The sequence below is a fragment of the Martinezella sp. CNPSo 3795 genome (assembly GCF_057784475.1).
On sequence record NZ_JBXSOQ010000005.1, the window covers coordinates 1 to 56,658 of the forward strand.

At 59.9% G+C, this 56,658-nt stretch carries 60 protein-coding genes (1 of these 60 only partly in view); 9 read left to right on the top strand and 51 right to left on the bottom strand.

The window, feature by feature from the left end; translation table 11 throughout:
- Positions 1-189 precede the first annotated feature (189 nt).
- From AC13QY_RS15620 to AC13QY_RS15730, 23 genes are all read right to left on the bottom strand, one after another.
- On the bottom strand, positions 190-1,989 hold the full coding sequence (locus AC13QY_RS15620; protein WP_488487198.1) for a GumC domain-containing protein: 1,800 nt from the start codon (positions 1,987-1,989) through the stop codon (positions 190-192).
- Positions 1,990-2,208: 219 nt separating this feature from the next.
- Positions 2,209-3,048 carry a WecB/TagA/CpsF family glycosyltransferase gene (locus tag AC13QY_RS15625; protein ID WP_488493761.1) on the bottom strand — a complete coding sequence of 280 codons (840 nt, stop codon included), beginning with the start codon at positions 3,046-3,048 and terminating at the stop codon, positions 2,209-2,211.
- A gap of 253 nt (positions 3,049-3,301) precedes the next feature.
- Positions 3,302-3,829, bottom strand: coding sequence for a hypothetical protein (locus tag AC13QY_RS15630; protein ID WP_113355672.1), 528 nt, complete (start codon positions 3,827-3,829; stop codon positions 3,302-3,304).
- Entirely contained in the window at positions 3,826-4,194 is a 369-nt protein-coding gene (locus AC13QY_RS15635) for a hypothetical protein (RefSeq protein WP_095433968.1), read from the bottom strand. Before AC13QY_RS15635 ends, AC13QY_RS15630 begins: the two co-directional genes overlap by 4 nt.
- Positions 4,195-4,208: 14 nt before the next feature.
- On the bottom strand, positions 4,209-4,805 hold the full coding sequence (locus AC13QY_RS15640) for a rod-binding protein (protein ID WP_113355675.1): 597 nt from the start codon (positions 4,803-4,805) through the stop codon (positions 4,209-4,211).
- Between the two features lie 134 nt (positions 4,806-4,939).
- Positions 4,940-5,356 carry a hypothetical protein gene (locus AC13QY_RS15645; RefSeq protein WP_113355677.1) on the bottom strand — a complete coding sequence of 139 codons (417 nt, stop codon included), beginning with the start codon at positions 5,354-5,356 and terminating at the stop codon, positions 4,940-4,942.
- 71 nt (positions 5,357-5,427) lie between these two features.
- Complete coding sequence (gene fliR, locus AC13QY_RS15650; protein WP_069611338.1) at positions 5,428-6,180, bottom strand: flagellar biosynthetic protein FliR; 753 nt, start codon at positions 6,178-6,180, stop codon at positions 5,428-5,430.
- Positions 6,177-8,264, bottom strand: coding sequence for a flagellar biosynthesis protein FlhA (gene flhA, locus AC13QY_RS15655; protein ID WP_113355679.1), 2,088 nt, complete (start codon positions 8,262-8,264; stop codon positions 6,177-6,179). The genes fliR and flhA overlap by 4 nt, the downstream gene beginning before the upstream one ends.
- A 148-nt stretch (positions 8,265-8,412) precedes the next feature.
- A complete protein-coding gene (fliQ, locus tag AC13QY_RS15660; protein ID WP_075855152.1) occupies positions 8,413-8,679 on the bottom strand; it encodes a flagellar biosynthesis protein FliQ in 267 nt (88 codons plus the stop codon).
- 29 nt (positions 8,680-8,708) lie between these two features.
- On the bottom strand, positions 8,709-9,206 hold the full coding sequence (flgD, locus tag AC13QY_RS15665) for a flagellar hook assembly protein FlgD (RefSeq protein ID WP_113355681.1): 498 nt from the start codon (positions 9,204-9,206) through the stop codon (positions 8,709-8,711).
- Complete coding sequence (gene flbT, locus AC13QY_RS15670) at positions 9,194-9,646, bottom strand: flagellar biosynthesis repressor FlbT (protein ID WP_095433964.1); 453 nt, start codon at positions 9,644-9,646, stop codon at positions 9,194-9,196. Before flbT ends, flgD begins: the two co-directional genes overlap by 13 nt.
- Positions 9,643-9,990, bottom strand: a complete 348-nt coding sequence (gene flaF / locus AC13QY_RS15675; protein ID WP_113330066.1) for a flagellar biosynthesis regulator FlaF — start codon at positions 9,988-9,990, stop codon at positions 9,643-9,645. The genes flbT and flaF overlap by 4 nt, the downstream gene beginning before the upstream one ends.
- Positions 9,991-10,027: 37 nt before the next feature.
- Positions 10,028-11,077 carry a flagellar hook-associated family protein gene (locus AC13QY_RS15680; protein WP_095433963.1) on the bottom strand — a complete coding sequence of 350 codons (1,050 nt, stop codon included), beginning with the start codon at positions 11,075-11,077 and terminating at the stop codon, positions 10,028-10,030.
- Positions 11,078-11,080: 3 nt separating this feature from the next.
- Entirely contained in the window at positions 11,081-12,571 is a 1,491-nt protein-coding gene (flgK, locus tag AC13QY_RS15685) for a flagellar hook-associated protein FlgK (RefSeq protein WP_113355682.1), read from the bottom strand.
- A 24-nt stretch (positions 12,572-12,595) separates the two neighbouring features.
- Entirely contained in the window at positions 12,596-12,859 is a 264-nt protein-coding gene (locus AC13QY_RS15690; protein ID WP_162748896.1) for a hypothetical protein, read from the bottom strand.
- A 288-nt stretch (positions 12,860-13,147) separates the two neighbouring features.
- Positions 13,148-13,819: a transcriptional activator Rem gene (gene rem / locus AC13QY_RS15695; protein ID WP_069611329.1), complete on the bottom strand. Its 672-nt coding sequence runs from the start codon at positions 13,817-13,819 to the stop codon at positions 13,148-13,150.
- 279 nt (positions 13,820-14,098) lie between these two features.
- Positions 14,099-14,722 carry a lytic transglycosylase domain-containing protein gene (locus AC13QY_RS15700; RefSeq protein ID WP_488487199.1) on the bottom strand — a complete coding sequence of 208 codons (624 nt, stop codon included), beginning with the start codon at positions 14,720-14,722 and terminating at the stop codon, positions 14,099-14,101.
- On the bottom strand, positions 14,634-16,277 hold the full coding sequence (fliK, locus tag AC13QY_RS15705) for a flagellar hook-length control protein FliK (RefSeq protein WP_113355685.1): 1,644 nt from the start codon (positions 16,275-16,277) through the stop codon (positions 14,634-14,636). The genes AC13QY_RS15700 and fliK overlap by 89 nt, the downstream gene beginning before the upstream one ends.
- Position 16,278: 1 nt before the next feature.
- Positions 16,279-17,583, bottom strand: coding sequence for a chemotaxis protein MotC (gene motC, locus AC13QY_RS15710; RefSeq protein WP_113355686.1), 1,305 nt, complete (start codon positions 17,581-17,583; stop codon positions 16,279-16,281).
- 3 nt (positions 17,584-17,586) lie between these two features.
- A complete protein-coding gene (locus tag AC13QY_RS15715) occupies positions 17,587-19,017 on the bottom strand; it encodes a MotB family protein (protein WP_113355687.1) in 1,431 nt (476 codons plus the stop codon).
- Entirely contained in the window at positions 19,014-19,646 is a 633-nt protein-coding gene (locus AC13QY_RS15720; RefSeq protein ID WP_113355688.1) for a hypothetical protein, read from the bottom strand. Before AC13QY_RS15720 ends, AC13QY_RS15715 begins: the two co-directional genes overlap by 4 nt.
- A 243-nt stretch (positions 19,647-19,889) precedes the next feature.
- Positions 19,890-20,870, bottom strand: coding sequence for a flagellin N-terminal helical domain-containing protein (locus AC13QY_RS15725; protein ID WP_113355689.1), 981 nt, complete (start codon positions 20,868-20,870; stop codon positions 19,890-19,892).
- Between the two features lie 255 nt (positions 20,871-21,125).
- Positions 21,126-22,046, bottom strand: a complete 921-nt coding sequence (locus AC13QY_RS15730; RefSeq protein ID WP_113330056.1) for a flagellin N-terminal helical domain-containing protein — start codon at positions 22,044-22,046, stop codon at positions 21,126-21,128.
- Positions 22,047-22,497: 451 nt separating this feature from the next.
- On the opposite strand from AC13QY_RS15730, the gene AC13QY_RS15735 reads away from it, so the two are divergent.
- On the top strand, positions 22,498-23,985 hold the full coding sequence (locus AC13QY_RS15735) for a pyridoxal phosphate-dependent decarboxylase family protein (protein WP_113355690.1): 1,488 nt from the start codon (positions 22,498-22,500) through the stop codon (positions 23,983-23,985).
- Positions 23,979-25,229 carry a tetratricopeptide repeat protein gene (locus tag AC13QY_RS15740; protein ID WP_113355691.1) on the top strand — a complete coding sequence of 417 codons (1,251 nt, stop codon included), beginning with the start codon at positions 23,979-23,981 and terminating at the stop codon, positions 25,227-25,229. The genes AC13QY_RS15735 and AC13QY_RS15740 overlap by 7 nt, the downstream gene beginning before the upstream one ends.
- Before the next feature lie 207 nt (positions 25,230-25,436).
- On the opposite strand, the gene AC13QY_RS15745 is transcribed toward AC13QY_RS15740, so the two are convergent.
- Both AC13QY_RS15745 and AC13QY_RS15750 read right to left on the bottom strand, forming a co-directional pair.
- Entirely contained in the window at positions 25,437-26,351 is a 915-nt protein-coding gene (locus AC13QY_RS15745) for a flagellin N-terminal helical domain-containing protein (RefSeq protein WP_113406422.1), read from the bottom strand.
- A 255-nt stretch (positions 26,352-26,606) separates the two neighbouring features.
- Positions 26,607-27,521 (bottom strand): flagellin N-terminal helical domain-containing protein, encoded by a 915-nt coding sequence (locus AC13QY_RS15750; protein ID WP_113406423.1) that lies wholly within the window; start codon positions 27,519-27,521, stop codon positions 26,607-26,609.
- Positions 27,522-27,853: 332 nt separating this feature from the next.
- Here AC13QY_RS15750 and AC13QY_RS15755 point away from each other — a divergent pair, with 332 nt between their 5' ends.
- The gene (locus AC13QY_RS15755) at positions 27,854-29,797 is read left to right on the top strand and encodes an O-linked N-acetylglucosamine transferase family protein (protein WP_113390064.1); all 1,944 of its coding nucleotides are present in this window, start codon (positions 27,854-27,856) and stop codon (positions 29,795-29,797) included.
- A 53-nt stretch (positions 29,798-29,850) separates the two neighbouring features.
- Here AC13QY_RS15755 and fliP read toward each other — a convergent pair whose 3' ends face one another.
- The 13 genes from fliP to flgF all read right to left on the bottom strand — a co-directional run bounded on the left by fliP (position 29,851) and on the right by flgF (position 38,938).
- Positions 29,851-30,609 carry a flagellar type III secretion system pore protein FliP gene (fliP, locus tag AC13QY_RS15760; RefSeq protein ID WP_162748776.1) on the bottom strand — a complete coding sequence of 253 codons (759 nt, stop codon included), beginning with the start codon at positions 30,607-30,609 and terminating at the stop codon, positions 29,851-29,853.
- Complete coding sequence (locus AC13QY_RS15765) at positions 30,606-31,100, bottom strand: flagellar basal body-associated FliL family protein (protein ID WP_113351209.1); 495 nt, start codon at positions 31,098-31,100, stop codon at positions 30,606-30,608. The genes fliP and AC13QY_RS15765 overlap by 4 nt, the downstream gene beginning before the upstream one ends.
- Positions 31,101-31,124: 24 nt before the next feature.
- Entirely contained in the window at positions 31,125-31,838 is a 714-nt protein-coding gene (gene flgH, locus AC13QY_RS15770) for a flagellar basal body L-ring protein FlgH (RefSeq protein ID WP_092709116.1), read from the bottom strand.
- Positions 31,835-32,365, bottom strand: coding sequence for a MotE family protein (locus AC13QY_RS15775; protein WP_069611315.1), 531 nt, complete (start codon positions 32,363-32,365; stop codon positions 31,835-31,837). Before AC13QY_RS15775 ends, flgH begins: the two co-directional genes overlap by 4 nt.
- On the bottom strand, positions 32,362-33,480 hold the full coding sequence (locus AC13QY_RS15780) for a flagellar basal body P-ring protein FlgI (RefSeq protein ID WP_069611314.1): 1,119 nt from the start codon (positions 33,478-33,480) through the stop codon (positions 32,362-32,364). Before AC13QY_RS15780 ends, AC13QY_RS15775 begins: the two co-directional genes overlap by 4 nt.
- On the bottom strand, positions 33,477-33,962 hold the full coding sequence (gene flgA, locus AC13QY_RS15785) for a flagellar basal body P-ring formation chaperone FlgA (protein WP_371865506.1): 486 nt from the start codon (positions 33,960-33,962) through the stop codon (positions 33,477-33,479). The genes AC13QY_RS15780 and flgA overlap by 4 nt, the downstream gene beginning before the upstream one ends.
- A 34-nt stretch (positions 33,963-33,996) precedes the next feature.
- Positions 33,997-34,785: a flagellar basal-body rod protein FlgG gene (flgG, locus tag AC13QY_RS15790; protein ID WP_092709105.1), complete on the bottom strand. Its 789-nt coding sequence runs from the start codon at positions 34,783-34,785 to the stop codon at positions 33,997-33,999.
- A gap of 97 nt (positions 34,786-34,882) precedes the next feature.
- Positions 34,883-35,233, bottom strand: a complete 351-nt coding sequence (gene fliE / locus AC13QY_RS15795) for a flagellar hook-basal body complex protein FliE (protein WP_113332081.1) — start codon at positions 35,231-35,233, stop codon at positions 34,883-34,885.
- Positions 35,230-35,646, bottom strand: a complete 417-nt coding sequence (flgC, locus tag AC13QY_RS15800; protein ID WP_069611310.1) for a flagellar basal body rod protein FlgC — start codon at positions 35,644-35,646, stop codon at positions 35,230-35,232. The genes fliE and flgC overlap by 4 nt, the downstream gene beginning before the upstream one ends.
- 16 nt (positions 35,647-35,662) lie before the next feature.
- Positions 35,663-36,055 carry a flagellar basal body rod protein FlgB gene (gene flgB / locus AC13QY_RS15805; RefSeq protein WP_069611309.1) on the bottom strand — a complete coding sequence of 131 codons (393 nt, stop codon included), beginning with the start codon at positions 36,053-36,055 and terminating at the stop codon, positions 35,663-35,665.
- A 119-nt stretch (positions 36,056-36,174) separates the two neighbouring features.
- On the bottom strand, positions 36,175-36,720 hold the full coding sequence (locus AC13QY_RS15810; protein WP_113351210.1) for a flagellar protein: 546 nt from the start codon (positions 36,718-36,720) through the stop codon (positions 36,175-36,177).
- Positions 36,721-36,805: 85 nt separating this feature from the next.
- Positions 36,806-38,191, bottom strand: a complete 1,386-nt coding sequence (gene fliI, locus AC13QY_RS15815) for a flagellar protein export ATPase FliI (RefSeq protein ID WP_488493651.1) — start codon at positions 38,189-38,191, stop codon at positions 36,806-36,808.
- A gap of 12 nt (positions 38,192-38,203) precedes the next feature.
- Positions 38,204-38,938, bottom strand: a complete 735-nt coding sequence (gene flgF, locus AC13QY_RS15820) for a flagellar basal-body rod protein FlgF (protein WP_113332078.1) — start codon at positions 38,936-38,938, stop codon at positions 38,204-38,206.
- Between the two features lie 223 nt (positions 38,939-39,161).
- On the opposite strand from flgF, the gene motA reads away from it, so the two are divergent.
- The 6 genes from motA to AC13QY_RS15850 all read left to right on the top strand — a co-directional run bounded on the left by motA (position 39,162) and on the right by AC13QY_RS15850 (position 44,291).
- Positions 39,162-40,034 (top strand): flagellar motor stator protein MotA, encoded by an 873-nt coding sequence (gene motA, locus AC13QY_RS15825; RefSeq protein ID WP_069611305.1) that lies wholly within the window; start codon positions 39,162-39,164, stop codon positions 40,032-40,034.
- 2 nt (positions 40,035-40,036) lie between these two features.
- Positions 40,037-40,984, top strand: coding sequence for a FliM/FliN family flagellar motor switch protein (locus AC13QY_RS15830; RefSeq protein WP_488493762.1), 948 nt, complete (start codon positions 40,037-40,039; stop codon positions 40,982-40,984).
- Between the two features lie 63 nt (positions 40,985-41,047).
- Positions 41,048-41,578 carry a flagellar motor switch protein FliN gene (gene fliN, locus AC13QY_RS15835; RefSeq protein WP_113332076.1) on the top strand — a complete coding sequence of 177 codons (531 nt, stop codon included), beginning with the start codon at positions 41,048-41,050 and terminating at the stop codon, positions 41,576-41,578.
- Between the two features lie 50 nt (positions 41,579-41,628).
- A complete protein-coding gene (fliG, locus tag AC13QY_RS15840; protein WP_069611302.1) occupies positions 41,629-42,672 on the top strand; it encodes a flagellar motor switch protein FliG in 1,044 nt (347 codons plus the stop codon).
- A gap of 93 nt (positions 42,673-42,765) precedes the next feature.
- Positions 42,766-43,845, top strand: coding sequence for a flagellar biosynthesis protein FlhB (gene flhB / locus AC13QY_RS15845; protein WP_113332074.1), 1,080 nt, complete (start codon positions 42,766-42,768; stop codon positions 43,843-43,845).
- 5 nt (positions 43,846-43,850) lie between these two features.
- Positions 43,851-44,291, top strand: a complete 441-nt coding sequence (locus AC13QY_RS15850) for a hypothetical protein (protein ID WP_092709076.1) — start codon at positions 43,851-43,853, stop codon at positions 44,289-44,291.
- A gap of 143 nt (positions 44,292-44,434) precedes the next feature.
- Here AC13QY_RS15850 and visR read toward each other — a convergent pair whose 3' ends face one another.
- The 13 genes from visR to AC13QY_RS15915 all read right to left on the bottom strand — a co-directional run.
- Positions 44,435-45,181, bottom strand: coding sequence for a transcriptional regulator VisR (gene visR, locus AC13QY_RS15855; protein ID WP_371864866.1), 747 nt, complete (start codon positions 45,179-45,181; stop codon positions 44,435-44,437).
- Between the two features lie 11 nt (positions 45,182-45,192).
- Positions 45,193-45,930 carry a transcriptional regulator VisN gene (gene visN / locus AC13QY_RS15860; RefSeq protein WP_113332073.1) on the bottom strand — a complete coding sequence of 246 codons (738 nt, stop codon included), beginning with the start codon at positions 45,928-45,930 and terminating at the stop codon, positions 45,193-45,195.
- Between the two features lie 520 nt (positions 45,931-46,450).
- Complete coding sequence (fliF, locus tag AC13QY_RS15865) at positions 46,451-48,127, bottom strand: flagellar basal-body MS-ring/collar protein FliF (protein WP_113332072.1); 1,677 nt, start codon at positions 48,125-48,127, stop codon at positions 46,451-46,453.
- A 168-nt stretch (positions 48,128-48,295) separates the two neighbouring features.
- Positions 48,296-48,697 (bottom strand): chemotaxis protein CheT, encoded by a 402-nt coding sequence (gene cheT, locus AC13QY_RS15870; RefSeq protein ID WP_113332071.1) that lies wholly within the window; start codon positions 48,695-48,697, stop codon positions 48,296-48,298.
- Between the two features lie 16 nt (positions 48,698-48,713).
- Positions 48,714-49,268, bottom strand: a complete 555-nt coding sequence (gene cheD / locus AC13QY_RS15875; protein WP_113351212.1) for a chemoreceptor glutamine deamidase CheD — start codon at positions 49,266-49,268, stop codon at positions 48,714-48,716.
- A complete protein-coding gene (locus AC13QY_RS15880) occupies positions 49,265-49,654 on the bottom strand; it encodes a response regulator (protein ID WP_095433933.1) in 390 nt (129 codons plus the stop codon). The genes cheD and AC13QY_RS15880 overlap by 4 nt, the downstream gene beginning before the upstream one ends.
- Positions 49,654-50,697: a protein-glutamate O-methylesterase CheB gene (cheB, locus tag AC13QY_RS15885; protein WP_113351213.1), complete on the bottom strand. Its 1,044-nt coding sequence runs from the start codon at positions 50,695-50,697 to the stop codon at positions 49,654-49,656. Before cheB ends, AC13QY_RS15880 begins: the two co-directional genes overlap by 1 nt.
- A complete protein-coding gene (cheR, locus tag AC13QY_RS15890) occupies positions 50,694-51,602 on the bottom strand; it encodes a protein-glutamate O-methyltransferase CheR (protein ID WP_113332069.1) in 909 nt (302 codons plus the stop codon). The genes cheB and cheR overlap by 4 nt, the downstream gene beginning before the upstream one ends.
- A complete protein-coding gene (locus AC13QY_RS15895) occupies positions 51,599-52,066 on the bottom strand; it encodes a chemotaxis protein CheW (protein WP_113332068.1) in 468 nt (155 codons plus the stop codon). Before AC13QY_RS15895 ends, cheR begins: the two co-directional genes overlap by 4 nt.
- A 4-nt stretch (positions 52,067-52,070) precedes the next feature.
- Positions 52,071-54,356 carry a chemotaxis protein CheA gene (locus AC13QY_RS15900; protein WP_113332067.1) on the bottom strand — a complete coding sequence of 762 codons (2,286 nt, stop codon included), beginning with the start codon at positions 54,354-54,356 and terminating at the stop codon, positions 52,071-52,073.
- A gap of 16 nt (positions 54,357-54,372) precedes the next feature.
- Positions 54,373-54,738 carry a chemotaxis response regulator CheY1 gene (gene cheY1 / locus AC13QY_RS15905; protein WP_004128526.1) on the bottom strand — a complete coding sequence of 122 codons (366 nt, stop codon included), beginning with the start codon at positions 54,736-54,738 and terminating at the stop codon, positions 54,373-54,375.
- Positions 54,735-55,031 carry an STAS domain-containing protein gene (locus AC13QY_RS15910; protein ID WP_113351215.1) on the bottom strand — a complete coding sequence of 99 codons (297 nt, stop codon included), beginning with the start codon at positions 55,029-55,031 and terminating at the stop codon, positions 54,735-54,737. Before AC13QY_RS15910 ends, cheY1 begins: the two co-directional genes overlap by 4 nt.
- 62 nt (positions 55,032-55,093) lie before the next feature.
- Positions 55,094-56,658, bottom strand: partial view of a globin-coupled sensor protein gene (locus tag AC13QY_RS15915; protein ID WP_113351216.1) — the 3' portion only. Its footprint extends 82 nt past the window's final position; only the last 1,565 of its 1,647 coding nucleotides appear in the window; its start codon lies beyond the right edge, outside the window; its stop codon occupies positions 55,094-55,096.

Consider the following 56,658-nt stretch of genomic DNA (forward strand, 5'->3'; position numbering starts at 1 on the left):
TTCCGCCGCCGCAGCCTTCACGGCCTCGATCACCGAAGCCGCGGCTTGTTTCCCGTCGATCACTGTCGTCACGCTCGTCTCCCGATCATGAATTCGCTGGCAATCTACAGGCCATCCGCCCGAGGGAGTTGCCTGCCAACGCCCTATGGTGTCTGAAAGCGGTAATTGCAAGGGAAAACGATGGGGCGTTCAGCCGCGATCCTGATGCCGGCGCACCGCGTAGGTTTCGACTTTGGCACGCAGGGATGCAAGCTCCTGCTGGATGCGGACCCACTCGTCCGCCATATCGAGCTGATCTGCACCATCGGAAACAAGAGCAGCCGATGGTTCCGGCGTGATCGCCGGCAATGATGGGAGCTCCATATCATCGTCATGATGCAAAGCTTGAGCCATCGGCATGATGCTCTCATCGTCCGCTTGTTCTTCTGCCAGCTCCGCGCCGGCCAGCCACTTGCGCAGGAATATGGCGCAAAGTGCCAGGCCAAGCCCTGCGAGGAAGCCAGCAGCCTGATTGCTCGCAAGATGATCATCCAGCGGCGCGGCGGAAGCGACCGCCTGGGACAATACCGTCAGCGGTGGCTTGGCTTCCGACACCGTCATGGCGGCATTCTGCTGGTCCGCCTCATAGCGGCTCTGCGCCATCGCGACGGCATCCTGGAGCTGTGCGAGACGGCCGAGATCGACATCACTCCCCGCCTGGCTGGCGGCAGTCATTTGCGAAGAGAGAGAGGCCTGTTTCTCAAGGGCCGCTTTCACGTCCGCGTCACTGCTGACGGCCAGACGCTGCAGCTGGCTGCGCATATTGGCGGCAAGATCATCGACGGTGGCCTGCTGTGCAAGCAGGCGAGGATGGCGCGGGCCGAGCTGCACCGAGAGCTGGGTCAGCTGTGATTTGGCGGCGTTGTAGCGGCTGCGCAGATCATCAAGTCCCGGCGCCGAAAGATCGCCTGACAATGCACCGGTCAGCACCGATGCCAGCGTGGCCGATTTGACGGCCGCGAGACGGGCCTTGGCGGTGCGTACCGCCAGATCGGCTGCCTTTATCTGCACATCCAGCTGCTGACGCTGCTGCCGGAGCGCTTCCGCCGCAGCAATCCTGTCTTCGCCATAGCGCGCCTTGAATTCGGCAAGGGCGGCGGAGGCGCGATCGAGCTCCTTTCGGCTGCGATCAGCCGCCGTTTCGGCCCCAAGTGACGTACCGGCCGCCTTTGCAACGGCGGGATCATAAAGGGAAGCGATAACAAGCCGGTTGGCAATATCGGCCGATCTGGCGGGATCGCCCGACGTAACGCTCAGGCGCAGCAGACCGGTCTGATTATCGATATCGACGGCAATGTCTTTGCGCAGCGTTGCCTGCGCGCGTGACGGCGCGTCGGACGCGTTGCCGCTGCCGGAAAGCAGCTCGACGGCAACCCCGAGAGCGCCTACGCGACTGCCGGTAAATTCCGGATCGCGGTCAAGCTTCATCCTGGCGACAATGTCGGACAATACGGATGGAGCGACGAGACGCGTCGCCGCGACATCCAGCAGGGCCTGACGCCCGCGACCTTCGCCCTCCGCATGCAGAACAGCCTGCGACACATAGAGCGGCGGCGGGGCAAGCAGGGTGGGAATAGCCGCTCCCATCAGCGCGGCCGCGGCAATGAAACAGAGAGCGCCAAAGCCGAGGGACCAGCGTCCGGCACGAGATACTTGTTCAACGACAACCGGAGCGGGGGCGACCTGCCGCGGAAGCTCCCCTATGCCTTCAAGCAGATCGGGCACGAATTCCAGCAAATCGGGCGTAGGCTCCGATGCCTGCTCGGATATTTCGCGGCGTTCCGGGCGGTAGGCGTGCGAGACATCTTCCGTCTGCTCAGCCGCCGTTCCGATCTCCGGCGATCGTCCTCGACCGGACACCGGATAGGGATCGCCATTCAACCGTCTGCGCAGGATGGCGCGCAGTTCCGCATCGCGCGGGTCGTCGGAGTTGGCAGCGCGTAAGTTCACCGCGCTACCCAAGCCATCATCTTCATCGTAAGGGGAGATATGCCGGACGGACCGCCGCGAAACCTTTTGGGTTTCCGCATCGTCGGGGTGGAATCCGGTCCTGGCTTTGCTTTCAAACATGGCGGGTTATCTCGCGCACATGGTCCGAGACCAATGCAAATGGTTAACCCACTCTAAAATTTCATGCCAAAAAAAGAGTTAACGCCAAGCCCGCAAATACTAGCTTGCTAATTTATTCGCCGGGGCAATACGCCGCTGCGGCAAAGGATGCGGCTCTGCGCGAAGGACGCGCTCCTTGCGACCGAACTGATGCCTGACAACCTGATAGAAGAATAGCGGTATGCCCAGCATGTAACGCCGCCAGAGCCTATTCGGCTCCAACACCAGACGAAACAGCCACTCGCTGCGCATCGCACGCACGAGCCTTGGCGCCCGCGGCACCGTCTCGGAAATGAAATCGAACAAAGCGCCGACGGTCAGGACGAGGCGTGCATGCTGCGGCCCGACATGTTCGGCAACCCATTTTTCCTGCAGCGGCGTGCCCATTCCGACGATCAGCACGTCGATCTTCTGGCGGCTGATTTCCGCGGTCACTGCATTGCTCCGCGCCGGATCGAAGAAACCGTCCGATACGACGATGAACTGGTGCCACGGGGCGTGCTGGCGAAATTTCTCCGCTGCCTTCTCGACGACGGAGCGCTTGCCGCCCAAGAGGCCGATCCGCCTCGGCCGCTCCATGAATGTCAGCAGCGCGGGCACGAAATCCGTGCCGTTCAGATTGGCCGGGAAAGGTTCGCCATGAGCGACGCGCGATGCGATGTCGAGGCCAACGCCATCGGGAAGAACCAGATTATGCTCAAGGACATTGCGGTAGCTGTCATCGCGCAGCATGACCAGCATGTTATGAGCATTGACGAAGGAGATCGAGGTCTGCCCGACCGGCAGGGATGCAAGCTCGTTGACGAACGTCAGCGCGTCATCCCAGCCCAGATCGCATACCGGCAGATCGAAGATCATGCGGCGCGACGCGACGACGGCAAAATCGGCTACCTGGTTCAATCCAACACCCTCCTGCCCGGCATCGTTAATGCGCATGATGCCGGTACGCATAAAGCCCATGCCCCTCACCGTTCATCGGTGCGGCGACTGGGAGGCATGGCTTGGAGGAGTTTATAGCAAGACAAATCCAACTTTCCGTTAGGAAGGAAGGTTGGATTTGCCGGATATCAGCAGGGATCTGTTAAGCATATCTGCAGAATGTAAGATATAGCTTACATTCTTACGTGAATCGGCATCTCCCGACCGGGAAATATCACTCGACCGGCACCTTGTCCTTGGCCGCATCCTGCACGATCTTGACAGGCTTGACCGTTCTCTTGCCCACGCTTTCCCCACCGTGGGTTTCTTCCTTGGAGAGATAGTCAAGCTGTTCGATCAGCACGTCGGCGACGTAATCACCGCCGAGCCGCTCGTTCATCCGCTTCTTCAAATCGGCGCGGAAGGCGGCAACGTCGAAATTCTGTGCATGCGAAATATCGATCGTCTTGTTGCCGATCAGCAGCGAAAAGAGCTCATCAGTCGTCAGCTCCGGCAGAGGTATCTGAAACGCATTCGCCTTGCCCTTTTCCATCATGAAGGAAATACGCGTCAGGAAATAGCCGGTCACCTGGCCGTTGGAGATAACGGGGACGTTGATCGACTCGCCCTTGACGAGCTCCTGCTGCGCCTTCTTGGCGTCATCAGGACTGATCGCGGGCGCCGTCGCCACCTGCACCGAAAAATAGACCGAGGCCAATGTTACGACGCAGACCCACAGGCCGGTGATAACGAGCTTGATCATCCGGCCTCACGGACGCGGAATTGCTCCTGCGAATAGGTGCCGTCCGCATCGGCATTCTGCACGGCATTCTTCAAAATCTCGGCGACGGCGCGCACGGCCTCGAGATGAGCCTCGACGCGGCGGGCGTTCAGAACCAGCTTCTTCTTCAGATCATGCAGCTGCTCGATATGGGCGGCGGCAAGATCGGCCGGATCGGTATCGCGAAACAGCATCGACAATTCGTAAAGGCAGCGGCTCTTGTGAGCGTTCGATACCTTGAGATCGAATTCCGGGTCTGTGCCGATCCGGTTGTTCTCATTGTCGATGATCATCTCCAGGCGGCCAAGGACAGACTTGATCCGATAGTCCTGCGACATCATTTCCATGTTTGTTACCTCGCTCATGCTTTCTGGGACGTCAACGAATTCTGGTTGGTGATGCTGTTGTTGCCGTCATTATCGGCATCGGCGGCGGCCAGCGTCTTGCGCTGAAAATCGGTAATCGCACTAAGCGCCATCTTCTTGTCATTCTCATCGGTCGCGGAGTGGATGGCGCCGGTATTGCGCATCTTGTCGACCTGCTCCTTGTACATTTTCTCAGCGATGCCCACGCCGCCATTCTTGGAGATCGTGTCGCCCAACTGCTCGGCCATCATGCCCTTCCAGATTTCACCGGCGGAACCCTTGCCGTAGAGCGTCTCGCTGCTCGGCAGCATGTTCTTCACGAAGTTCTGCAGCACCATGGACTCGAACTTGCGATAGGCCTGCGGGACCTTGGTCCCAGCCACATGCGTACTGGCGTTGGCGAGGCCCGCCTGGGTGGCTGCGCTGTTCATCGCATCCACCGTCGCGCCGAAGCCATTGCCGTTTTCGGCCAGGCTGGTGGCGGCGAAAGCGGCCCGATTGGCAGCAAGCTTGGCCTGCGCGGCCTCGACATCGGCGGGATTTGCCGCCTTGACGACATCGAGGACCAAATCACTCGGAGGCGAAATAGCCACGTCACGTCTCCTTCTGCTCTCGTATATCCGGAAAATGCGCAGCTCAGCGCCTATCTCAGGACATGTCGAATCAAACTGTCAGAGCAAGTCGGCAACCCAACGCTGCGAATCCTGCTCCATGATCGCGACGATTATTATTTTTGAACCTTGCTGGAGGCTGGCGTTGCGCCGGCGAAACGCTGATCGATGATATCGTAGACGGCATTGTCGTCCGATGCTCGCAATTCGAGCTCGCGCGCATCCTTCATGTGCTCTTCCAGCCTGTCGGCCTTGGTGCGCTCCTGCTGGACCTTCATCTGAATGAGCGTCTGGATGCTTTCCAGCTGCTGATCCCGGATCATCAGGCGGCCGTAACGCTCGGCGTAATGGATCGAGAACGCCATGTGCACCGGATCGACCGAACCGATGGCAACCATGACCCGCTCCATCGCTTCCGTCACTTCGGCGCGCTGCCGGGTCGTATCGGCAAGCTCGTTTTCCGCCATCCGCTCCAGATGGCGCTGCACTGCGACCAGGCGCTTCAGTTTTTCGGAGCGGTTTTTCTCCGCCATCGTCTACCTACCCGCCGGCTGCTTTTGCCGGCCCTGCCCGAATCGGGCTTCTTCATCTGTCCGCCTACGGGCTAATGCCCGTTAAAGACGGTGAGGAACGCACTGGAAAACTGACTGACCAGGGCCGCGATGCTGAGATAGAGCATGAACAGCCCTCCCATCAGCAGATACGGCGTGGAAATGAAATAGATCGGTATCTGCGGTGCCAGCTTGTTGATGAAGCCGATCGAAATCTGGAACATCAGGCCGTAGAGCACGAAGGGGCTTGCCAGCCGCAGCATGATGAAGAAGGTCGTCTCCAGCGTATCCGTAATCGAGATCAGCGCGGCGCGCGGCTCAATGTGGCCACCGAAGGGGATGACCGAATAGGAATCGACCAGCGCCTGCAAAACATAATGGTGAAAATCCATAATGAAGAGAATCATCAGCCCGCAAAAGCTGACGAGGCTGGTGAGCGATGTTTCGTTCGATTCCTCGATGATGTCGGCGCCGCCGGGCGCGTTGAATCCGATCATCATCGATATGACCGTGCCGGTGAATTGCAGGCCCAGCGTATAGATCCTGGCCATCATCCCATACATCAATCCGATGACGGTTTCGGTAAAGATGAGGCCGATATAGTTCGCATCGCCCTTCGACACCTGCGGATAGATCGTGTTCCAGAGCAACGGCAGGATCGCCATCGTCAGTGCTGCGGAAAGAAGCAGCCTGATCTGCGGGGGAACGCGACCGGAGGAAAATCCCGGGAGGACCATCATGCAGCCGCCGATGCGGCAGAAGGCGACGAACAGCGCCAGAATGGTCCCCTGCGGGTCTGAAATCATGAAATCGAACCTAGAATCTTGATCTCGATCCCCTTGGCCAATTCCACATGCGACAGAACCGGAAGCGTCGCGAACAGGCGTTCGATGATCATGCGTACATAGGAGCGCGTTTCCGGCGACGTGACAAGAACGAAGGGCATGCCCCGGTCCATGTATTCACGGATAACTTTTCCGGCCTGCTCGCTGAACTCTTCCAGGCTGCGCGGGTCGATGTCGAATTCGACGATTTCGCCCTTCTGGTCGCGCTTCAGCGCCTGGTGGAAAATCAGATCCCATTTGCTGCCGAGTCTGAGGACGCGCAGCACGCCGTTATCGGCCAGATCGCCGCAGAGTTGCTGCGCCATGCGTACGCGCACGTGCTCGACGATCTGCTCGGTCTTGCGCACATGCGGCGCGAGTTCGGCGACCGCTTCGAGAATGAGGTGCAGGTTGCGGATCGAGACGCGTTCGGCAAGCAACAGCTTCAGCACGGCCTGCAGGCCGGAATAGGACATGTGCGACGAGCAGATTTCGTCGGCGAGCTTCTTGTATTCCGGATCGAGACGTTCGATCAGGATCTTGACGTCCTTGTAGGACAGCAATGCCGGCAGGTTGTTGCGGATGACTTCGCTCATATGGGTGAGCACGACGGAGACGTTGTCGATCGGCTGGAAACCCTCGCGCTTCAGATCCTCGGTAAAGGCTTCGAGAACGGAGACGGCGGGCATGCCGAAAGCGGGTTCGCGAATCTCGTCGCCCGGAACGGTGGGCTTGCGGCCGGAACCGGTGACGACAAGCACTTCGCCGACGCGCAGCATGTTGGAGGCGATCGTCGTGCCGTGGATGCGAATCTGATACGACTTGTCGGCAATCGCCATGTCGTCGATCACCTTGATCTCCGGCACGACGAAGCCGTATTGCGTCGCGAACTTCTTACGCATCTTGCCGACGCGGAAGGCGAGCTCCTGGTGAGCGCCGAGCAGGCGGGTGGAGACGATCTTGCCGAGCGCCAGTTCGATTTCGGCAGTCTTCAGAACCGACTTGACCGAATCCTTTTCCATTTCCTTCGTCTGCATCACCTTCTGCTCTTCAGCATCGCGGCGAAGCTTGTTCTCGGCTTCGATCTGGCGCGGAATGAACCAGGCGCCGGCAGCCATCAGGCCGCCAAGGAAAACGAAGGGAAGGAAGGGCATGCCAGGCATGATGGCCAGGATGCCCATGAGAACCGCCGAGACGGCGAGCGCGCGCGGATAGCCGCTCAGCTGATTGACGACGGCCTGGTCGGTAGAGCCGGCCGTGCCACCGCGCGAAACGAGAAGGCCGGCAGCGAGAGAGACGATGAGCGCCGGCATCTGCGAAACCAGACCGTCGCCGACGGAGAGCTTCACGAAAACGTCGGCAGCCTGGCCGATCGGCATGCCATGACGGAAATAGCCGATAATGATGCCGCCAAAGACGTTGATGCAGGTAATCAGAAGGCCGGCAACCGCGTCACCGCGTACGAACTTGGAGGCACCGTCCATCGCGCCGAAGAAGGAGCTTTCCTCTTCCAGTTCGCGGCGGCGGCGCTGCGCTTCCTTCTCGTCGATGAGGCCGGCGGAAAGATCGGCGTCGATCGCCATCTGCTTGCCGGGGATGGCATCGAGAGTGAAGCGGGCGCCCACTTCGGCGATACGCGTCGCACCCTTGGTGATGACGATGAAGTTGATGGTGATGAGGATCAGGAAGACGATCAGACCGATGACGAAATCGCCGGACATGACCAGGCTGGAAAAGCCGGCGATGACGCCGCCGGCGGCATCGTGCCCTTCATAACCATGCGAAAGGATGACGCGGGTCGTGGCGATGTTCAGCGCCAGACGCGTCATCGTCGCGATCAGCAGGATCGTCGGGAAAGACGAGAATTCCAGCGGCTTCTTGATCCAGAGCGCCACCATGAGGATCAGCACGGAGAACGCGATCGAGAAAGCCAGTCCAAGGTCGATCAGAAACGGCGGGATCGGCAGGAACAGCACGCACAGGATGACCATGATACCGAGGGCAAACCCGATATCGCGTATGCTGGGATTGGCTTTGGGAAGTGCTATTGCGGGTGGTTGTGCCATCGACCGGTTCCGTCTCTTCATGAGAGGTGGCAAACGGCTGAGCCGTCTGCCCTATGGGAACCGACCTCTAAAGGTCGAAGCTTGCGCGAGCATGGCCGTTGCCATTGATGCGCGCGATCCGGAGGCCGAAATGGCCTTCAGACTTATCTTAGAAACCCGATTGGATGCGGGAGAAGACGAGATTGGTGAAGATCGAAATCTGCGCGCCGACGAACGGTGCCGAGATGCCGATCGTGACCATGACGGCGACGATCTTCGGCACGAACGTCAAGGTCGCTTCCTGCACCTGGGTCAGCGCCTGGATCAGGGCGATCACCAGACCGACGACCATGGCGGCGACGACAGCCGGACCGGAAGCCACAAGTACCGTCCAGATCGCAGCCTGGAAAATATCCAAGGCATCGGCTTCATTCATGGCATGTCCACTCCCGGTTCAGCGGCTCCTCATGAGCTGCTGGTCGAATCCGTGCTCGACGAATCGCTGCTGGTGCTACTATCGCTCGACGTGGCCGGCGGATCAATGGTCGTGCCTGCCGGAGCGATCGTAACGCCGGCCTGGATCAGGATCTTGTCGCCGGCATCGGTCTGGGCGATGATGCCGTCCGTGTAGACGGTCACTTCCTTGATCGTGCCCGTCGTCTTACCATCGGCGCTCATGATCTGCTTGCCGATATAGTCCGACGCCTGCGAGATCCATTGGTTCTGCAACACCGTTTCCAGATGCGAGTTCGTCTGGATCTGTTGTTCGACCTGAGAGAAGCTCGCCAGCTGAGAAATCTGCTGGCTGGCGTCCATCGGGTCGGTCGGATCCTGGTTCTGCATCTGCGCGATGAGAAGCTGCAGGAAGTCGTTATAATTCAGGTTGGCGCTCGCCGATGCGGCAGCAGCAGTCTTCGAGGAGCTGCTGCTTGTGCTGCTGTTGACGGCGTCTACCGTTGCCATGGAGCAATCTCCCGACGGATGTGCTCGATCGTCGCCGCCGGCATTTCCTGATTGTTCAGAATATTGTCTTCGACCGGGTAGAGACCGCGGATCGCCTTCAGCGCATCGAAGGCGCGGCCGGTGGCAACGAGGCCGTCGATGCGCTTCAGCTCTGCCAGCACTTCCTCATTGTGGAAGCACGACAGCAGCATGACGATCGACTTGCGGAACATCGCCGTCGACTGTTCCTTGCCTTCCGGATTGATGAGAATCATCTGCGCGATGAAATAGAGCTGACGCAAGGGCGTCGTTGCGTCCTCCGGCTGGAGCACGTGGTTCTCGAGCAGGAATGTCACATCATTCAGGAATTCCAGAGCAACCTTGCGATCGACGCGCAGGACGGCCCCGTTGATAAAGATCTTTTCCCCGGCTTTAAGCGATATGCGAAGCGTACTTTTCATTTAAGTCCATCCCTGATGATGGTGGTGACATCGATGATGCCTTGATAGTTTTCCGACTGGCGCCGCCTGATCCGTTCGCATTCCTTCAATATCCAGATGGCGATCGAAATCAGATTGGCGCGCAGCTCGACATTGAGCTGGTTCTCCGGGCTTTTGAGGTCCTCGACAAAGCTTACCCATAGGCGTCGCGTATAGAAGAGAGCCTCGATCGCTTCACGGCCGTATTTCCCCGCATCACGGGCCGCAGAGAGAAGAGCTATCGACCGGTCCAGAACTTGTCGTTCTCGTTCCTTGGCGTCGGCCACTGCATCCTGCATGACTTCCGCATATGAGAACTGATACATTCATGCATCCTTCCTGGTCATTACTTCCCTTTGATCATCAAAGGTAATTTACAAGGCTTAACTGCTGGATCTTGGAAACAATCGTATAAGCCGTTTCGAGCTGGGTCTCGAGACTGTTGACCTTGGTCGATGCCTCATAAGGATCGACTCCGGTCAAGTCGCCTATACTGGTGTTGAGAATAGTCTTCTGGGCATTCAGCGTCGTATTCGCGTCCGACAGTCGCGACTGCGAGAGACCGAGCTGACTTGCCTGGCTGTTCAACCCGTCGATCGACTGGCGTGTATAGCTGATGGCCTGCTGTGTGACGGCATTCACCGCACTTTGATTGAGGCCCGGCGGCGTACCCATCAGCGCATTGGTCACGCTGGTCGCGAGTGCCAGATACCGCATGCCAGACGAATTCGAGTTCGTCGAAGTTTCGATGACTTCCGAATTATTGATGCGGCTCGTCATATTCTGATCGGACGCACTCGACCAGCTCGACCAGCTGCTGTCTGATGTGAACATCGGCGCGACAGTATTGGTGATGAAATCCGTTATCTGGTCGGCTGATATGGTATCTGCAGTTACCGGCGGTGACTGATTTGCCATGTAAGTCGCAAGCTGCGCCTGAATATCCGCGTTCGTTGCCGAGGAATTATCCGTCATCGGCTGGACGTCGGTATTGGTTCCGGCAAAGAGATACTCGCCATTCACCATCGTATTGGCCGATGCAATGACGCTCGACAGCGTCGAGCTCGCCGTCTGCTGCGCCAGGGCGACGCTGCTGCCATCGGTGTTGCCGCTCAGCGCCACAAGCTGGTCCATCAGGTTCTGTGCCTGCGTGCCCATGCCGGTCAAGGCGGTTTGCGACGTCGTCATACGCTGGTTCGCAATGGAATTGCTGCTGAGAATGGAATCGATGCGCGACACTTCCCGCGTCAGATTCACATTGAGCGACGTGCTGCTGCCAAGCGCCACGCCGATGTCGGCATAGACGCCCGTGGTCGCCTCGGTCGATGCACTCGTCATCTCATTCTGCGCCTGACGAATCGTCTGACGCATGGCGTTCTGAATGGCCGTGCTCGAAATGAAAGAAAGTTTCATGGCTTAGCTCGCAATATCCAGTACAGATTGAAGCATTTCATTGACTGCGTTCAATATCTTCGTTCCAGCCTTGTAGGACTGTTCGATATCCATCATCAGCGTCAGTTCTTCATCGAGATTGACGCCCGTCGCATTCGAATAGGCGCTCGAGGAGCGCGAGAGAGCAGCAGAGGTATTTTCCCCCGCCGTCGTTGCCGTGCTGCGCTGGCCCTCGAGCCAACCGATGGAGCTCGCCGAATAATCCATGAGCGTGGCATTGGTGTCGGAGCCAGCGGCAGGATCGAACGCCATCTTCGTATTCATGGCAGTGATAAATCCATCAAGCTGGGTGGAATATCCACTGTCGCCGCTTGTATTCTTGGTATAACCGGTTTCACCAGTAGTACTATCGTTATTAATACCACCATCACGTAGCAACGTCGGGTCACCACCTTGAGACGTGATTAATTTCGAATTAACGGTTATCGAGCCCGCCAAGCCCGTGACTGCCGTACCGCTGGCCGGAACGGTGCCGCCGCTCCAGGTAAACAGGCCAGGCAGAGTCGGTTTTGAAGAATCGCTGTTCGTTTCCGCAAAGACCGTAACCAGCCCTCGAGCCATTTCATCAAGCTGCTTCTGATAGGTCGGCGCAACATCATCGCGAATCTGAAGTGCCGCCTGAAGCGTGCCTTGTGCCGTCGTATTCGCGCCCTGGCCTGGAGTCAGCGCAACGCCATCGATGTAAACGCTGTTGCCTGCCGTGTCTGCCGTGTAGGTACTCGTCGGCTGGAACGTCACCGAGCGCGGAATGGTCTCGAACAGGGTCGTTCCGCTCGTGGTGTAAAGCGCCATGTCGTTGTTGCCGCGCGTCACGGTTGTCACGCCGACGATCTTCGAAATCTGGTTCAGGATCGAATCGCGCTGGTCCATCGCGTCGGCAAGGGCGCTCGATGTCGGGCCAGCCGTGGTCGTTGCCGATTTCACCGCGTCGTTGGCGGTCTGGAACTGCTGCAGCAGGCTGTTCAGCGTATCGACGTCGGAGCTGATCTGCTTGTCGGCGTCGGTACGGGCGCTCTGCACTGCCGCCGTGGCATTGTTGAGCGATGTCGCCAGGCTCTGGGCCGCATTGATCGCAGATTGCGCCGCCGTCGCGTTGGATGGCGATCCCGCATAGTTCTGCATCGCATCCTGAAATGCCGACAGATAAGTCGACGGCGCGATCTCGTTATCGTTGCCGCCAAGCGTGGCCGACTGAAGGTTGCTGTATGCATTCAGCAGCAGCTGCTGTGCCGAATCCGACGAGGCCGAGCTGAGATAGGCCTTCTGTAATGCCGGTTCGCTGCTGCGGGCAATCTGCACCACCTGAGCGCCAGCCATATTGGTCGTCACCACTGCCTGACGACGCGAATAATTCGTGTTGTTGGCATTGGCGATATTGTTCGATACGACGCTGCTCTGCGTGCCGGTATTGTTGAATATTGCCTGCGCGTTATTGAGAGCTGTTGTGAGCGACATGACTGACTCGATACCCTATTCGTTTTAGCGCGGCAGATTGGCCGAAGGCGCGCAGGAAGTGTCGGAATAGCCTGTCAGAGCAAGGCCGGCGAAATAGACCAGATTGTCATTGGCAGATGGACGATCACCGGAACGAACCGGCGCCCCCCTCCCGCAAACATGGCGCAAGACGAGAGCACCGTCGCCTGCAGAGATAGCACGGCGAACCGGCGTCACACCGACACAGCCGCAAAAAGCGGCGCCGAGGCGAAGCGCCTGCGCATCCGCTTCCGCAAGTGCAGTCTTCATGCTGCCGAAATTCCTCATCTGGAATCCTCGTTATCCTTCATACGACTGAGAGTAGGTGGCGGGCCTTGCGTGAAGCTGTCTGAGAGGACGAAAAACCGATCATCGCGAAAAGCTTCGTCAACAGCGCCATCGGGCGATCATGCTACGGACTGCTGTGCACCGAAATGGTAAGGAACAACGTACCTTCCGGCGCTATGCCGATCAAGCAACCGAAAAGGAACAGGCCCGAGAATCAGCTGATTCTCGGGCCTGTTCATGAGTTTAGTACGGGGATGTGCGACCCGAGAATCAGCTCCAGTCGATGCAGTAGCCGAGGAAGCGCTTCGAATCGACGGGGTCGAAGCCGAGCTTCTTGCGCAGCTTCTTGCGCAGCTTCGAAATATGGCTTTCGACGACGTTCTCTTCGACTTCCTCGTCGAAGATGCCGTAGATGGCGTTGAAGATCTGGGTCTTCGTCACACGGCGACCGCGATTGGCGATCAAATATTCGAGGATGCGGCGCTCGCGGCGCGGCAAGGCGAATACGGAACCGTTGATTTCCGGATCGCGGCCATCTGCGAAGACGCGAATGGGGCCAATATCGGTATAGTTGCTGATCGCCTTCAAGCGGCGGCGGATCGCCGCGGCCCTGGCAAGAATTTCGCGAGGATGCACCGGCTTGCGCACGACATCGTCGACGCCACAATCGAAAAGTGCAAGCGTGGCTTCCAGCGAGGGCTGGTCGCTCACCGCGATAACAGGTGCTGCCGTCCGGTCGCGAATCGCCCTTGGAAGCTCATGCACCTGCTGACCCTGTCCGATCAGAAAGGCTTCCACCGCAGCAATATCGCCCTCTGCTGCCGTCGTCACCCATTCGCCGAATTCACGCGGATCAAATCCCGTCGAAGGGATGCCCTCGCGTCCAAACAGTGATGTATATCCGTCCTTAACGAGCTCTCGCTCATCAACCACTACGATCATTCGTCCGCCTCCGAATCAGTGTGGTGTTTCGATGATCTATGGGTACGAATCGGGCGAATCACGAACAACTGTCGGAAATGAGTGGCAGAAATTAATAATTGATTAACTTTGTAGGGGCGATTTGCACTAGATATAGTAGGTGGTCGGCATTTTACACCGATAAAAAAGTTGTTGGCGGACGTATTATTAACATGCGCATTTTAGGCAAATCGACGGCAGTCAACCGCTTCGATTGGGTTAGCACCGGCTAACCGGAGAGCATATGCAACCTGTAATTGCTTATTCCCGGCAGAACGTCGCCGCATTGGGCGTCCATTTTCCGTAGCCTGTGGCGACCAGATTGGCGATCACGCGGCAGACATAGACCTTCTGGGCTGGATCATTGTTCGGGCCGGCATGGTATCTGGCTACCGCCATCGTCCAGGTCTCATGCCTGTCATGCAGATTGCGGAGAAACTTTGCGGCATACTCGACATTGCTACGCGGGTCGAACATGGCGTTGACGGATGTAAAGTTTTCGCCATGGAAATACTGATTGATCTGCATGCAGCCGACATCGATAAGCTTTGCCCCGTTCTGCCGTGCGGCGGCGAATATCTGCAGGGCGGCGTCCTCCGATGGCGGAAAGATCGGCCGCCCCTCAACATTGAGAGCGTAGGGATAGAGCGATCCTTTGCGACCCGTTTCCGTCAGACCCACTGAATAAAGAATCCCTTCCGGTATTCCGTATTTCGCGGCGGCAGACTGGATTTCGCGTTCGCAAAGACCGGCTGCACCATTGTCAGGCGGTGCCGGATAGCCCGAGGCATGCGCCTCAGAGGTAAACCGCCCCAGAGCGAGAACGCTGCACGCCACCAGCAGCGCCGTCCTCAACACCGCGCTCACCCGAACTGCGATTGCCATCGTTTCCATTTGCCTGCTGCCCTGAATAGTTCTGGCCTCTGGGGCGTGCGTCGCCCCCCTGTCCCTGGTTCAAAAGGGACTGCTGCTGTGGCTGGTTCGATCCGGAATTGCGCCCGCTATCCGACTGCTGGTCGGCATTGGACGCCATGGAGACGGTGATATTGTCGACCTGATAGCCTTGTGCGCGCAATGCATCGACCATGCGGCTTTGATCGGCGTGAAGCTGCCTGTAGGCTTCGCTCGTCTGAACCTTCAGATCGACGCTCAGCTGGTCTCCGGAGAGCCGCATGGTTGCCGTCACGTCGCCGAGATTGTCGGGGCGCAGCTGGATCTTCAGCGTATTGACGACCTTGCCGGTGCTGGTCAGGTTCGCGGCGTTGGAGAGCGCCGAGCCTGGCTGCATCGCCGCCGACCATTCGTGGTCGCCCGCCAGGGTTCCAGCAACGAGTGCCGAGTTGGAATTGGCGGCAAGCCCGAGATAGCGGCGCGAATCCAGCACGGTGACCGCCACCGCATCGCCGCCTGTAGCAGCACCGACTTTGAAATCGGCAACGTCATCGCCGCTCTTGCTGATCGACAGGTCGAGCGCGCTGCCACGGCCATCCGCCCGCGTCAGGCGGAATGTTTGCGCAACATCCGCTCCCTTGCCGTCGTCTGGCAGCGTCAAGGCCGTGTCCGAGGCATCATCCGCGAGGGCAGCTTTGCCTGATGGCAATGTCTGGACCTTGGCATCGTCTGTTGTCTTGCCCGCCAGCGTCGTGCTGACCTGGGTTGTGCTGGCCTGGGTCGTGCTAACCTGCGTCACCGCGATGGGCTGCGCAACGTTCAGCAGCGACAATGCATCGGAAATCGTATTGGCCGGCTGGCTGCCTTGCGTCGATGCAGGCTTACCGTCATCCGTGGACTGGACATCCTTTCCATCCTTCACCGCGGGCATCTTACCGTCGCCCTTGATCGGCGCCGTCTGACCGTCAGTCGTCGCGACATCGGCCAGTTGCTGCGCGATCTCGGCCAGCTGATCGAGCGCCGTCGGAGGCACCTGCACCTTGCCGGCGTCAATCGTCGGCGTGGTGGGATCGGCGGCTGCGGCCGGCTGATCGCCATCGATAGGGGCAGCCTCGCCTTCGGCAGCCGCGGAGGCTGCCTTCTGCAACTCGATCAGCGATTTCGAGAGCGAGGCGACACCGGCGGGCTGCGAAGCTTTCGTGCCCTTGGCAAGGCCGGCGGGATTGGCGAGATTGGCTCCGGAAGTATCGATCATTCCAACTCCGGCATTGGCGCTGTCATCGACGGTAAGGGTTATCGCGGCGAGATTGCTCGCTGCCGTCTTCACCGCGCCAGTGTCGTCATCCGCATTGTCACCAGTTATCGTGTTCGCGTCCGTCGCCACATCGGTTCCGGTATTCGAACCGGCAGATTTGCGTCCATTGCCGAGCGAACTGGTCAGAGCATCGATAAAACCCTTGCCGTCATCCTGCTTTGTCGAGCGAGTGCCTTTGGCAACAGCAAGAATATCCGCCCCCGATGAGGCGCCAGACACACCGATGTCGTTCATATCAATGACTTTCCTGCTTCAACAGGCCGTCGATGGCATCCAGCTTCGAGCGGCTCGTCGTGACGAATGCGTTGAACGAAGAGTCGGCCTCCTGCCGCCCTCCTTTCGGGGCGGGAGCCGCGTTTGGCGGGGCTCCCTGCTCAACACCCGCCGTGCCGGGAGATTGGCCTCCCGATTGATTCGTCACAGCAGCATCGTGTTCAGTCTTCTGTTGGTTGGGCAGGTTAGGAACATTGCCTTGCCCGAGGCTTGCAGCGTCGGGCGTGCGCAGTATCTCTGCCGCCACAGCCTTTGCGGCGTCGCGCAGAGCCCGGTCGCGCGCATTCAGTTCGCCCGCCGGCATCTGGTTCACATCGTTGATCGCCGACTTCCATTCGGGCGTGGATATGCCCGCCACGCCGCCATAGAAGTTCGCCAGCGCGCCAAAGGCATCGCCGCCGTCATTGGAGATCGCCTGGGCACGGTTGGCTGCGAGCGCGGCAAGATCGGCCTTTCCGGCGATCGCGGCACGGCGTGCCATGCGCAGATAGATCTCCCGCTGTCTCGGCGGGTCCATGAAGGACAGGATGTCGATGATGTCCTGTTGCTTGACATCGGAATCGTGATCCACCACCAGCTGCACAAAAAGATCCGCAAACTGGCTGGCGTAGGGCGAATGCAGGAAGCGCCGCGTATAACGCTGCGCATAATCAAGCCCTTGCGGCACCATGCCCGCATCGGCGCAGAGAGCCAGCGAGCGGCGTAGCGCCGATTCCTCGACGATCGTGCCGGGCGCCATCAGCCGCGCCCAGTCGTAAAGCGGCAAGGCGGCCTTGGCGTTCTTGCCCGACATGACGTTGCCGGCAACCAACGAGAGGTAGGGGCCGATCGGCTTGTCGCGATATTCCTTGGAAATATCGACAAGCGTGTTGACGACCAGCAGACCCTTGCCGTTCAGGTATTTCCGCAGAACATCCGCAACGCGATTGTCGAAATTGCCATTGACGTCACGCGACATCAGATATTCGAGCGTTTCGGGATTGCCGCCGCTCATGGCGTAGATCAGTGCCGCGTCGACGTTACGGTTGTCCTCGAATACGGATTTGTCCGCATTGCGCAAGCGCTCGTCTATGGTGGCGAGCAGAAAGCGCTGCATCTCTCCGGCGGAACTATCGCCGGCAACAACGGAATCCTGGACGAATTCGAGCGAGCGCAGCATCTTGTAGAGCGGCAGGTTGTCCTGCCCCTCAGCGCTTGCAGCCCCCGGCATCAACATGCCGAGGGTAAGCGTGAGCGCAAGGTGATGACGATGCTGTTTGCGCGCCATGGACTATCCCTGCTTGCCTTGGCTCGACTTGCTCTTGCCCGAAGCGGGCTTCGCGGGAGCCTGCGTTCCCGAAGCCGCGGGATCCGTCGCTGCCTGGTTCGAGGGGTTAGCGATCAGGATCTCGATACGGCGGTTGGCATCGTTAAAGGGATCGTTGGGCAGTTTCAGACGCCTGTCCGCAAAACCGGACACTTGAACGATCCGCTTCTCGTCCAGCCCGCCGCTCGTCAGCATGTAATAGGCGCTCTGGGCACGATCGAGCGACAGGCGCCAGTTGTCATTGCGACCGCCGACCATATAGGGGCGTCCGTCGGTATGGCCGCGGATCAAGATCGATCCCTTGTGTTCCGAGAGGATCTTTCCGATCTTTTCCATCGCCAGCACCATCTCGCGCCGGGGAACTGCCGAACCGATATTGAACATCGGATCGTTTGTCTGATCGGAGATCGTTACGAGCACGCCGCCTTCCGCGGCGCTGACCTGCAACCCTTCGGCCAGCTGACCGGCAACACCCTTGATCTCGGCTTGGATGGTCTGCTGCAGATCCTTGGCCTCCTGCTGCTGCGCTTTTGTCGGCTGAACATCCTTGTTCTCCGCCAAAGCGGCATTGTCCTCGGGCGCGGATGCATCGCCCTGCATAGTGGCCTTGGCAACCTGCTGAGCCTGCGTCGGCTTTTCCGGCGCCTTGCCGGCCGCTTGCTGCTCGCTCACCGTCGGCTGTTGTTCAGGCATTTGCGGTTGATCGGCCGGCTGACCCATATCCGCAGCTGTCGCCCTCGACAGAGCGATGACCTCACCCTTGGGCGATTGATCCGACTTGGCGGACTGTTCCTCGTTCGCCTTCTTCGAAGCGCTGGAAACCTGCACCTGCTTGGTCCAGAAATCCGGATCGAACGGATCGCGATAGGCCTGGCCGCCATCGGCACCGGTCGCTGGACCCGACTGAGCCGCGCCACCCTCGCCCTTGGCGCTGACATTGGCCTGCTGCCCGACTTCCTGTGCGATCTCGGCCAGGACCGAATAGGGATTCTCGAAGAAATCCGCTTCGGAATAGTTCGTCTGGTCGCCCGATGTCGAGGTCAGGTCCTCGCCGGTCTTAGCCGATTTGCCGTCATTCGGCTTTTCCTGCGGCTTGTCGGACTTCTGCTGATTCTTTTCGCCCTGAGCCTGATCGACGGGCTTCTTGAGGCCCTTTTCCGTCGGTTTCTCGTCGGCAAGCTTGATGGGATTGAAATAGGAGGCGACCGAGGCCTTCGTCTCTTCATTGGCAGCGTTCACCAGCCACATGACCAGGAAGAAGGCCATCATGGCCGTCATGAAGTCGGCATAGGCGATTTTCCACGCGCCGCCATGGCCGCCTTCGTGATCACCGCCGCCGTGGCGCTTGACGATGATGATCTCGTGCTTGCCGTGATTTTGATCGCCGTCGCTCATTTCAGGATCTCTTTCAGGCTAGCGGCCCAGGCGGACATACGGGTCACGAGAACGCTCTCGCCGATCGCAACGGTGAGATCCACATCGTCGGCCTCGACATGGCGCAATAACGCTCCGTCATCGCCGAGATGATCGTGAAGGACCTCGAAAAGATGACGCGGACCGCTGACAGAGATCGGCCCTGCGCTGCCGTCGAGGATCGCGGCCCTGACCAGTTCGGCAAGATCGGCGACGGCCTTGGCAGTCAGCGTCTCGGTCATGATCGGCGCAAGAATGGCGGCGGCTTCGGTGCTAATCGCCTGCCCGAGCATCGTGGCGATGCGCGTCATATCCGCAGCGATCTTGTCCGCCGCCTGCTCTTCGTAGCGTATCCGCAGCGCATCCATTTCGGCGCGAAACGACTGGGCCATGGCATCGATCTCGGCCTGATGCCTTTGCGTCAGTTCCCGCGTCGCCGCCTCATGCCCTTCCGCATAGGCGACACGGCGCTCGGCCTCGACATCAACGGGCGGCTCGAGCGGGCTTTCGGCAAACTCGACCGGTTCCGCAAACGCCATATCCTCGACATGGGCCGGCGGGGCCTGTTCGGCGCTGAAATCCTTGAGATATCGGGACAGTGTCAAGCTCACGCGCGCATCTCCCCATTCGCGCCGCAGAGACGCTGCAAGTCGATGCCGACAGCCGGCCGATCCATTCCCATTCTCAAAACGTCGATCATCACGCTTCCGGTTTCCGTCCTCAGGCAGCACCTTCCGGGACCAATGTCACCGGCACATTGTGCAGCCAAGCCACTGCGAAGGACCGTAGGCAGCCAAACTTGTGCGAGGATGAATGCGATGCGGTATTGCCGATCGGACGGCGGCACCCGGCAATCATTTCGACTGGAGAATAATCAGCACCTTGCTCGCCATGCTATTGGCGATCGACAATGCCTGCACACCCATCTGCTGCGCCGTCTGCAGGGCGCTCTGCCGCGCAGAGGCCTCTTCCATATTCGTATCGACGAGATCGCCGACGCTGCTCTTGATGGCATCGCTGAGCTTGGAAATATAATCCGACTGATCGTCGATGTTCGACTTCATCAGGCCCAATGTCGAATCCGCCGATGTTGCCGACTTCAGGAGCGAGTTGGTAACATTGATCATATCGGTCAGTTCGTCATCGGTCGTGCTGCTCGATAGGGCGATCTCGGTTCCGCCCGTCGGCGTCGTGCCGCCGGTGGCGGAGAGGAGGTAATAATTGCGAGGCGTGCTGCTGCCGCTGCTCGAAGCATCGAAGGTGCTTGCATCAACATTCTTCGTCAACAAACCCCGCTCGGGTTTGACAGTATCGACCATCAAGGTCTGGGAACTGTTATAGCTGATCGTCGTGAAGCTGATCTGGCCGCCCGTTCCACGCGTGAAGTTGCTGATCACCGACTGCTGGGTGGAGGGTTGCTGCTCCGTATTATAGAGCCAGTTCTCGCCGGAAAAGGATGCCGACTGGGTGACGGATTGCAGCTGGTTCTTGAGCTGCTGGATGTCGGAGTTGATAGCGTTCTTGTCGGTGCCTGGTTCCTTTGCCGAGACCAGCTTGGACTGAATCTGGGTCAGAAGGCTGACGACCGTATCCATGGCGGTGGATGCGGTATCGACTTTGGACGCACCGAGGCCCAGCGCGTCCGTAATCGTGGAAAGGCTGCTCTGGTCCGAGCGCATGGTGGTCGCCATAGACCAATAGGTGGGATCGTCGCTCGCCGTCTGGATGCGGTAACCGGACGAGACCTGCTGCTGCACGACATCGAGATCTTTGTTGATACCGCGCAACACTGTCAGCGCCGCCGACGTGGTGGGATTCGTCGTCACATTGCTCATCTGAAAATCCGTAGTTCCATTGGGACTGGCAAGCCGGACCGATCCGGCAGCAACGATTGGCCTCATGCCCACCAGCGGGAGATATCCCAGCGCGGCCCGTCGCTAAAGCGCGATCCGGCAATCGCTTGGAAGGAGAACGGAGCCGGATCTGCGCAGAGACTGCAAATCAATTAGCGGCAACGTTAACAAAAGCTTATACGCGGCGACAAGAGGGAAAAGCCGCCGCGCCATTTCAACGCAAGCTCCAGTCAAGGCTCACTTGAAGAGAGCAAGAACATTCTGCGCGCTCGTGTTGGCAATCTGCAGCGACTGGATGGCCAGCTGCTGCTGGGTCTGCAGCGCCGAGAGCCTGCTCGATTCTTCTTCCATATCCGCGTCGACGAGCTTGCCGACGCCGGAATCGATGGTATCGCGCAGGGTGGAGACGAAGCTCGTCTGCAGATCGATGCGGGTCGAGAGAGAGCCGAGCTGCGACGCCGTGCTGTTCATGGCGTTGAGCGCGCCCTGCACCAGGTTCATCGCCAAACCGATATCGCCGCTCGTCATGTTGGTGATATCGAGGCTGAAGACGGAATAGTCGTTGCCGTTGATGGTCTGCTTGCTGCCGAGGATGCCCGAGCTCGTATCGATCGTCCCGCTGCTGTTCGCGCCGAACAGGACGTTGCCCTGCGAGCTGGTATCGAAGGCGTAGCTGGTGCTGTTGACGGAAACCGTACCGTCATTGTTGCGCACGAAGGAGGAGACGACGGAGGCCGAGGCGCCATTGACCGCATACATCCAGTTCTGCCCGGAGAAGGATGCGGATTGCGCAATGCTCTCCAGCTGCTGTTGCAGCTGCGTGACCTCTTCCTGGACGTCGGCCTTCGACACGCTGTTTTCCGTTGCCGCGACGAGCTTGTCCTTGATCTGCTGAACGACCGTGATGGCGTTGTCCATCGCCGTATAGGCAGTGTCGACCTTTGCCGCGCCCAGGCCCAATGCGTCCGAGACGGCTGAAAGCGCGCTATTGTCGGACCGCATGGTCGTTGCGATCGACCAATAGGCGGCATTGTCGGCTGCCTTGGCTACCTTGTAGCCCGAGGAAACGCGGCTCTGCGTATCCTGCAGGTTCGTGTTGATGGAGCGCAGGGTCTGGAGGGCGGACATCGCCGCGTCGTTGGTGAGAATGCTGGTCATCGAAAAGTGCCCCTTATGGCTGAATTTGGAAGGGACATTCCGGTCTGCGGCCGGGAACGGCAATCAGCCTCATGCTTGTTAACCGCCTCTTAGGGGAGGTTAACCAACCGTTGCGCTAGCTGCAACTGACAGGAATAGGGTTAATAAAAGATTAATGCCGACCATAAAAGTTAATGGAATCATCCTTTCCGTTATATGGCCGTCAGGTATCGTGGCATCGCCTGCGCTACCTTTCATTGAACCCGAGGGAGGCCTATCCGCGCAGCGCGTGTCGACATGCTGCTTTCCAGCCGGATATCATCGTTTGACGCGCAGCAAGTACCGCAAGTCAGCCTCGCGCCACCTTCGGCATCGTAGATAGCCGCTATCAGTCCAATGTCGGACGAAGACGGCCGTCTTCTGCAGCGTCCCGGCGATGATGCCGGCACCAGCGGCCATATGTGAGGTTGAGATGTTCAGTTTGCAGGACGCCGGATGGGCGGCGGTTGATCGCCAAGAGCGAACAAGCCTCGACCCCGACGACTGGCAGGATCTGCGCAGGCAGGGTCACCAGATGCTCGACGACATGTTCGATCATCTCTACACGCTCGGAACAAAGCCGGTCTGGCAACACGCCCCCTCCTCCGCCCGCGCCCTGTTCGATGCGCCGCTGCCGGTCGAAGCCAGCGACCTGGCCGAAGTCCACGCCATTTTTCGGGAAAATATCCTCCCCTATGGCAGCGGCAATATTCACCCGGGTTTCATGGGCTGGGTCCAGGGCGGCGGCACGGTTACCGGCATGCTGGCCGAAATGCTCGCCGGCGGGTTGAATGCCAATCTCGGCGGACGCGACCATATGCCGATCGAAGTCGAGCGCCAGATCATCCGCTGGGCGCGCGAGATCTTCTCCTTTCCGGAGACGGCAGGCGGTATTTTCCTCACCGGCGCATCGCAGGCCAATTTCGTCGCGGTGCAGATCGCCAGATGCCGGAAGCTCGGCCGCGATGTGCGCGCAACCGGTCTGTCCGACGAATCCCGGCTCGTCGCCTATGCATCGAACGAGGTTCATGGCTGTGTTCCCCGCGCGTTCGAAATGTCCGGTATCGGCAGCGCTCAGCTCCGGCGCATTGCCGTCAATGACCTTGGCCAGATCGATATCGGCGCGCTGGAAGAGGCGATCCTTCGCGACAAACGGGAAGGTCTTGTGCCGTTCCTCGTCATCGGCAGTGCGGGAACGGTCAATACCGGTGCCGTCGATGACCTCGTCGGTTTGCGGCATATCGCCGACAGTTACGATCTTCACTTTCACGTCGACGGCGCGCTGGGCGCCCTCGGCGTGTTGAGCCCCGACCTTGCGCATCTGTTCGCAGGGATCGACAGTTGCGATTCGCTCGCTTTCGATTTCCACAAATGGGGCCAGGTGCCATACGATGCCGGCTTCCTGCTCGTGCGCGACAGTGAATGGCAGCGGCAGACCTTTGCCTCGGACGCCGCCTATCTCAGCCGCGCAGCCACCGGGCTTGCAGGCGGAGACTGGTGGCCCTGCGACTACGGTCCGGATCTGTCGCGCGGCTTCAGGGCGCTGAAGACCTGGTTCACGCTGAAAACCTACGGCGTCAAAGCTCTCGGAGACGCCATAAGCGCCAACTGCCGGCTGGCTCATAGGCTGGCCGAGCGCATCGAACAGGAACCTCGGCTGACATTGCTCGCACCGGTCGCGCTCAATATCGTCTGCTTCGCCTATGTCGGCGAGGATGGAACTGTACCTGCATCCGTCAACTCCCAGATCGTCGAGCGGCTGCACGCCGAAGGCCGCGTCGCTCCATCCCTGACCCATCTGAACGGACAACCGGCAATCCGCGCCGCGATCGTGAACCATCGCACGCGACAGGCGGATATCGACGAGCTCGTTCATAGCGTTTTGACAATCGGCTCCCGACAGGATCTCCCCCAATGCTGATGACCAAAGCCCCAGGCATCGAACCGGCTTCCACCAATATGCCGGACGCCTCCCGAATTCTCGGCATGCAGAGAATCGTCTCACTCGTCTATGCCGGCCGCGACGTGACGCCGCTATGGAACGAGCTCATGCAGCGTGTGACGGCCGATTCGACCGATGCGGCCGCACTCATGGACCTAGCGATCATCCTGCAGACGCTCGGCCGCACCGAAGAGGCACGCCAGATCCTGAAGAACGCTGTGCAGCTGCGGCGTGACTTCCGCGTCGTCCACGGCAACGGAACCGGGCCGCGCCTTTTGGCCTTCGTCACCGAAGGCGATTTCATGGCCAATACGCCGCTGGATTTTCTGCTGGCGGGCAGCGATTGCGTACTATGGCTGCGCTATGTCGACCTGCAAACCTCTGCACTCATCGGTCTGCCGGAGCATGACGTCGCCTTTATGGCAATCGGAGAGTCAACTGAAAACGCGCCCCTGCTCGCCCATATGCGAGGACTCCTTGCGAAGTTCGACGGTCTGGTGATGAACCGCAATCCGGAACTGATCGCGGGGCTTACGCGCGACGGGGTGAGCGGAATGCTGGCAAACGAACCGTCGATCCTCTCCCCCACCACCCATCGCGTATCGCGCGACGATCTCGCAGCCGTCGCCGTCGGCGCCAAGCAGCTGAAGGACTGCGCCCCAGGACTGGCCTTCCCGCTGGTCGTGCGCCCGCTCAGCACACATGCCGGTAATGGAATGGAGCGCGTCTCCGATCCGGCTGAACTGGCAGCCTTTCTCGCAGCACAGCCGGCATCCGAGCTTTACGTGGCACCCTTCATCGATTTCCGCGGGGCCGACGGCTATTACAACAAGCAGCGCGTCGTATTCATCGACGGCAAGGCCTTCGCCAGCCACATGGCGCTCTCGGACCACTGGATCGTGCACTATCTGAGTGCCGGGATGGGTCAGAGTGCCGCAAAACGAGCTGTCGAACAGGCATGGATGGAAGATTTCGACTGCGATTTCGCCGTCCGCCACGAAGAGAGTTTTGCAGCACTCTGCCGTCATATCAAACTCGACTATTTCGGCATCGACTGCGCGGAGCTTCCTGACGGTCGTCTGTTGGTATTCGAGCTCGATGTGGCAATGGTGGTCCACAATATGGATGACCCTGTCGTCTATCCCTACAAGCAGGTTGCCATGCGCAAGCTGTTCGATGGCTTCGTCGATGCCATCAGGCGAAGAGCGAATAGCGCGCTTTAGAGCAATTCCAGGAAAAGTGCGCAGCGGTTTTCCGTCCGGAATTGCGAGACAACAAAGAGATAGAGCGGCTCAGAGATTCTGTGAAAAACTGAACCGCTCCAGGCTCGCAGCCGGATTGCGGCGTCGCGCAAAACGAAAACCGCGCCTTCCGGAGAAGGCGCGGCAAGATCGTTTTCCTGTTTGGCCAACGTGTGCTGGCGCTTCCTATTAACGGAAGAGCGACAGGATCTGCTGGGTCGAGGAGTTGGCGATCGACAGGGACTGAACAGCCAGCTGCTGCTGCGTCTGCAGAGCGGACAGCTTGCTCGATTCTTCTTCCATGTCGGCGTCAACCAGCTTGCCAACGCCCGACTGGATCGAGTCGGAGAGCGAGGAAGCGAAGCTCGTCTGCAGGTCGATACGGCTGGAGATGGAGCCGAGCTTCGAACCCAGGCTGGTGAGCGAGTTCAGAGCAGTCTGAACCATGTTGAGCGCGCTGGAGATCTGGCCGCCCGTCATGTTGGTGATGTCGAGGCTGAAGACCGAAGCGCCGACGGTGCTGTCCTGCGTGCCGAGGATGCCCGAAGCCGTGTCGATCGTGCCGGCTGCATTGGCGCCGAACAGAACGTTGCCGGTTGCGCCGGTGTTGAAGGCGTAGGAGGTCGAGCTGACCGAAACGGTGCCGTTGGTGCCGCGGATGAACGAGGAAACAACCGAAGCCGAGTCGTTGTTTGCGGCCATGACCCAGTTTTCGCCGTTAAACGAAGCCGACTGGGCAACGCTCTGAAGCTGCTGCTGCAGCTGCGTGATTTCTTCCTGAACAGACTTCTTGTCGACCGACGGTTCCATGGCGGTTGCAAGCTTGTCCTTGATCTGGCCGACGACGTCGATCGCGCTGGTGACGGCCGTCGATGCGGTGTCAACCTTGGCAGCGCCGAGGCCGAGAGCGTCGGAAACGGCGCCGATGGCGCTGTTGTCGGACTTCATGCTCGTGGCGATCGACCAGTAGGCAGCGTTGTCGGAAGCCTTGGAGATGCGCAAGCCGGAAGAAACGGCGTTCTGCGTGTCCTGCAGGTTCGAGCCGATGGTACGCAGCGTCTGGAGAGCAGCCATTGCGGCGTTGTTGGTAAGAATGCTCGTCATGATATTTGCCCCTTTGGCAGTGGTTGAATAAGGGACATTCCGGACCTAAAACCGGTAACGGCATTCAGCATCATGCCTATTAACCAAATTCGTTAAGGTTAACTCGCCGCTTCGATGGTCCTAAGAAACAGCAATATAGTTAAGAAAAGCTGAACCGCGTTTGGCCAAAAAATATAAAAAAAACCGCGCCTTAGATAGGCGCGGTTAACTTGTTGTTTAGGATTTTCGACCAACGCGCCGCGTTGGCGCTTCCTATTAACGGAAGAGCGACAGGATCGACTGGGTCGAGGAGTTGGCGATCGACAGGGACTGGATAGCCAGCTGCTGCTGCGTCTGCAGAGCAGACAGCTTGCTCGATTCCTGTTCCATGTCGGCGTCAACCAGCTTGCCAACGCCCGACTGGATCGAGTCGGACAGCGACGAAGCGAAGCTCGTCTGCAGGTCGATACGGCTGGAGATGGAGCCGAGCTTCGAACCCAGGCTGGTCATGGAGTTCAGAGCAGTCTGAACCATGTTGAGCGCGCTGGAGATCTGGCCGGAAGTCATGCTGCTGATGTCGAGGCTGAAGACCGAAGCGCCGACGGTGGTGTCCTTCGTGCCGAGGATGCCCGAAGCCGTGTCGATCGTGCCGGCTGCATTGGCGCCGAACAGAACGTTGCCGGTTGCGCCGGTGTTGAAGGCGTAGGAGGTCGTGCTGACCGAAACGGTGCCGTTGGTGCCGCGGATGAACGAGGAAACAACCGAAGCCGAGCCGTTGTTTGCAGCCATGACCCAGTTTTCGCCGTTGAACGAAGCCGACTGGGCAACGCTCTGAAGCTGCTGCTGCAGCTGGCCGATTTCTTCCTGAACGGACTTCTTGTCGACCGAGCCTTCCATGGCGGTTGCAAGCTTGTCCTTGATCTGGCCGACGATGTCGATCGCGCTGGTGACGGCCGTCGATGCGGTGTCAACCTTGGCAGCGCCGAGGCCGAGAGCGTCGGAAACGGCGCCGATGGCGCTGTTGTCGGACTTCATGCTCGTGGCGATCGACCAGTAGGCAGCGTTGTCGGAAGCCTTGGAGATGCGCAGGCCAGAAGAAACGGCGTTCTGCGTGTCCTGCAGGTTGCTGCTGATGTTCTGCAGCGTCTGGAGGGCGGCCATTGCGGAATTGTTGGTGATAATGCTGGTCATAGGAGTGTCCCCTGGAAACTGGATACAAAAGGAGGACATACCGGACTGGAAATACCGGCGATGACGGAGCAGCTTCATGCCCCTCGATCCATTTTCCTAGAGGACCAAACCCGTCATGTCGCGAGAAAGTTCGCATCCATTGCTTGCCAATTTCTTAAATCCGGGACCAGTGGACACCGCCTCTCTGGAACGTGGCTAAGAATCCGTAAAGGCAATTTCGACCGGTGCTTCGGTTTCAGGCAAGCTCCGTGAGGGATCATGAAGCGAATCCATGATGCCGGCCCTCGCCCTTCGGCGGGAGCCAGTCAACATATCGCTCGGAGTTCTCGCTCGTGAATACAAAAAATGCCTTTGTGACAGCGTCCGGCTTCTACCAGAAGGGCCAATATACACGCGCACTCGAAACGCTGAACGAGCTGCTGAACATCGACAGATCGCCCAAGACCTATGCGCTGCTGGCAAAGACGCTGCTGAAACTCGGCTTCCGATCGGATGCGGCAAGCGCCTACGAGCTAGCCGGCCGGCAAAAGCCACAGCGCGACGACTATCTTCGGGAAGCTCTGCTGCTGCACGGCGACTGCGGCAACGACGATCAGGCTCTCGCGATCGGAAGTCTGATCCTGCCCCTGGCATTCAAGGATCCGGACCTTGCCTTCGTCCTCAGCCGCATCTTTCTCGCCCGTCAGCAAAAGGATTTGCTGACGGGCTTCAAGACGGTGCTCGTCGAAGGACCGGAACTCAAGCATCGCCAGATGGCCGCAAGGCTGCTGACCGACGATCTCTATGACGAAAGCAACCGGCACATCGTCACAACCCTGTTCAAGAAGCATCCCGACCATGTCATTTTCCGCGCGCTCTACCTGATCTTCGCGCGCGAGGTGTCCGATCTGGCCGCCGTCGAAAAACATATGGCCCCGGTCCTGGCATCGCTTGCACAGGGCAAGCTCGAGCATGTCATTCCGGACAATCCCTTCTTCCATCTCCATTGGTGCGGCGACGAGGCGCTTAACAAGCTCGCGGTCCACGACACCGATCCATTGCCGGCGGGCCATGCGGAAGCCCGCCGCAAGCTGCCGCATACATGGGGCGGCAAGATCCGCATCGGCTATCTCTCCTCCGATTTCTGGCCGGGACACGCGACGATGAAGCTAATGCAGCGCGTCCTCGAGTTGCACGACAAGGATCGGTTCGAAATCACCCTTTTCGACCACTCGGAGACGGCTCACCAGAAAGAGGAGGCTTTCGACTATTCGGCAATGGGGACCACGGTCGACATTCGCGGCCTTTCCAACCAGGCTGCAGCAGAAGCGATCCGCGCCCGCGGAATCGACATTCTCGTCGATCTCAAGGGGCATACAAAGGGAAGCCGCGCTTTCATCCTCAACTACATGCCCGCTCCGATCCATGTCGCCTGGCTGGGCTTTCCCGGCACAACCGTCAACATCGACCTCGACTACATCATCGGCGACCATTACGTCCTGCCGGATCAGTCGAAGGCGCATTTCTACGAAAAATATTGTCGCCTGCCCGAATGCTATCAGCCGAACGATCCGCTCAACCGCCCGAAGCCGCGGCCGACAACGCGTGCGGAGCACGGGCTGCCCGAGGACGCTTTCGTCTACGCTTCCTTCAACGGTAACCGCAAGATCACGCCGCAGATGGTCGACGTATGGTGCAATATTCTCAAGCGCAGCAAGAACAGCGTGCTCTGGCTGCTGTGCAACGGCCCTCGGGCGGAGGCCAATATCTGGTCGCGCCTGGAAGCCCGCGGCGTCAACCGCAAGCGGGTCATCTTTACCAGCCGCATTCGCTACGAGGACCATATCGACCGCCAGCAGCTTGCCGATCTCGGCCTCGATACCTTCCCCGTCAACGGCCATACGACGACCTCGGAACAGCTCTGGGGCGGCCTGCCGGTTCTCACCATTAAGGGTACCAATTTCGCTTCGCGCGTCAGCGAAAGCCTGCTGAATGCCATCGGCCTGCCGGAATTGGTGGCCGACGACGTCCAGGCCTATGAAGACATGGCCGTGCAGCTCGCCGGCCAGCCGGAGCGGATTGCCCAGTTCAAGGAAACGCTGGCGGCCAATCGCTACATCAAGCCGCTCTTCGATGCCGAACGCTTCACGCATCATCTGGAGACGGCCTTCGAGATGATGGCGGCGCGGGCCAAGCAGGGGCTTGCACCCGATCACATGGACGTACCGGCACTGCCGGCGCGCGCGGAACCCTTCATGGAAGACGACCGGAATTCAGCGGCAATCGCGGCCGAATAAGTTTCAGCGATCATCAGGGCAAGAGCTCCGGTGATCGCCTTCCGCTCATAACATCAGTGGAAAGAGCGGACCAGGCTGCCGACCAGAAGGTTCCAGCCGTCGATCAGCACGAAAAAGAGAATCTTGAACGGCAGAGAGATCGAGGTTGGCGGCAGCATCATCATGCCCATCGCCATCACGATGGTCGAAACGATCAGGTCGATGACCAGAAACGGCAGGACCACAAGGAAACCGATTTCGAAGCCTCGGCGAATTTCCGAGATCATGAAGGCCGGGATAAGCACGCGATAATCGATCTTGTTGTCGACCACCGTCGTCTGACCGCGTTCCTGTGCGAGGTCGACGAAAAGCTTCAGGTCCTTGTCGCGTGTATTGTTGGACATGAAGGTGCGGAAGGGCTCGGCGATGCGCTGCACTGCGTCCGCTTCCGAAATCTGATTGGCCAGCAGCGGCTGCACGCCATCCTTCCAGGCCTGATCGAAGGTCGGCGACATGACGTAGAAAGTCATGAAAAGGGCGAGGCTCAGCAGGATCATGTTCGACGGCGTCGTCGCAAGGCCCATGCCGGTGCGCAGGATCGAAAACGCGATGATGAAGCGCGGAAAGCTCGTCACCATGATCAGGATACCCGGCGCGATCGACAGGATCGTCAGAAGCCCGAAGGTACGGATGATCCAGGCGGCAACCGAGCCGTTGACCGGCGCGTTCAGAAGATCGGTCGGAAGCTGCTGCGACAATTGCTGCGCCGCCGCCAGCTCAGGCGACAAGACAGCAATCACGAATATAAATAGAGCAAGTGCTGGTCGACTCATTCGATCACGAAAGTTCTGAAGATAACTTTCGATACTCGTCCTTCCGAGCGCAGGTCAACACGCTCCTGAATGTCATCCCTAAGATATTGCAGGCCCCGTGCACCTTCGATCTGCTGCAAGGAAACCGTGCGGATATAAGCCAGGATATCCTGATGGATCGCCTGAGCGAGCTGTGCGTCCGATGGCCCCTTGAAAACCAGCGCAAGCTCCAGCCTGATCCAGCTCTGCGAGGGATAAGCGAGATTGGTGGTGATCGGATCGAGCGCAACGATTCCGTTTGCCTGGGCGGCGGCCGCAGCCTGCTTGCTGTCGCCGCCGGCCTTTGCAATCGCCTGCACGGCCGCAGTGGCTTCCTTGATCCGCGGCGCCACCATGGTTCCAAGGACCCAGCCGCCGCCGCCGCCGAGCACGGTCAGCACCAGTAGCCCGACGATCATCATGATCATCGGCGATCCCTTGCCCTTTGCCGGTTCGTCTGCGGCTGCTGCCATATTCCCTATCCGTCCACTGTCAAATCAGAGCGGCGAGAGCAGGTCGACGGCCTGCTGCCCCCTAGGCGGCTGCTGTATTTCCGTCAGGCGGCCACGGCCGCCGTAGGAGATGCGCGCCTCGGCGATCTTGTCGTAGGAAATGGTATTCTCGGAGGTGACGTCTTGCGGCCGGACGATGCCGGCGACGTTGAGAATGCGGATTTCCTGGTTCATGCGCACTTCCTGCGAACCGCTGATCATCAGGTTGCCGTTTTCGAGAATACCCGTCACGACAGCTGCGACCAGAAGGTTGATCTGCTCGGAACGCTGCATCTTGCCTTTGCTGTCGGTGCTGGTGTCAGAGCCCGAAGTCGCGTCAGCATTGGTGCTTGGCTGCCAGCCAAAGATCTTGGCGGTGATGTTCCAGTTCATATCGCTCTTGTTCGTGCGATTGCGATTGGTCTCGTTATCCCAATTCGCCTTGTCATTGATCTGGATCGTAACAGTCAGGATGTCGCCGACATTGAGTGCACGCGCATCCTTGAACAGGGCGGCCTGCGAATCATTCCAGAGCGAATAGCCCTGCGCGACTTGATGGGGCCGCTTCGGATACTGCGACATCTGCGGCGTCTGCGCATATTGCAGGCCGCTGCCGATCGGACTCATGGCAGGCGCCCTGCCGATTTCCTTGAGGGCCTGCGACTGGCAACCGGCGAGGAAGACGACGATTGCGCAGGCGGCCGTAAGACGCGTGTTCATGAGGGGTCCTTCGACTTCGATGTATTCGGGTCGGATGCGCTGGCGATGATATTGGTGATCATGGCCGCCTTCTTCGCATCCATTTCCGCCAGGATCAGGCTCGACTGGCGCGCGGAAAGCTTCATGATGATGGCTGCGGCAGTTACGGTCCTGACATCGTTGAGGCTTGCCGCTGCGGCATCCGGCTTCATGTTCTTGTAGATATCGACCAGGCCGAGATCGGCCGTCTTGAGGAAGTCGTCGCGCTTTTTCAGCCAATCCTCATATTCGGCCTTGCGCTTGTCCATGGTGGCAATGCGCTGATCGACATCCGCCTGCAGCTTTTCCAATTCCTGCTTTTGCAGCAGATAGCGCTGGTCTCGGGCCGGATCGGCGATATTGGTGCAGAACTGGCGGATCTCGTCCTGGCTCGAAGCTGGATCGGCGACCGGCTTCGGCGCCTCTTGCGCCGCGGCCGTCGTCAGCGACAACAGCGCGGCGAGGCTGCCGGTGATCAGCATTTTTCTGGCAATGGCGGTCGAGATCATTGCAATACGAGCTCCGCTTGCAGGGCGCCGGCCGACTTGATGCCTTGCAGGATGGCGATGATGCCGTCCGGCTTGACGCCGATATTGTTGAGGCCGGAGACCAGCGTCTTCAGATCAGGCCCTTCCAGCACGGCCACGCGGCCGCCGCTCTTGGTGGCAGTGATATCGGTCTGATCCTGGATCGCCGTCTGGCCGTCCGAGAAGGGTTCCGGCTGGATCACCTGCGGGTTCTCGCTCACCTGCACGGTCAGCGTTCCGTAGCTGACGGCGACCGGCGAGACGCGGACATCGGCACCAATGACGATCGTTCCGGTGCGCTCGTTGATGACGACCTTGGCCGGCGTATCGGTCTGAACGTTGAGATTTTCGATGTCGGCCATCAGCCGCGTCAGATCCGCCATCTTCGGCTTGGCGATCGTCACCTCCTGTGAATCCTTGGCTTCTGCGATCGGCGCACCGAAACGCGAGGTCGCCCAGGTATTGACTGTATCGGCGATGCGAATCGAGGTGGAGAAGTCCGGATTGCGCAGTTGCAGGACCAGGTTAACGGAATCCTTGAAGCGCGACGGCAGTTCGCGCTCGATGATGGCGCCGCCGGGCACGCGGCCAGCCGTCGTGACACCTTCGGTCACCGTGGCGGCGGCGCCCTGCGCCTGGAAACCGGATACGATGACCGAGCCCTGCGCCACGGCATAGATCTGCCCGTCGGCGCCGCTCAGAGAAGTCATGATCAGCGTGCCGCCGCGCAGCGACGTCGCATCGCCGAGCGAGCTGACCGTCACGTCGATGCGACTGCCCGGGCTTGCAAAGGGCGGCAGGTTCGCCGTCACCATGACGGCGGCGGTGTTCTTGGCGGCAGACTGGCCACCCTGCGTCGAGATGCCGAGGTTCTGCAGCATCGCGCGCATAGACTGTTCGGTGAATGGCGAGGAACGCAGACCGTCGCCGGTCCCCTGGAGACCGACGATCAGGCCGTAGCCGATCAGCTGGTTGTCGCGGCCGGATTGCAGCGAGGCAATATCCTTGATGCGCGATTGCATCGCGAGAGCCGGATCGGCCGCGATCAGGCTCGGCAATGCGAACAGGATTGCGAGTAGTTGACGAAGCCGTTTCATTTCGCGACCACGCGGATCGTACCGTTTTGCAGGACCGTGCCGTTGACGATGATGCCGGAGTCCATGTTGCGGGCGCGGACGTTATCGCCGACGGCGCCATCATCCAGCGGCGTGCCGGCCGCCGTGATCGTCATGGTACCCATGCTCATCACCAGACGGACATTGGAGCCGCGCGTTACCGCATAGGGCTGGCGCAGCGCGGAGATGGAAATCGTGCGGCCGGGAAGAAGCGTGCGCTTCGACACCAGACCGGTGACCTCGCGGAGCCGCTTGGCATAGTCGCCGCTCAGGTTTGGATTGGTGACCTCGACCTCCTCGAGCTGGCCGCTGCTGATGATATCGCCCGGATAGATCGTCTCGGTCGGCACCACGGCAGTTCCGAGGCTGGAGCCGTCGGCACTCATTGCGCCGGCCGGCGCAGCCGACGCGAATACGACGGAGAGGCTCGCTGCGGCGAACCATGCCATTGCCAAGCTTTTCATCCGGCGAAACCTCATGTTCGGCCCGTCCCTCTTGCTACTTCAGGTTCTTGCTGACGATCTGCGCCATTTCGTCGGCCGTCGTAATGACCTTCGAATTCATCTCGTAGGCGCGTTGCGCAGTGATCAGATCGGTGATTTCCTTGACCGGATCGACATTCGACGATTCCAGATAGTTTTGCTTCAGATAGGCAAAGCCGTTCTGGTTCGGATCGGAGACGACGGGATCGCCGGAGGCAGGCGTCTGCGTGAAGAGGTTGCTGCCCATCGGCTGCAGGCCGGCTTCATTGACGAAATTGGCGATCTGCAGCTGGCCGAGTACAGTCGGCGTGGTCGCCGTGCCGATGATCGCCGACACCTGGCCGGATTGGCTGATGGTGAGGCTGCTGGCATTGTTCGGGATCGTGATGCCAGGCTCCAATACGTTGCCATCGGGGGTGACGATCTGGCCGGTGTCGCTCTTGTTGAAGGAGCCGGCGCGGGTATATGCGGTCGTGCCGTCGGGCATCTGGATCTGGAACCAGCCGCGACCGACGAGGGCTACGTCGAGCTCGTTCTGGGTCTGCGACAGCTCGCCCTGCACCTGGATGTTGCGCACGGCTACGGTCTGAACGCCGAGGCCGATGTTAGCGCCTTCCGGCACGACTGCCTGGTTCGGCCTGTTGGCGATGCCCTTGGCGCGCTCGGTCTGGTAGAGAAGGTCGGAAAACTCGGCGCGCGAGCGCTTGTAACCCGTCGTATTGATGTTCGCGATGTTGTTCGCGATCACTTCGAGATTGGTCTGCTGGGCGTCCATGCCCGTCGCGGCAATTGCGAGCGCTCTCATGCTTTCGTCCTTCGAGCCAGGGCGGAACCTTCGAAACCGCGAAGCGGCCTGCGAACAACTCACGCCAAATCAATTAATTAGAGCGGGAAACCCCGCGCTAGATCTGCATCTTCGTAATATCGAGGAACGCCGAGACCACCTTGTCGCGCAGTGCGATCGCGGTCTGCAGGGTCTGATCGGCCTGCATGACCTTGTCGACGACTTCGCGGGTACTCATCGTGCCCTTGATGCCGGCGAAGGAGGCGTTTTCGGCGTCCTTCAGCGAGTTGATGGAATCCTTCGCGACATTCGACATGACCGACGCGAAGCTCATTCCGGCATCCGCGCCCGCAGCGACGGCCGGCGAGGCATTCAGGGCGCTGGAAGCGGCGGAGGTCAGATCCGTGGCGATGCTGCCGAGGCCGCGGGTCGCCGAAAGAGAGGCTACATTCTTAACCGAGTCGATCATTGGTTCTTCAGCAAATCAATAGTGGAGGAAATGAGATCACGGGCCTGTCTGACCGTCTGCAGATTGGCCTCGTAGGAACGGTTGGCCTCCCGCATATCGGCCATCTCGACGAGAATGTTGACGTTGGGCATCTTGACGTAGCCCTTTTGGTCGGCGGCCGGATTACTGGGATCGTATTCTTCGACGAATTTGCCCGTGTCCTCGCCGAGCTTCTTGACGCCGACCGTGGTGACGCCGTTGGCGCGATCCATCTCGGCGCCGAAGGTCACGGTCTTGCGCCGATAGGGATCGGCACCCGGCGTATCGCCCGTCGAACGGGCGTTGGCGATATTTTCGGAGACAATGCGCAGACGAGTCGATTGAGCCTCCAGGCCGGAGCCCGCAATCTTCAATGCGGCTGATAAAGGGTCCATGACATCTTCACTTCATCTATTGTTTTACGGTCATCAACATCATGCGATGAAAGGAGCCGACGAGAGCGGTGTTCAAGCTGTACTGGCGCTTGATTTCACCGGCCTTGGCGAGCTCGTCTTCCAGGCCGACGGTGTTACCCGACTCCTGGACACCAATTTCCTGATTGAGCGGCGCTTCCTCCACGTTGACGTTGCCGCTCGTGCTGAATTCACTGCCCGAAAGATGCGCGGGATTGGTCCGGACCATACCGACGTTCTGGTTGTCCAGAACGGCCTGGAATGGCGTGACATCCTTGGCGTGAAACTTCGGCGTATTGGCATTGGCGATATTGCCGGCAACAACCTGCTGACGTACCTGGAGCCACTCGGCTTGCCGCGAGGCCAGGTCAAAGAGCTGAATGGGTTGCATGGGCTTCTCTCCGTTCTTACACTGTGAATCTAGCGGGATAATCTTGCGTGGGACTTGCGAGAAATGCGTTCCTGTAAAGTCTTCGAAGTGCCTGAAATCCAGGCGATTCCGGGTTTTCCTCAATTGTTGCCGTAGACATCGCCCGTCGAGGTGACGATGACCCATTTTCCCTCTCGCTGTTCGATCGAGGCCAACCGGCTGTTGTCGGGCAAAAGCGATCCGACGCGCACGACATACATGCCGGTGTCGTCCTCGATCAGCGCGCGGCCATTGGCGACATGCAGCAGCTGGAAGGCGGACTTGCCAGGGAACGGCTGCTGATCGGCCGGCGGCCCCTTGTCGTCCTCACGGCCGGCATTGCTGACCGTCGCCGTCGTCAGCGGATCGGGAATCAAATCTTTCGGCTCGGAGGGATTCTTGTTCACCATGGCGAGCGGCGACACGCTGACGATGGTGCGGCCAGGCCAGTTCGGAAGATCGCGGGTGCGATCGCCTTCGGCCACCTGAATGCCGAATTTGTCCGGGTTCAGAAAGACGTACCAGGGGAAGAAGGCAGAGGCACCGGCAAGCGCCAGTCCAGTAAAGGCCAGAGCCTTGTCCGTAACGGTTCGCCTTCTCGCCGATTTCGGCGGGGCGACCGGTTCGTCAGCGTCGGATTCTTTCACTTCTGGTCCCTTTTTAGGCATGACATTCGGCGATATCCGGCAGACTGCGGACAAGGAGAAATCGAGGTAGTGCTGTGCCCAACCATCACTTGGCTCTGGCGGGGACACCGCTCGAAGCGTTTCTGAGAGCCGTCGCAAGATCGGTGAAGGCATCCGCCGACGGTTCTTCGCCCGGGGTCTGCTTCAGGATGTCGTAGATGATCGGCACCTGACGCACGGCGATGTCGAGATCGGCGTCGCTGCCCTGGCGATAGCCGCCGATCAGGCGCAGATCGCGCGTCTCCTCGTAGCGGTGCACCAGCGCCTTCAGGCGGGACACCAGTTTTTCCTGATCGGAAGTCCAGGCCTTGCGGGCAAGACGCGATACGGATGCCAATGGATCGATCGGCGGGTAACGCCCTTCTTCGGCAAGGCTGCGCTGCAGGACGATGTGACCGTCGAGAATGCCGCGGGTGGAATCGGCGATCGGATCGTTGTGGTTGTCGCCATCGACGAGGATGGAGATGATCGCGGTGATGGTGCCGGTGCCTTCCGGTCCGGGGCCTGCCCGCTCGAGAAGGCGCGGCAATTCGGTGAAGACGGACGCTGGATATCCGCGTGCGATCGGCGGCTCGCCGGAGGCAGTGGCCACTTCGCGGATGGCATGGGCGAAACGGGTGACGCTGTCGACGATCAGGAGAACGTTGTCGCCCTTGTCGCGGAAATGTTCGGCGATTGTGATGGCCGAAAGCGGCGCCATCTTGCGCAGCATCGGGCTCTCGTCGCTGGTCGCAACGACGGCGACCGACTTCTGCATGTGGGAACCGAGCGTATCCTCGATGAACTCACGCACTTCGCGGCCGCGTTCGCCGACGAGCGCAATCACCACCTTGTCGAAGGCTTCGGCCCTCGCCAGCATCGACAGCAGCGTCGACTTGCCGACGCCGGAGCCGGCAAAGATGCCGAGGCGTTGTCCCAGGCAGAGCGGCGAGAAGATATCGATGGCACGCACGCCGGTCTTGAAACCGGTTTCGACGCGCTTGCGCGTCATCGACGGCGGAGCCGTATTGGAGATTGGGCGTGCTTCCAGACCCGCTGTCAGCGGCCCCAGCCCATCGATCGGCTCGCCGAGCGAGTTGATCGTGCGGCCGCACCAGCTGTCATCGGGTGCGATACGGAAGGCGCCCTTGCGGATGATGGTATCCTGGATGCCGATCGGCTCGCCGGGTTCGATCGGACAGACATAGGTGAGATCCGGTTCGACGCGGACGACCTCGCCGAGGTGGATGCCCGTCTGCGACCGATGCGCAACGAAATCGCCGAGACGCACCTGCCTGGAAAGGCCGGCAACCGTATAGTGTCCGGCAGCGATGGTGCGCACATGACCACCATGGGCCACGGCATTCTCCGCCATCGCATATTGGCCCGCCAGAAGGGCCATATGCGAAAGCTTCGGCGATGTTGCGCCCTCCGGCAACCGATCCTCGACCATGACAAGCCCTCTTTACTGGCTGCCGCCGAGGGTCTTGATGGCATCGGTGAGCGTGCCTTCACTGCTGCTGGTGAGCGTGCTGATATTGTCGAAGGCGCGGCTGACCTCGATCAGATTGGTCATTTCCCGCATGCCGTTGACGTTGGAATTTTCGAGATAGCCCTGGGCGATGCCGATGTTCGAGCGGTCGATGACCGCCTGTGGCGCATCGGTCGGCAGGATGCCGCTGTTTTCATAGCGCAGGAAGCCCTTGCTGACATCGGCACTATAGAGACCGATCTGGCCCATGCTGCGGCCGTTCTGCATGATGGTCCCGTTCGACGCGACGCTCGGCGGACCGCCGGCGGGGTCGAGCTGGATCGGCGCACCGCCGGGATCGAGGACCGGGAAGCCGCGCGTCGAAACCAGCGCGCCGCTTTCAGTCATGGTGAAGCGGCCGTCGCGTGTCAGCACCAGGCCGGCCGGCGTGTTCATGCCGAAATAGGCATCGCCCTTGACAGCGAAATCAAAGAGATTGCCGGTGTTCTGAAGTTCGCCATTGTCAGTGGAGAGATAGTCGTTGCCTTGCGAGACGAAGGCGACCTTGGCGTTGAGCTTGTTTTGCGTGTTGCTGAGGACCTGATCGAACTTGACCTCGGTACCGCGGAAGCCCGTCGTATTCACGTTGGCCAGATTGTCGGCGATCGTCGTCAGACGCCGCTCGAGCGCCATCTGGGACGACAGCGCGACATAAATACCAGACTGCATTTTCAACGCCCTCCGGACATTGGAGAATAACGGGAAAGGAAACGCCGCCGGCGCTCCTACATTTCGTTAGCGGGGCATGGATGCCCTTACCCGTCATCCTGCAGGGCTTGGCTTGTGCGAAGCTGACAAGGCAAAAAGGATGTTCGGAGACCCATCGAACAGCCTCACGCAAGGCAGGTCCCCTAGTTCATCGTATGAAGCAACGTTCAGGTGTGGACCGACGATGAATATTATTATCGGATTTGTAGTGACCTGCGGCTGCATCATAGGCAGCTTTATGGCTATGGGCGGAGACGTAGGCGCGCTGTTCCAGCCCTTCGAATTTGTCATTATCGCAGGCGCCGGTCTCGGCGGCTTCATTATGGCCAATCCGATGAAGGTGGTGAAGGATTCGGGCAAGGCGCTCGGAGAGGCCTTCCGCCATGCGGTTCCCAAGGAGCGCGACTATCTCGACACGCTCGGCGTGCTCTATGCCCTGATGCGCGATCTGCGCACCAAGTCGCGCAATGAGATCGAAGCCCATATCGACAATCCCGACGAATCGACGATCTTCAAGGCCGCTCCGACGGTTCTGAAGAACAAGGATCTGACCGCCTTCATCTGCGACTATGTCCGCCTCATCATCATCGGCAACGCCCGCTCGCACGAGATCGAGGCGCTGATGGACGAAGAGCTCGACACGATGCAGCACGACAAGATGAAGCCCTATCATTCGATCACGATCATGGGCGATTCCTTCCCGGCGATCGGTATCGTCGCCGCCGTTCTCGGCGTCATCAAGGCGATGAGCCACATCAACGAATCACCGGAAGTGCTCGGCCACCTCATCGGCTCGGCGCTGGTCGGCACCTTCCTCGGCATCATCCTGTCCTATTCCGTCTGCGCACCGCTGGTTTCCCAGATCAAGGTCGTGCGCAACAAGCAGCATCGCCTCTACGTCATCGTGAAGCAGACGCTGCTTGCCTACATGAACGGATCGGTGCCGCAGGTCGCACTCGAATACGGCCGCAAGACCATCTCCTCCTATGAGCGCCCCTCGATCGACGCCGTCGAGCAGGAAATGATGAACCCCGGCGGTGAAAGCAAGGCAGCCTGACGATCATGAGCCAGCAATCCGCGCATAGGGCACAGACGATGGACCGCACCCTTTTTGCCAAGCTCACCGGCAATCTCGGCGATCAGGCAACACTTTCGAAACTCGGCACCGCCTTCGCCCAGGTTTATGCCGAATTCCTGCCCGACATCATCAAGACCGAGACAGGCCTGGATATCAACGTCGCCTATGCCGGCTGCCAGTCCGGTTCGATGAACGAGCTGATCGCCAAGCTGGGCGGCAACCACGCACTGGTCAACGGTTCGCTGCGCAACTGGGCCCCGAACTTCATCCTCGGCTGCGGCGCCGGCTTCATCATGACGCTGATGGAGCATATGCTTGGCGCGCGCGCCGAAGATATGGAAGCGCCGGTCGCGCGCCCGCTTTCGGTGATCGAACTCGATCTTTCCGTCATGGTGTTCGAAAAGATCGCCAAAGTGCTTCGCTCGGCGGTGAATGCTGCCGGCGGTTTCGAGCCCTACCTCGATCCGCCCTACAATATCGAGGATCGCCCGGTTGCCATCGGTGACAACGGTAACGACTTTGCCGCTGCGATCACGATGACGATCTCGCTCGGCAAATCGATTTCCCATATCGTCATCATCGTACCGCAACGGGATCTGCTGCGCACCGTCGTCAGCACGCCTCGCGCCAAGAACCCGACCGCCGCTTCCCAGGCATGGTCGGAGCAGCTCAACGAGCAGGTCCGCCGCTCGCAGGTGACGCTTGAGGCGCGAATTCGGCTCGAATCGCTGACGCTCGACACCATTTCCAAGCTTGCGGTCGGCGATATCATTCCTTTCATGGACACGGGCGATGTCCGCGTCGAAGTCAGCGCCAACAGCAAAGACCTTTACATCTGCGAATTCGGCCGCTCTGGCGAAAATTATACGGTGCGCGTCAAGGACAACGTCAATTCCGACGACGAGCTTCTCAGACACTTGATGAATTGATCGGCTGGCGCGTGGCCCCGCACACGGCAGCTTGAGGCAAGTTTCAACTGGAATAGTGATTTCATGGCTACGAAGACGACACAGCAAAGCAGCGAGGAATCGCTGGAGATTTCAAACAGCGACGCCGCCTTGGATGAGGCCATCGATGGTCTGCGCGGCGTCCTGAAGAAAGACAATGAAGGCGGTCTGCCCGATTTCGAGGCCGACGCATTCGGCGCGCAAACAGGCACGGATCTCTCCACCTTCGGCGATTTCGGGGATGACAACTCCGCTCCGGCCTTCGATGACGGCGAGTTCGGCGGCGTGTCTGCGGCACCGGCTGCCCCTGGCAGCGCGCTCACTGCGAATATGGACCTGATCATGGATATCCCGATCGACGTCCAGATCGTGCTCGGCAGCAGCCGCATGCCGGTGTCCGGCCTGATGAACCTGGCCGAGGGCGCAATCATCGCACTCGACAAGAAGATCGGCGAACCGGTCGAAATTACCGTGAACGGCCGCAAGATCGGCCGGGGCGAGATTACCGTTCTGGAACATGACGACACCAGATTCGGCATCAAGCTCACTGAAATTTATAACGCGAAGAAAAGCTGAACCCGGCTCATGATGAGCCCACTCCCCCTGGCGGGACGGAGACGAAGACCATGATGGACTTTGACGATTTCAGCGGCGCGATCGCCGAGAAACCGTTATCTCAGACTGAAAAGGCAGCCGCCGTCCTTCTCGCCATGGGCAAGCAAGTGGCGGGACGGCTGCTGAAATACTTCACGCAGGCCGAGCTGCAGATGATTATCGCTTCGGCGCAATCACTGCGGGTTATTCCACCGGACGAGCTGGCGCAGCTCGTCGCGGAATTCGAAGACCTCTTCACCGAGGGCGCCGGCCTCATGGACAACGCCAAGGCCATCGAGAGCATTCTCGAAGAGGGCCTGACACCGGACGAGGTCGACAGCCTGCTTGGCCGCCGCACGGCCTTCCAGGCCTACGAGACGTCCATCTGGGATCGTCTCGGCGAAGCCGATCCGGTCTTCGTCGCCAAGTTCTTCCTGCGCGAGCATCCTCAGACGATCGCCTATGTGCTCTCCATGATGCCTTCGGCCTTCGGCGCGAAGATCCTGCTGCAGCTTCCCGAAGCCCAGCGCGCCGACATCATGAACCGCACCGTCAATATCAAGGATGTCAGCCCCAAGGCTGCCCAGATCATCGAAAACCGCGTTCTCGGGCTGATGGCCGAGATCGACGCCGAACGCAACGCCTCCGGTTCCACGAAGGTTGCCGATCTGATGAACGAACTCGACAAGCCGGTGGTCGACACCCTGCTGAGTTCGCTGGAATCGATCAACAAGGAATCGGTCGAAAAGGTTCGCCCGAAGATCTTCCTCTTCGACGATCTCACCCGTATGCCGCAGCCGAGCCGCGTCCTGCTGCTCAACGACATCGCCGCCGACATCCTGACGATGGCGCTGCGGGGATCCGGCAACGAGATCCGCGAGATCGTGCTGTCCTCGATCAGCCCGCGTCAGCGCCGCATGATCGAATCCGACCTGCAGATGGGCAATGCCGGCATAAACCCGCGCGAAATCGCGATTGCCCGGCGTGCCATCGCCCAGGAAGCCATTCGTCTGGCCAACTCCGGTCAGATCGAGCTCAAGACCAAGGAAAATACGCCTGTGGAAGAAGCGGCGTAAACGCGGCGCGACTCAGCTAAAACATCATAGACTGACAAGCTATGGGCCGCGCATGATGCGCGGCCTCTTTCCGTTTCGCAGAGGGCGGCTGCTTTGGCTGACGAAGACAAGGACAGTAAAACAGAAAAACCGACGGAGAAAAAACTCCGCGATACGATCGAGAAGGGCAATGTCCCTCACTCCAGGGAAGCAACGCTCTTTGCTTCCATGCTCGCGACCGTCATCTACGTCACCTTCTTTCTCCCCGAACGCATGGGCCGCATGGGCGAGGTTCTGCGCGATCTCTTCGAAAAGCCGGATCAATGGCAGCTGGAGACGGGCCCAGACGCCATCTCGCTGTTTACGCGCATAGGCTGGGAAGTCGGCAACATGGTGCTGCCGGCGGTCGTGCTCTTCTTCGTCTTCGGGATCGGCGCCTCGATCTTCCAGAACCTGCCCACCCCCGTTCTCGAACGAATCAGGCCACAGTTTTCGCGCATATCGCCGGCGAAAGGCTTCACGCGCATCTTCAGCGCGACCGGCATGGTGGAATTCGGCAAATCCCTCGCAAAAATCGTGCTGGTCAGCATCGTCATGTTTTTCGTGCTGCGCAGCCAGTACTTCCATGCGATGGATTCGATGGTGTCCGACCCGCAGACCATCTTCGTGCGTCTGTCGACGATCGTTCAGCGCATCCTGATCATCGTGCTGATGGCGACCGTCGTCGTCGGTGTTGCCGACCTGTTGTGGAGCCGGCATCACTGGTTCGACCAATTGAAGATGACGAAGCAGGAGGTCAAGGACGAGCACAAGCAGTCGCAGGGTGACCCGATCGTCAAGTCTCGCCAGCGCTCGATCGCGCGCGACCGCGCCCGCCGCCGCATGATGAAGCAGGTGCCGCGCGCCACCCTCGTCATCGCCAACCCGACTCACTTCGCCGTCGCACTTCGCTATGTGCGCGAGGAAAACGACGCCCCTGTCGTCGTCGCCAAAGGCCAGGACCTGATTGCTCTGAAAATCAGGGAGATAGCCGAGGCCAACAATATTCCCGTTTTCGAAGACCCGCCGCTCGCGCGCTCCATGTTTGCGCAAGTCTCGGTTGATAGCGTCATACCGTCAGTATTTTACAAGGCTGTCGCAGAACTCATCCATCGGATCTATGCCGCGCAGTCGAATAGAAAACGGGTACGATAAACCAAATGAAAAAATGCCCCTACTCTGCCCAGCGTGAACAAATACTAGCCGAAGCCATCAGCCCGGTCGCAAGCGAGCTGCGCCTCCTCGATGCCGCCGATCTGATCTCGCTGCTGCGCTTCGAACGATATGGCAACCTCGCTGACCTCGTCGCCTCGGCCGCAGAGCTCTATTTTCTTCCCGGCACGGTCAATTTCGGGCTCGGCGGCGACTACAAGCTCGATTGGGGCGGGCCGGCGGAAGTGACGCTCGATCTGGAGATCAAGCCGCGGGGCGTTACCATCTATGCCAAGCTTTCGCTGGCAGAGCACCATGCGGGCATCGAGATCAACCACATTGCCTTCGACAAGGCCTCCGTCGATCCCGACGAGAACACGGCGCTGCTCGCCCGCAGCCTAAGGGACGCGCGTTACGTCGTTCGCGGCGAGGCCGCACACGCATTCTGAGGAAGTCCTTTTTCAAAAATCGGCAAAGTGATTCGCGAGAGCGGCGTGCATCCGGCGGAAACCGGGGCGCCGCTCTATTCATTTGCTCAGCAAGGTGTCGCAGGTGATTTCGTCTTGCGGCAGTGCCCCAAGGCGGCACTATCTCAGCTTATATAGCCGAAGCGGATCGCCTTCGCGATGGCCTGGATGCGGTTGACGCTGTCGAGCTTGATCGTCGCCGATCCGAGATAAGCGTTGACGGTATGCACCGACAATCCAAGCTTGTCGGCAATCTCTTCGCTGATGCGCCCGTCGCCGGCAAGCTGCAGGCAGGCGATTTCGCGCTCGCTCAGCGCTTCGGCCGCCTGTGAACGGCGCTCATCCAGCGACAGGAGCTGCATCATGATCTGGCAGCTGCGGCCGTGCAGCTCGACGATCATATCGCTCGAGAGATCCATGAACTTGGCCGTGAAGACAGTGTAGCCGTTGCCGACGGCGCCGAGCCGCACGGGAAAGGCGGCGCCGGCAAAAGGCAGGAGATGCGGCTTCAGGCGCTGCGTGAAGACGGCAAAATCCGGCGTCTCGGCGGTGCTGTCGCTGTCGCGCCCGTTCCACATCAGCGGCAGCAGCGATTTGTCGATATGCTCGATCAGTGCTTCGCCATAGGCCTCCACAAAGGATTTGCCGACGACGGAGTTGGCCGAGCCCCAATTATCGAGTTCGCATACCAGGCGCTGCTTATGCGGCAGGCCGGAGCCGTGCAGGCGATAAACGGCAAAATGCTGCGCGTCGATCAGCTTTTGCATCGATACCAGCTTCGGGAACAGATCGGAGCGGCCGGAGATCCGTCCGGAACGGGTAAGCCGTGATTCGCCCGGCATATCCGTCGTCCTGTCTGGCTGATAGCGCATCCGGTCGGCCCTTAAACGAGATTATTGCGCACTGCAAAGGCGATAGCCTCCGAGCGGGTCTTGGTGGCGGTCTTGCGCATGACGCTGGTAATATAGTTGTTGATGGTATTGCGCGAGATCCCGAGGATCATCGCGATCTCATCGCTCGTCTTGCCTTCGGCGATCCAGAACAGGCATTCCAGCTCGCGCTCGGTCAGATCGAAATCGCGCTCCAGCTTGCCCTCGAAGCAACGCGTGGAACTGGCGAGATAGCCGGCCAGGAGGCCGACATCCCTCAACCGCTCGGGCAGAAGCACTGCTGCTTCGCTCGCCAGCAGCAGCAGGGAGAAGCGGGTGCGACCGACATTGAACGTCAAGGCATGATATTGCCGGCCCACACCGTCAGGCAGCGAGACATCATCGGGAAGCAGCGCCAGGCTTGGCTGAAACAGCGCCATGCACTTTTCAAGCTCGCCGATGCGGCCATAACCGCTTGTCAGCTCCGTCGCCAGACGCCGGACGAGATCGAAGGGCCAATCGGAGGAAATCACGAAGTCGAGCCCGCTTTCCTGGATGAGATCGGACCTGACAAGAAGATAATGGGAGGCGCCGGCGTAACTCGCCAAGGCGTGAAGGCCGGCTTGAAGATAGGCAGGGCCTGAAACGGCATTCAGCTGCAGAATGAGCTGCTCGCGCGACATAGCTCCGGCGGACGCGATCGATCGCGCATCCCTATCGCCTTTGCTCATCTGCGATATCTGCATGTCCATACTTGCATTTCCTGCCGCTGTTGGACGATCGGCCGTCAACGAGAGCATTGTTCCGTCAGAACCCAATCCCTTCACCTCAGAGAATCGGCAGCGAATCTCGACGAGGCATCGAAGCCGGATCTTTCTCTACCGCGACCCAACACTTCCGGCGGATACGGATGGATGGGCGCATGTCTCATCCCTGAATTCGACACCCGCAATCGCACCGGCGCGCACTGCCGCAAGCACGATCTACGAATCATGAGCTAATTTCCCGCTCCGGAATCTACAAACTTAAAACATGCGAAACGCGGAAAACGATGGTCGATTCGCTCGGAATACACAGTTGTTACGCAATAGATACAGTATTTGTAAGTCGATTCTTTATACCCAGCAACCGTATATCCATTGAAATTCCATCTTACGAACACGTCAATTCGGCTAGCCGCGACTAATTGATCACAGGTGGCATCGACAATGATGCAAGTTCAAATGTCATCCCCTGGATAGAAAAAGGACCGGGAATTTCCCGGTCCTTTTGTCAGGCGGCCTGGTCGACGGCCCATTTTCTGAGGATCTTTGCAGCGCGTTCTTCGCTGATTTCCACCATGCGGGACAGGCGGCGCTCCGGCCCTTCCTTGACGCGGCGGTTGAAGGTTCCGCCATCGTCGCCCATCGTCAGCAGGTCGTCGGTGCTGTCGAAGCCGAAGTCCGAGCCGAAGCCGTCCATCAGTGCCGCGCCGGGGCCGCCGACCGCCGGCGCGAAATCCGGCAATTCCAGGCCCGCTGCTTCCGGAAGAGCCGTGCTACTGGACGAGCCGCCGAGCGAGCGGATCAGCGGACGGAAGCCCATCCAGACGATCAGGAAGGCGACCGCGACGAAGGCCAGCGAGTTGATGATGCCAGCCATGTTGCGGCTCAACATATCGGTAATGCTGAAGCTGGAGGATGTGTCTTCAAGCAGCTGGTTGTCGAGGAAGTCCATGGCATTGACGGTAACGATGTCGCCGCGGGCCGGATCAACGCCTGCAGCGGTGGCGACGATCTTCTGCATTTCCGCAATATAGGCGTCGATCTTGGCCTGATCAGCGCCCTGGCCGACCATTTGCGCGATGCGGCCCTTATTGACCACCACGGCGACGGACAGTTTTTCGATCTTGTAGCTGGTGCGGGTCGTGGCCGTCGTCTTGCTGTTGATTTCGTAGTTGGTCTGCTCCTCGCGCTTGTCGGACTGATCGTTCGACGTCGGCGTGTTGCCGCCGGATTGCGGGGCCGCCTGCGGAATATTCTGCTCCACGGTCGCGGCGCTGTCGGGCTGGCTCTGCTGCGACTTCTGCGCTTCCTTCACGGTGCGGACGGAGCGTTCGACCTTCGAGTCCGGATCGTATGTGGTTTCCTGCACCTGCTGGCTGTCGGTATTCAGCTGTGCCGTCACACTGGAGCGGAAATTATCCATGCCGAGGAAGGGCGCCAAGGCCTTATCGATGTTGGATTCGACTTCGCTCTGCACGTTCTGCACGATGCCGAGATTGCGGCTGAGAGCGCCGTTGCCGGGATCGTCGCCCGATGCGAGCAACTGGCCCGTGGAGTCGAGGATCGTTACATCATCGACCTCCAGGCCAGGAACGGCTGACGCGACGAGGTGGCGGATAGCCGAAGCCGATTTGCGGGCAGCTTCCGCACTCGCGCGGATCATGACGGATGCCGTCGGCTTCTGATCCGCCTTCCGGAAATTGCCGACATCCTGCATGACGATATGGACGCGGGCGGCGCTGATGCCGGCGATCGAGGTGATGGTGCGGCTGATTTCGCCCTCGAGGGCACGGACGCGGGTGACTTCCTGCATGAAGGAGGTTAGACCGAGCGAACCGACATTGTCGAAGAGCTCATAGCCGGCCTTGCCGCTGGTGGGCAGGCCGCGTTCAGCAAGAAGCGCGCGGGCCTTGCCGGTCATGCCCGCCGGAACGGTCAGGCTGGAGCCATCCGTACCGACCTGGAAATTGATCTTGGCTTCCGCGAGCGCGATGCTGATCTGGTTGAGATCCGTCGCATCCAGGCCGACATACAATGTCTCCTGTGCGGGCTTATTGACATAGAGGGCTGCAAAAAGGATCAGCAGCATGGACACGGCGCCCACGCCCCCCAGGATCATCAGCCGCGTTCTCCCGAGATTCTGAAGATTCCGAAGCAGGGGAACTAATTGATTTAACAGATTCATTCTGTTCTCGCACGATTCGTCAAAGACCTGATGGCTTTGTGCTATGCGGCGAAAATAGAAATCGAAACTTGTGCGAACGTTTCGTCCGGCCAGAAGAGCCCAGGAAAAAGCCGGGAAGAAATGCAGGAGATTATATAAGAAAAACAGTATCTATTGCTGACGACGCAGTCAGAAGAAATCGAAATCGCCGGCAGCCTTCGCCATGGGTTGGGCCATGGTCTGCGAATGCGCGTGAAAACCGCCGCCGCCGAGCGCCTTTTGCATCTCCGTCAGCTTGACCAGGCTCAGCGCCGTCGCGAGATCCACCGTCCAGCCCTCGGGCATGGTGCCGGCAATGGTATCGATGAATTCGGCGATGCCGCGCGTCTTCTGCACGGCGAGATCAATACCCTGGACGACCTTCATGGCCTCCGGCGAGGCCAGTATATTGGCGTCGCTGATGTCAAGCAGCTGGGGCTCGATGCGTTCGATCAGATAGGCGATGTCATGCAATTCGGAAACGATGCGCAGAAGGATAGCCGGAAGCGTCTCCTCGATGGCGGCCGTCTCAACGCGCTGGAAGGGGGTCATGCGCTTGCCTCGTTGATCAGAAAAATTCGATCGTGTTGTCGACCGGCTTCGGAGCAACGACCGGACGCTGCTCCAGCGCCACGGTCTTCTGCGTCTCGGCGCCGGTCAGCGGATATTGCCTGGCCCTTCCGGAGATTGGCCAATATTCGATCTTGCGCCCGTGTTCGCCGCCCGTGCTGGAGCTGACGACCGGGATGCCTTCGTCTTTCAGAAATTGCATGGCAAAGACCGCGTTCTGCTCGCCGACATTGGAGAAGGTCGCGATCGTCTTGGCGCCACCGAAAACTTTCGCCTCGAGCCGGTCACGCCTTGCGCCCTTCTTCAGGAGGCCGTTGATCAGAAGTTCCATCAGGTGCACGCCGTAACGCGTCGCATCGCCGCCGCTCATCGGCGAGTTCGCCATTCCCGGAAGAAGGAAATGGTTCATCCCGCCAACGCCAGCGATGGGATCGCGCAGGCAAGCCGCCACGCAAGAGCCGAGAATGGTCGTCAGCACCACTTCGGGATCGCTGATGACCTTGTACTCGCCCTGAATAATATGCACGCGGCGGGCAGCACCTTCGACGATCATTTTAGAGCTCCGAAGACGGCCTCGATGGCAGCTTTCATCTTTTCGATGGTAAAGGGCTTGGCGAGCACGTTGTTGGCACCGAGCTGCGCCGCCTTCTGAACCAGCGCACGGTCGCCCTGCGCCGTCAGGATGATGAAGGCCGCCTTCTTGGTCGTCGGGTTGGTGCGCACCGCCTGCAGGAGGCCGAGCCCGTCCATCTTCGGCATGTTGAAATCGGAGATGACGAGATGATGCGGCTGCTGCTGCATGATCTTCATCCCCTGCTCACCGTCGCCGGCAGCCGTGATCTGCTTGAATCCGAGCTGCGTCAGCGCATCGCTCAGCAGCAGGCGGCTGGTGACCTGATCGTCAACGATCAGAACTTTGATTTTCTCCGCTAGAGACATTATTCGCTCCCTTCCTTTCGGGCGGCTGTGGCTTTCAAAATTTCCTCGCCAATGGCGTTCAGCGGAAACTGCTGTTCGACTGCGCCAAGCTCGTGGGCGACCCTCGGCATGCCGTAGACCACGCAGGTCTTCTCGTTCTGGCCAATGGTACGCGCGCCGGCATGGCGCATCTTGAGGAGACCGGCAGCGCCGTCGCGCCCCATGCCGGTCAGGATCACGCCGACGGCATTGCGGCCGGCCAGTTCGGCAACCGAATCAAAGAGCACGTCGACGGAAGGGCGATGGCCGTTCACCGGCCCGCCGTCCACCAGACGGCAATGGGGTGCCGCGGAATTGGCGACCCTGAGGTGCCTTTCGCCGCCCGGCGCCAGATAGATCTTGCCGATTTCGAGCCGCGCACCATCGGTCGCCTCCTGGACGACCGGGGCGCAGAGGCGATTCAGGCGCTCGGCGAAGCTGCGCGTGAAGGTCGGCGGCATATGCTGCGTGATGACCGTCGGCGGACAATTGACCGGGAACTTCTGCAAGACGTTGATCAGCGCCTCGACGCCGCCGGTGGAGGAACCGATCGCGACGATCTTGCGGCCCACACGGAAATCCGCGACGGCCGGCGGCTGCGCGCGCTGGGCGGCGGGCTTCACATATTGACGTTGAGAGCGGGCAGCCGCCTTTACCTTCTCTGCCAGATCGCCGAAGGGATGCGGCTCGCCCGGGGACGGCTTTCCGACGCAATCGAACGCACCGATTTCGAGCGCGGCAAGCGTCGCATCGGCGCCGCGATGGGTCATCGTGGAAACCATGATGACGGGCATGGGCCTGAGCGTCATGATCTTTTCCAGGAATTCGAGGCCGTTCATGTTCGGCATCTCGATATCGAGCGTGACGACATCCGGATTGAGCGCCTTGATGGCGGCGCGCGCTTCCATCGCATCGCCGGCCTGGCCGATGACATCGACCTCTGGATCGGCACGCAGGACGGCGGTGATCAGGCCGCGCATCGTCGGGGAGTCATCGACCACGAGAACACGAGCAGGAGAATTCATGGTTTCCTCCCCGCGGTCTTGCCGAGATAGCGATAGGTGGTGATGCCGATATTGTCGAAGACGTGCTTGGCCTCGCCGGCGACCCGCTCGGAGTGGCCGATATAGAGATGGCCGGCATCCTGCAGCTGGCCGGCAAAGCGCGTCCAGATCTTCGTCTGCGTCGGCTCGTCGAAGTAGATGACGACGTTGCGGCAGAAGATGACGTCGAACAGGCCCTTGAAGGGCCATTGCCCGAGCAGGTTCAGCTCGTTGAAGGTAATGAGCCGCTTGACGCGATCGTCGATCTGGAATTTGCGGCGGCCCTGGACATTGACTTCCTGGAACCACTGCTTGCGCATGGCCGGAGAAACCGTTTCGAGAGAAGACTCGTCATAGGCACCAGCGCGGGCAAGCCCGAGGATCTTGGGGTCGATATCCGTTGCCAGGATCTTGAAATCGAAATCGGCGACATTCGGCATCAAGGCAAGCACCGTCAGCGCGATCGAGTAAGGCTCCTGCCCGTCAGAACAGGCGGCCGACCAGATGCGCACCCGGCCGCCAGCCTTGGCGCGCGCCAGGAGACCCGGCAGAACCTCGTCGCGCAGATGATCGAAATGATGGTTTTCGCGGAAGAAGCGGGTGAAATTGGTCGTCAGATGCGACAGCATCTCGCGACGCGCCGCACTTCCCGCAGGCGAAGACACCAGCTGGCAGTAGTCGCGGAAGCCGGAGAGCCCCAGCGCGCGGATATGCTTCGACAGCCTGGAATAGACGAGCGATGCCTTGCTCTCATTGAGAGAAATGCCCGCATCCGAATAGATCATGGCGGCGATTTCCGAGAGGTCGCGGCGCGTCAGCGGATATTCGCCGCTCGCCAGCACCTCATCGGGAGACGCCTTGAAATCCATTGCTCCCATCACGCTCATGCAGCCTCGCTTTCGCTTTCAGGGAACAGGGCTTCCAGTTCGATCAGACAGATCATGCGGCGGTCGATCGCCACGATGCCGCGGGCAAACTGCCGCTCGTGATCGGAGGAGACTTCCGGCGTTGGCTGGATGCTGTCGTCGGTGATCGTCAGAATGTCCGATACGGCGTCAACAAGAAGACCGACCACCTTGCGCTTCACTTGCGCGACGATGATCACATGCCGCGCCGTCGGCTCCGCACGCTTCATGCCGAGCCGAGCGGAGAGATCGATGATCGGCAGCACGGCGCCGCGCAGGTTGATGACACCGAGCATGTAACCGGGCGCATGCGGCATGGCCGTTGCCGGGGTCCAGCCGCGGATTTCACGAACCGACATGATGTCGACGCAGAATTCCTGGTCGCCGATGCGGAAGGCGATCAGCTCGCGATTGCCCTGGCTCAAGCTCTTGACGGCATAGGACATCAACTCACCCCACCGCCGCATAAGACATTTCAGGCTTCAGCGACTGCCCGCGCGAAGCGCCGACCACTGCATCGACGTCAAGGATCAGCGCCACCCGGCCATCGCCGAGGATGGTTGCCGCCGCAATGCCCGGGACATGCGTGTAGTTGGCCTCGAGGCTCTTGATGACGACTTGGCGCTGGCCCTGAATGGCATCGACCATGAGGGCGCGCTGACCGCCGCCTTCCGATTCCACCAGCAGCGCGACGCCTTCGACCGGATTGGCCTGCGTGGCACGGAAATTCAGGATACGGCCGACATCGACCAGCGGGCAGAAGCTGTTGCGGATCGAGATCAGACGATGGTTCGCACCGAAGGAGTGGATAGCGGACGCTTCGGGCTGCAGCGTTTCGACGATCGCCGTCAGCGGCACGACGAGCGTCTGGCCGGCAACGGTGACCACCATGCCGTCGAGGACTGCGAGCGTCAGCGGCAGGCTCATCGTGAAGACAGAACCCTGCCCCGGCTTGGAGCTGATGTTGATGCGGCCGCCGAGCGCCTGGATCGAGCGCTTGACCACGTCCATGCCGACGCCGCGGCCTGAGATGTCGGAGATCTTGTCGGCGGTCGAGAAGCCGGGTAGGAAAATCAGGTTGTCGACTTCCTCATCCGAAAGATTGGCATCGGCTGCGATCAGGTCGTTATCGATCGCCTTCTGGCGGACTTTCTCGCGGTTGATGCCGGCGCCATCGTCGGCAAGCTCGATGAGGATGCGGCCGGAGCGATGCTTTGCCGTCAGGCGAACGGTGCCTTCCGGGTTCTTGCCGAGTGCCGCGCGTTTTTCCGGCGTTTCGACGCCATGGTCGACCGCATTGCGGATCATGTGGGTGAGCGGCTCGGCAAGCTTGTCGATGACGGTCTTGTCGACTTCGGTGTTCTCGCCCTCGGTGATCAGGCGGATCGACTTGCCAGTCATGTCGGCGATTTCGCGGACGATACGCGACATACGCTGGAAGACCGGCTTCACCGGCTGGGCGCGGATCGCCATGACGCTGTCCTGAATCTCGCGGGTGAGCTGCTGCAGCTCTTCGAGACCCATGTTGATGGAGGATGCGCCGTTGTTGTCGTTCTCGATGACGCTCTGGGAGAGCATCGCCTGATTGATGACAAGCTCGCCGACAAGGTTGATCAGGCGGTCGACACGATCGAGATCGACACGGATGGTCTGGCCGGCGGCGGCAGCGGCGGCACTGTTCTGCGCCGCGGCTGCATTGGAAGCGGCAGCGGCGGCAAGGGCGGCTTCCTTCTTTTCGACGCGTGCGGCAGCGGAGGCGAGCTGCGTGACGTTGCTTGCGGTTTCCGCAGCAGCCACGGCGGCAGCGACGTCGTTTCTCGGCGCGGATGTCTCCTCTATGGTTTCGGCAGCCGGTGCGGCGCCGTCATCGAGGATCGAGAGATCGAAGGGCACCGGTATCATCGGCAATTCTTCGCCGCTCGAAGACCCGCCGCTTCCAGCCAGCTGGACATCGAGATCGCAGTCCCATTCAGCAAATTCGAAGACGGTGCGAATGGCGTCTTCGCCCTTGTCCGTCTTGATGGAGATCGCCCATTTGAAATAGGCGCCTTCGGGATCGAGGTCGATAAGACCCGGTAGCGCATCCATATCGCAGAAGATATTCATCTCGCCGAGCCGCGAGAGATCGCGCAGCAGCAGCGTCGCATCATTGCCCTTGGCGTAGAGATCGGACCGCGGCTTGAAATTGACTTCATATTCCGGCCTGGCATCGACGGCCGGCTCATCGCTGCCGAAATCGTCGTCGAAGCTGAAGGGAATCGGCTGGAAACCGCTTTCGTCCGTGGGCGCAGGCGCGGCCACGACGGGCTTCGAAGCAACATCGGCAACCGCCGCTGCCGACGGCGCGGGAATATCGCCATTTGCCAGCGCTTCCAGTTCCTTGACGAGGCCGCGGCTGCGCGCCGGATCGACACTGCCGCCATCACGGGCGGCGTTGGTGAGATCCGCCAGCACGTCGGCCGCCTTGAGCATGACCTTCAGGACATCCTGAGTCGGCTCCAGCTTGTTGGATCGAACGCAATCGAGTGTGGTCTCGAAGACGTGGGCGAATGCGACCAGGTCGTCCAGACCGAAGGCCCCTGCCCCACCCTTGATGGAATGAACGGCGCGGAATACGGCATTGACGGTTTCCGGGTCACGGTCGCCATCATTCAATTTCAGGAGACCGGATTCCAGTTCAGCGAGCTGCTCTTCGCACTCCTGGAAGAAAATCTCTTTGATTTCGTTCATATCCATAAGGGGCGGATCCTGTTTAGGCGGTTACGCGCTCGATGGCATCGATCAGCTTGGCGGGATCGAACGGCTTGACGATCCAGCCGGTCGCGCCGGCCTGGCGGGCACGGTTCTTCTTTTCCGCATCACTTTCGGTCGTCAGAACGAGGATCGGAACGGCGCGGTATCTGTCGTTGCGGCGAACGCCCTCGATGAAGCCGAAGCCGTCGAGCCGCGGCATGTTGATATCCGTGACGATGACGTCGGGATTGGCTTCTTCCAGGATTTCCAGGCCCTCGACACCGTCTTCGGCCTGAATGGTCTCGAAACCCGCATTGTTGAGGGTCACGAGAAGCATGTTTCGAATGGTCCGTGAATCATCTACGGTCAGCACTTTTTTCTTCATCGCCGGATCTCCTTGGCAAGCAGATGGGAGATATCCACCCCGATCACCTGCATCGTTTTTTGAAATGCATCCGACACCTTGGAGAAGGTGAAGGAGAGCTTGTCCTCATCCCAGGTCTTGGCGGCGGCCATGATGACCTGCACGCACAAGGTCCCGATCCTTTCGACGCCGGACGCATCGATCGCGACATTGCTGCCGCGCAACCCCATCAACGTGCCGCGAAGGGCGGAGGCCTCGTTGAGGTCCAGCACCGCGGCCAGACTGATTGTCTTTTCGCCTTTCCTGCTCGGCATCGCGTCATTCCCCGTTGTCTGAAATCAGGCCCGTCGGCCCGCATATGCATGAAACTGAAAGATCAATAGGCATTGCGATCGCCTCCCGCTGCGGTCCTGCGAAGCGGGAAGCCGAAATCGGCCATCTCCTCGTCATTCTGCGCAGCGCCGAATTCCTCGCGGGCGGGGAGCTGTCGCTGCTGCGCGGCTCTGACCGGCACGCCAGCGACGGCATGCCGCCGCTCGCGCTCGATGCGGAACTCGCGGATGGTTCGGCCGAGCTCGACGACGACGGTATGCAGGTGATCGGCATCTTGCTCGGAGCGGCTGGCATTGCTGCCGGCGGCGGCCGCCCGCTCGCTGTGGCCGCCGATATCCGATGTCAGCGCCTGAAGGCCGGCGACCTGTTCGTCGCTCGCAGCCGCAATTCCGGAAATGGCTTCGTTGATATCCGTCACCTGGCGCACAATGCTGCCGATCGCGTCCTGGGTGCGGCCGACCATCTGGACGCCCGCATCTACCTGCGCCTTTGTTCCCGTCACCAGCACCTTGATCTCGCGGGCCGCATCGGCGGAACGCTGGGCAAGCGCGCGAACTTCCTGCGCGACGACGGCAAAGCCGCGGCCACTGTCGCCGGCGCGGGCTGCCTCGATGCCAGCATTGAGTGCGAGAAGATTGGTCTGGAAGGCAATCTCATCGATGACGCCGATGATCTGGCCGATCTTTTCGGCTGACGTTTCGATATCGGCCATAGCGGAGATCGCCTGCCCGACGATCCTTCCGCTGTCTTCCGCCGCGATGCGGGTCGATGCCGTCACGCGCTCGGCAGAACGGGTGTTGACCGCATTGCCGCGCACCTGATCGGCTAGCTCTGCAAGCTGCTTTGCGGAGGCCGCAAGTCCTCGCGACTGTTCGGACGATTTTTCAGCCAAGGATTTCGCGGAGCGGGAAATGGCGCCGCTCGTCGCTTCAGCCGCCTCCACACCACCGGACAGGGCCGAAAACTGCTGCTGAATGTCCTCCAGCGCCGCATTCAAAGCTTCCGCGACCTCGGCATAGGCTTCAGGACAATCCATTGGCACCCGGGTCGTCAGATCGCGATCGGCAAGGCCATTGGCAAGCTCGGTAATAAAAGCCGCAGCCTCGGCGCGATCGGTAGCCCGCTGTTCGGCCAGTGCCCGCTGGTGACCGAGCCGCAATTCGTTGAACCGCAACGAGACAGCAATTTCGACATCGACCATCACCAGGCGCACGACCGATGTCACGAGTTCGCCCAATTCACGGGCGCGACGCTTGGCTCCGGGCAGGATGGCTCGGCTGCCCATGTCTTCGAGAAGGCCGGCAAGAAGATGCTCCAGCACGACCCCATGGCCCGCAACGTGCCAGCGTGGATCGAGCCCCATCTTGCTTTCGCTGTCGGACAGAACCTTGACGCGCTCGGCATAGAGGCTGTCGAAACGCGCATCCGTCAGCACGTCCCAGTGCGACGACTGCAAATCCTGGAGCCGTTCGAGCTGGCTTTCACTGGTGAAATTGCGCGCGGCGTCCGGATAGGCCTGAAAACGGTGGAAAAGATCGCGCAGGCCGGCTTTCAGATGCGCTTCGAGCATTGGCCGGTGACGGCGCAAGGTTTCGCATTGCCCGGCAT

Bases quoted from the DNA above. Each gene is read 5' to 3' on its own strand.
- AC13QY_RS15780 (WP_069611314.1), bottom strand. From the start codon at position 33,480: ATGAAACGGCTTCGTCAACTACTCGCAATCCTGTTCGCATTGCCGAGC.
- motA (WP_069611305.1), top strand. From the start codon at position 39,162: ATGAATATTATTATCGGATTTGTAGTGACCTGCGGCTGCATCATAGGC.
- AC13QY_RS15690 (WP_162748896.1), bottom strand. From the start codon at position 12,859: ATGAAGACTGCACTTGCGGAAGCGGATGCGCAGGCGCTTCGCCTCGGC.
- AC13QY_RS15725 (WP_113355689.1), bottom strand. From the start codon at position 20,870: ATGAGCAATGTGACGACGAATCCCACCACGTCGGCGGCGCTGACAGTG.
- flgK (WP_113355682.1), bottom strand. From the start codon at position 12,571: ATGTCGCTCACAACAGCTCTCAATAACGCGCAGGCAATATTCAACAAT.
- flgG (WP_092709105.1), bottom strand. From the start codon at position 34,785: ATGAGAGCGCTCGCAATTGCCGCGACGGGCATGGACGCCCAGCAGACC.
- flgD (WP_113355681.1), bottom strand. From the start codon at position 9,206: ATGGCAACGGTAGACGCCGTCAACAGCAGCACAAGCAGCAGCTCCTCG.
- AC13QY_RS15700 (WP_488487199.1), bottom strand. From the start codon at position 14,722: ATGGCAATCGCAGTTCGGGTGAGCGCGGTGTTGAGGACGGCGCTGCTG.
- AC13QY_RS15730 (WP_113330056.1), bottom strand. From the start codon at position 22,046: ATGACCAGCATTCTCACCAACGACGCGGCGATGTCCGCCCTCCAGACC.
- AC13QY_RS15850 (WP_092709076.1), top strand. From the start codon at position 43,851: ATGAAAAAATGCCCCTACTCTGCCCAGCGTGAACAAATACTAGCCGAA.
- fliE (WP_113332081.1), bottom strand. From the start codon at position 35,233: ATGATCGACTCGGTTAAGAATGTAGCCTCTCTTTCGGCGACCCGCGGC.
- fliP (WP_162748776.1), bottom strand. From the start codon at position 30,609: ATGAGTCGACCAGCACTTGCTCTATTTATATTCGTGATTGCTGTCTTG.
- AC13QY_RS15750 (WP_113406423.1), bottom strand. From the start codon at position 27,521: ATGACCAGCATTATCACCAACAATTCCGCAATGGCCGCCCTCCAGACG.
- flgC (WP_069611310.1), bottom strand. From the start codon at position 35,646: ATGGACCCTTTATCAGCCGCATTGAAGATTGCGGGCTCCGGCCTGGAG.
- AC13QY_RS15895 (WP_113332068.1), bottom strand. From the start codon at position 52,066: ATGTCCTATGCCGTCAAGAGCTTGAGCCAGGGCAATCGCGAGCTGATC.
- flgA (WP_371865506.1), bottom strand. From the start codon at position 33,962: ATGAAAAGCTTGGCAATGGCATGGTTCGCCGCAGCGAGCCTCTCCGTC.
- AC13QY_RS15900 (WP_113332067.1), bottom strand. From the start codon at position 54,356: ATGGATATGAACGAAATCAAAGAGATTTTCTTCCAGGAGTGCGAAGAG.
- AC13QY_RS15880 (WP_095433933.1), bottom strand. From the start codon at position 49,654: ATGTCTCTAGCGGAGAAAATCAAAGTTCTGATCGTTGACGATCAGGTC.
- flbT (WP_095433964.1), bottom strand. From the start codon at position 9,646: ATGAAAAGTACGCTTCGCATATCGCTTAAAGCCGGGGAAAAGATCTTT.
- cheB (WP_113351213.1), bottom strand. From the start codon at position 50,697: ATGAATTCTCCTGCTCGTGTTCTCGTGGTCGATGACTCCCCGACGATG.
- fliQ (WP_075855152.1), bottom strand. From the start codon at position 8,679: ATGAATGAAGCCGATGCCTTGGATATTTTCCAGGCTGCGATCTGGACG.
- AC13QY_RS15715 (WP_113355687.1), bottom strand. From the start codon at position 19,017: ATGAGCGACGGCGATCAAAATCACGGCAAGCACGAGATCATCATCGTC.
- cheD (WP_113351212.1), bottom strand. From the start codon at position 49,268: ATGATCGTCGAAGGTGCTGCCCGCCGCGTGCATATTATTCAGGGCGAG.
- flgB (WP_069611309.1), bottom strand. From the start codon at position 36,055: ATGCAACCCATTCAGCTCTTTGACCTGGCCTCGCGGCAAGCCGAGTGG.
- cheT (WP_113332071.1), bottom strand. From the start codon at position 48,697: ATGACCCCCTTCCAGCGCGTTGAGACGGCCGCCATCGAGGAGACGCTT.
- flaF (WP_113330066.1), bottom strand. From the start codon at position 9,990: ATGTATCAGTTCTCATATGCGGAAGTCATGCAGGATGCAGTGGCCGAC.
- fliG (WP_069611302.1), top strand. From the start codon at position 41,629: ATGATGGACTTTGACGATTTCAGCGGCGCGATCGCCGAGAAACCGTTA.
- visR (WP_371864866.1), bottom strand. From the start codon at position 45,181: ATGCGCTATCAGCCAGACAGGACGACGGATATGCCGGGCGAATCACGG.
- AC13QY_RS15630 (WP_113355672.1), bottom strand. From the start codon at position 3,829: ATGATCAAGCTCGTTATCACCGGCCTGTGGGTCTGCGTCGTAACATTG.
- flgH (WP_092709116.1), bottom strand. From the start codon at position 31,838: ATGAACACGCGTCTTACGGCCGCCTGCGCAATCGTCGTCTTCCTCGCC.
- AC13QY_RS15645 (WP_113355677.1), bottom strand. From the start codon at position 5,356: ATGGCGGAGAAAAACCGCTCCGAAAAACTGAAGCGCCTGGTCGCAGTG.
- AC13QY_RS15775 (WP_069611315.1), bottom strand. From the start codon at position 32,365: ATGATCTCGACCGCCATTGCCAGAAAAATGCTGATCACCGGCAGCCTC.
- AC13QY_RS15745 (WP_113406422.1), bottom strand. From the start codon at position 26,351: ATGACGAGCATTCTTACCAACAACGCCGCAATGGCTGCTCTCCAGACG.
- flgF (WP_113332078.1), bottom strand. From the start codon at position 38,938: ATGCAGTCTGGTATTTATGTCGCGCTGTCGTCCCAGATGGCGCTCGAG.
- fliN (WP_113332076.1), top strand. From the start codon at position 41,048: ATGGCTACGAAGACGACACAGCAAAGCAGCGAGGAATCGCTGGAGATT.
- AC13QY_RS15735 (WP_113355690.1), top strand. From the start codon at position 22,498: ATGTTCAGTTTGCAGGACGCCGGATGGGCGGCGGTTGATCGCCAAGAG.
- fliK (WP_113355685.1), bottom strand. From the start codon at position 16,277: ATGAACGACATCGGTGTGTCTGGCGCCTCATCGGGGGCGGATATTCTT.
- AC13QY_RS15740 (WP_113355691.1), top strand. From the start codon at position 23,979: ATGCTGATGACCAAAGCCCCAGGCATCGAACCGGCTTCCACCAATATG.
- rem (WP_069611329.1), bottom strand. From the start codon at position 13,819: ATGATCGTAGTGGTTGATGAGCGAGAGCTCGTTAAGGACGGATATACA.
- AC13QY_RS15635 (WP_095433968.1), bottom strand. From the start codon at position 4,194: ATGGAAATGATGTCGCAGGACTATCGGATCAAGTCTGTCCTTGGCCGC.
- fliR (WP_069611338.1), bottom strand. From the start codon at position 6,180: ATGATTTCAGACCCGCAGGGGACCATTCTGGCGCTGTTCGTCGCCTTC.
- fliI (WP_488493651.1), bottom strand. From the start codon at position 38,191: ATGGTCGAGGATCGGTTGCCGGAGGGCGCAACATCGCCGAAGCTTTCG.
- flhA (WP_113355679.1), bottom strand. From the start codon at position 8,264: ATGGCACAACCACCCGCAATAGCACTTCCCAAAGCCAATCCCAGCATA.
- visN (WP_113332073.1), bottom strand. From the start codon at position 45,930: ATGGACATGCAGATATCGCAGATGAGCAAAGGCGATAGGGATGCGCGA.
- cheR (WP_113332069.1), bottom strand. From the start codon at position 51,602: ATGAGCGTGATGGGAGCAATGGATTTCAAGGCGTCTCCCGATGAGGTG.
- cheY1 (WP_004128526.1), bottom strand. From the start codon at position 54,738: ATGAAGAAAAAAGTGCTGACCGTAGATGATTCACGGACCATTCGAAAC.
- AC13QY_RS15765 (WP_113351209.1), bottom strand. From the start codon at position 31,100: ATGGCAGCAGCCGCAGACGAACCGGCAAAGGGCAAGGGATCGCCGATG.
- AC13QY_RS15680 (WP_095433963.1), bottom strand. From the start codon at position 11,077: ATGAAACTTTCTTTCATTTCGAGCACGGCCATTCAGAACGCCATGCGT.
- AC13QY_RS15910 (WP_113351215.1), bottom strand. From the start codon at position 55,031: ATGCCGAGCAGGAAAGGCGAAAAGACAATCAGTCTGGCCGCGGTGCTG.
- motC (WP_113355686.1), bottom strand. From the start codon at position 17,583: ATGGCGCGCAAACAGCATCGTCATCACCTTGCGCTCACGCTTACCCTC.
- fliF (WP_113332072.1), bottom strand. From the start codon at position 48,127: ATGAATCTGTTAAATCAATTAGTTCCCCTGCTTCGGAATCTTCAGAAT.